Below are 55,631 nucleotides of genomic sequence, written 5' to 3' on the forward strand. Positions count from 1 at the left end.
CACGACCGGCGCGGGCGACACCTTCGTCGGCACCCTCGCGGTGGCGCTGGCAGAAGGGGGCTCCGTGGCGGACGCGCTCACCTGGGCGTCATCGGCCGCCGCGCTCTCCGTCCAGCGCCCGGGGGCGTCGTCGTCCATGCCGTTCCGCTCCGAGATCGACACCCAGGCGAACGGCTTCCGGACGAACGGCACCACGTCATGACGGCTCCCCTCAGCGGCCTCCGCGTCCTCGACCTGGCGACGCTCTTCGCAGGTCCGCTCGCCGCGACGATGCTCGGCGACTTCGGAGCGGAAGTCATCAAGGTCGAGCATCCGCGGAGGCCCGACCCGTCCCGTGGGCACGGCCCGTCGAAGGACGGCGTCGGCCTCTGGTGGAAGATCCTCGGCCGCAACAAGCGCACGATGACGCTCGACCTCTCCACACCCGGCGGCCGCGAGACCCTGCTGCGCCTGGCCTCGACGGCGGACGTGGTCGTCGAGAACTTCCGCCCGGGGACCCTGGAGAAGTGGGACCTCGGCTGGGAGGAGCTGAGCGGGGTGAACCCCCGCCTCGTCCTGACCCGCGTCACGGGCTTCGGCCAGTTCGGCCCCTACTCCCGCCGCCCCGGCTTCGGCACCCTCGCGGAGGCGATGAGCGGTTTCGCCGCGATCACCGGCGAGCCGGACGGGCCGCCCACCCTGCCGCCCTTCGGGCTCGCCGACTCCATCGCGGGCCTCGCGACGGCGTACGCGGTGATGACGGCGCTCGCGGCCCGTGACCGGACGGGCAAGGGGCAGGTGGTGGACATGGCGATCATCGAACCGATCCTCACGGTCCTCGGCCCGCAGCCGCTCTGGTACGACCAGCTCGGCCACGTCCAGCCCCGCACCGGCAACCGCTCCACCAACAACGCGCCCCGCAACACCTACCGTACGGCGGACGGCAGTTGGGTCGCGGTCTCCACGTCCGCCCAGTCGATCGCGGAGCGCGTGATGCGCCTGGTGGGCCGCCCGGAGCTGATCTCCGAGCCCTGGTTCACGACGGGCGCGGACCGCGCGGCCCACGCGGACGAGCTCGACGGGGCGGTCGGCGCCTGGATCGCCCTGCACACCCGCGCCGAGGTGATCGAGGCCTTCGAGAAGGCGGAGGCCGCGGTCGCTCCCATCCAGGACGTACGCGACGTGATGACCGATCCCCAGTACGCGGCCCTGGACACCGTCACCACGGTCGACGACCCGGAGCTCGGCCCGCTGCGCATGCAGAACGTCCTGTTCCGCCTCTCCGAGACGCCGGGCTCGATCGGCTGGGCGGGTCGCCCCCATGGAGCGGACACGGCGGAGGTCCTGACCGAACTGGGCCTGACGGAAGGGGAGATCGCGGGCCTGCGCAAGGAGGGCGCCCTGTGAAGGAGACGCCGCTGACCTGGCTGTACGCGCCCGGAGACCGGCCGTCCGTCGTGGCGAAGGCGCTGCTCGCGGGCGCCGACGCCGTCATCGTCGACCTGGAGGACGCGGTCGGGCCCGACCGCAAGGCGTACGCGCGCGCGGCGACGGCCGAGCTGCTCTCCGAGACTCCCGCCGTCCCGGTCCACGTCCGCGTGAACGCCCTGGACGGTCCGCTTGCCGAGGCCGACCTCGGGGCGATCGCGCACCTCCCCGGGGTGTCCGGTCTCCGTCTGCCCAAGGTGACCTGCCCCGCCGACGTCGTACGCGTCGCGGAGCGCTCCGCTCCGGCGGACGGCGGCGCCCCCGCCCTGCACGCCCTGATCGAATCGGCCCTGGGCCTGGAGCACGCCTTCGCCATCGCCACCGCGCACCCGGCCCTGCGCGGCGTCTCCATCGGCGAGGCGGATCTCCGTGCGGACCTGGGGGTACGTGACGACGCGGGCCTCGACTGGCCCCGTGCGCGCGTGGTGGTGGCCGCCCGGGCCGCGGGCCTGGCACCGCCCGCCCAGTCGGTGTACGCCGACATCCGTGACATCGAGGGCCTGGCGGCGTCCTGCGCGCACGGCCGTTCCCTGGGTTTCCTCGGCCGTGCGGCGATCCACCCCCGCCAGCTCCCGGCCATCGAACGCGCCTACCTCCCCACCCCGGAGGAGATCGACCACGCCGAGCAGATCGTCAAGGCATCGACGACGGAGGAGGGCGCCCTGGCTCTCCCGGACGGCACCTTCGTGGACAAGGCCGTCGTGGAGGGCGCGCGGCGGGTGCTCGACCTGGCGCGGCGGCGCCCATAGCGATGGGGCCACCAGATCCGTGATCCGGTGGCCCCATCGACGTACGCGACGGCAGAGAGCGCGTCAGCCCTTCTTGGCGGACTCGGCTCCGGCTCCGTCCTTGCCCTTGTCCTTGTCGCCGTCTTCGTCCTTGACCTTGTCCGGGTCCGTGTCGGCGTCCTTGGACAGGTCGGTCCTCGCCTTGTCCTCGTCCTTGGGCGACTCGCCCGGCGAGTCAACCTCGCCGTCCGGCGCGGGCTCGACGATCTCCTCGCGCCCGGGGCGCTTCTTCGCGGAGAGCACGAAGTACACGACGGCGAGCACGAACACCGCGATGGCGGTCCAGACGTTCAGGCGCAGTCCGAGCACGTGGTGCGCGTCGTCGACCCGCATGTACTCGATCCAGCCGCGGCCTGCGCAGTACGAGGCGACGTACAGGGCGAACGCCCGGCCGTGGCCCAGCTTGAAGCGGCGGTCGGCCCAGATGACCAGGAAGCCCACACCGATGCACCAGAGGGACTCGTAGAGGAACGTCGGGTGGTACGTGCCGGGTACCCGGCCGTCCTCCGCCGACGTGATCTTCAGGGCCCACGGCAGATCCGTGGCCTTGCCGTACAGCTCCTGGTTGAACCAGTTGCCCCAGCGGCCGATCGCCTGGGCGAAGGCGATGCCGGGGGCGAGGGCGTCGGCCCAGGCGGGCAGCGGGATGCCGCGCCGGCGACAGCCGATCCAGGCACCGACCGCGCCGAACGCGATCGCGCCCCAGATACCGAGGCCGCCCTCCCAGATCTTGAAGGCGTCCACCCAGTCACGGCCGTCGCTGAAGTACAGCTGGTAGTCCGTGATCACGTGGTAGAGACGCCCGCCGACGAGGCCGAACGGCACGGCCCAGACGGAGATGTCGGCCACGGTGCCTGGACGGCCCCCGCGAGCGATCCACCGCTTGTTGCCGAGCCAGACGGCGACGAAGACGCCGATGATGATGCAGAACGCGTAGCCGCGCAGCGGAATGGGTCCGAGTTCGACCACACCGCGCGACGGGCTGGGAATGAAGGCAAGGTCCATGGCAGGTCCGACGCTACCGTGCCGGGTGGTGCCCGAGGCAACCAGCCCGGCTACGTCTCCATAACAGGACCTCACCGCTAGCCCTTGCTGGCTGCTTCGACCTTCGCCTTCAGCTTCGCCGGGGTCAGCGGGTTCTTCTGGTCGGCGAAGATGTTCTTGCCGTCGAGCAGCACGCTCGGCGTGCCCTGCAGGCCCGCCTCCTGGAAGGCCTTGTTCGACTTCTGGGCCCAGCTGTCGTGCTTGCCGTCGTCCACGCACTTCTTGAAGGTGTCGTTGACGAGCCCGTCCACCTTGCCCGCGAGCTCGATCAGCTTGCTGTTCTTGCTGAACGCGTCGTCCGCCTCCGGCGGCTGGTTCATGAACAGCACGTCGTGGTACGGCGTGAACTTCCCGGCGTCCTGGGCGCAGGCCGCGGCGTTCGCCGCGCGCAGGGAGCCGCTGCCGCCCATGTTCCCGTCGATGATCGTCGCCAGGTGGTACTCGACCTTGAGCTGTCCCTTGCCGGTGAGCTCGTGGATCGTCTTGCGGTACATGTCCTCGAACTGCTTGCAGGCGGGGCAGCGGAAGTCCTCCCAGATGGTGAGGGTGGACTTGGCGCCGGCCTTGCCGACGGGGATGGCGAGCTGATCCTCACCGGTCGCCCCCTTGGGGACCGACAAGGGACCCGAAGTATCTTTGTCGTCACCCGAGTTGGCAGCGACCAGACCGGCCACGGCGGCGAGCGCGAGCACGCCCACGACGGCGGCACTCACGATCAACACCCTGCGCTGCTTGTCCCGCGACTTCTGCCGCTCTCGCTCTTCCGCCAGCCGGTCGCGGGCCGCGCGCTTTCCCTCACGGTTCTTCTCGCTCACACCCCGCCAACGAACCGGGGAGGCACGAGCATGCCTCCCCGGTCCCAGGTCCACCCGTACGAGTTACGCGTTGCCGCGGACTCCCTGGGCGAGATCACTCGCGAGCGTGCGTACGGCGTCCAGTCCTGCCGCCTCGTCCTCGGCGTCCAGCATCCGCTGCACGAAGGCCGAGCCGACGATCACGCCGTCGGCGAAGCCGGCGACCTCGGCGGCCTGGCGGGCGTTGGAGACCCCGAGGCCGACGCAGACCGGCAGCTCGGTGGTGGCCTTGGTACGCCGCACCAGTTCCTGCGCCTGCTCGCCCACGGACTCACGGGTGCCCGTGACGCCCATCAGGGACGCCGCGTACACGAAGCCGGAACCGGCCGCGGTGATGGTGGCGAGGCGCTCGTCCTTGCTGCTCGGCGCGACGACGAAGACCGTCGCGAGGCCGTGCTTCTCGGCGTGCTCCCTCCACAGGCCCGACTCCTGGACGGGCAGGTCGGGCAGGATGCACCCGGCGCCGCCCGCCTCGGCGAGCTCGGCGGTGAAGCGCTCGACGCCGTAGCGGTCGATGGGGTTCCAGTACGTCATGACGAGCACGGGCTTGCCCGTGGCCGCGTGGGCCTCGCGGACCGTGCGCATCACGTCGGCGATCTTCAGGCCCGCCTTGAGCGCGATGTCGTCGGCGGTCTGGATGACGGGACCGTCGAGGACCGGGTCGCTGTGCGGAAGGCCGACCTCCACGACGTCGGCGCCGCCGTCGAAGACGGCCTTGATGGCCGCGATGCCGCCGTCCACGGTCGGGAACCCGGCCGGGAGGTAGGCGATGAGGGCGGAGCGCCCCTCGGCCTTGGCGGCCGCGAGGGTGTCGTCCAACAGACTGATGTTGCCGCTCACTTGGCGTCCCCCTCGATCTCCGCGGCGTCTCCTGCCGCGTCCGCCGCGACGGCGGCGTCCGTGTCGTACAGGCCGAAGTAACGGGCGGCCGTGTCCATGTCCTTGTCGCCGCGCCCGGACAGGTTGATGATGATCAGCCCGTCCTTGCCCAGCTCCTTGCCGACCTCAAGAGCCCCGGCGAGCGCGTGGGCGCTCTCGATGGCCGGAATGATGCCCTCGGTGCGCGACAGGAGGCGCAGCGCCTGCATGGCCGCGTCGTCGGTGACGGCGCGGTACTCGCCGCGGCCGCTGTCCTTGAGGTAGGCGTGCTCGGGGCCGATGCCCGGGTAGTCGAGCCCGGCGGAGATCGAGTAGGGCTCGGTGATCTGCCCTTCCTCGTCCTGGAGGACGTAGGACCGCGAGCCGTGCAGGATGCCCGGCTCCCCGGCGGTCAGCGTGGCCGCGTGCTCGCCGGTCTCGACGCCGTGCCCTGCGGGCTCGCAGCCGATGAGCCGGACGTCCGCGTCCGGGATGAAGGCGTGGAAGAGGCCGATGGCGTTCGAGCCGCCGCCCACGCACGCGACGGCGGCGTCGGGGAGGCGTCCGGCGCGCTCGATGATCTGGCGCCGCGCCTCCACGCCGATGACGCGGTGGAAGTCGCGCACCATGGCGGGGAAGGGGTGCGGTCCCGCCACGGTCCCGAAGAGGTAGTGCGTGCGGTCGACGTTGGCCACCCAGTCGCGGAACGCCTCGTTGATGGCGTCCTTCAGGGTCCTGCTACCGGACTTCACGGCGATGACCTCGGCGCCGAGCATGCGCATGCGGGCCACGTTCAGGGCCTGGCGCTCGGTGTCGATCTCGCCCATGTAGATGGTGCATTCGAGGCCGAAGAGCGCGCAGGCGGTGGCGGTGGCGACGCCGTGCTGTCCGGCGCCGGTCTCCGCGATCACGCGGGTCTTGCCCATGCGCTTGGTGAGCAGGGCCTGGCCGAGCACGTTGTTGATCTTGTGCGAGCCGGTGTGGTTCAGGTCCTCGCGCTTGAGGAAGACGCGGGCGCCGCCGGCGTGCTCGGCGAAACGGGGAACCTCGGTGAGGCTGCTGGGCCGTCCCGTGTAGTTGACCAGAAGGTCGTCGAGCTCGCGGGCGAACTCGGGGTCGTTCTTGGCCTTGTCGTACTCGACGGCCACTTCATCCACGGCGGCGACGAGGGCCTCCGGGATGAATTTGCCGCCGAACGCGCCGAAGTAGCCTTCGGCGCTGGGGACTTGACCCTCCGGGTCGGGGTGGAAGTACTCGCTGGACATGCCTCTACCTCACATGGCGGGAATGGGTGATCTGCGTTGCGATCGCCCCCGCCAGGGGCGCGGGGAACTGCGCGAGCAAGCCCCACCGGGGTGAGGACGGCTACGCGCCGTGAAGGGCAGACGATTCGTCCGGCCGACGCGACGCCGTGGCTGGTCGCGCAGTTCCCCGCGCCCCTGACGGGGCGCTCGGCCATCGCATCCCGTTCACCTGACCCGGTTCATCTCCGATGACGTACCGCACCCTGCGACCCCGCACGCGCCGCGCAGGCGCCCGGCAGCCGCGGGGGCGGCAACCGGGTGCGAGGCGGGCGAAGGCGGTCATCGGGAGAGGTCAGCTCCGCCCGTGCCGGAGGGCAGGATGCGCACCCGCGGCGACCAGGTCGGAGACCGCGCCCTTCGGGTCGCGGCCGGTCACCAGGGACTCGCCCACGAGCACCGCGTCGGCGCCCGCGTTGGCGAACGCGATGAGGTCGTGCGGCCCGCGCACACCGGACTCGGCGATCTTGACGACGTCGTCCGGCAGCTCGGGCGCGACGCGCTCGAAGGTGGAGCGGTCGACCTTCAGGGTCTTGAGGTCGCGGTTGTTGACGCCGATGATCCGCGCGCCCGCGTCCACGGCCCGCTCGGCCTCGTCCTCGTCGTGCACCTCGACGATCGGCGTGAGGCCGATCGAATGGGCGCGCTCGATGAGCGACTCCAGGGCGGGCTGCTCCAGGGCGGCGACGATCAGCAGGACGAGGTCGGCGCCGTACGCCCGCGCCTCCCACAGCTGGTACGAGGTGACGATGAAGTCCTTGCGGAGCACCGGGATGTCGACCTTGGCGCGGACGGCCTCCAGGTCGGCGAGCGATCCGCCGAAGCGGCGCTCCTCGGTGAGCACGGAGATGACGGCCGCGCCGCCCGCCTCGTAGTCGGCGGCGAGCCCGGCCGGGTCGGCGATCGCGGCGAGCGCGCCCTTGGACGGGCTGGAGCGCTTGACCTCACAGATGACCTTGACGCCGTCGCCGCGCAGGGCGGCGACCCCGTCCTTGGCCGCAGGAGCCTTCGCCGCGCGCTCCTTGAGCTCGTCGAGGCTGACGCGCGCCTGCCGTTCCGCGAGGTCGGCACGGACTCCGTCGATGATCTCGTCGAGCACACTCACGCGAGCGGCCCCCTTCCCTGACGGTGAAGCTGCTGTTTGAACCTCAAGCTGTTCGGCTGCCTCATCAGGCATTTCCGATGGTCACTGCGATGGTATCCGCAGGAGGGCGAAGGCCCCGCATCCGGTTGACGCCAGTCCCACGACCTGGACACCTCACACCCCGGCCACCTGGGCTTTCTCGGCATTCAGGGATGCAGCCATGCCCCGAACGGCAGATTGCGTACGAGGGTGAAAACCGCGATAAGGACCCCGATCCCGTACAGATGTACGGACCCCAACTCGATCCGCAGCGGTCGTCCGCGCGCCGCGCGGGCCGCCCAGAGAGTCCACAGGAGCGCGAAGACACCGAACCCGACGACGGCGAGGGCATTGGCGCCGAGTGCCGTCGTGAAGTCGCCGTGGACGACGGCGTGGGCACTGCGCAGTCCGCCGCAGCCGGGGCAGAACACGCCGGTGAGCCGCAGCAGCGGGCAGGCGGGGTAGTGGCCGGGCTCGTTCGGGTCGACCGCCCCCACGTAGGCGAAGGCGGCGATCACCGAGCCGAGCACGCCGACGGGCACGGCGAGGCGCCGCAGTGCGGGGCCGACGGCCGGAGCCGCGCTCTCGGGTTCAGCGTTCACCCGACGCATTGTGCCCTTCGGCGGCGGCCCGTGCCCGGCAGGGAAACGCGAAAGGAGGCCACCCCGGCACCTGCCGGGACGGCCTCCCCCGTACGTCGGTGAGGGTCAGCTCTCGGAGTGCGCGAGCCGGCCCTGCGGCTGCGACTGTCGGGGCTTCGCGCCGAGGCCCGCGGCACGCATGGCCATGCCCACGACGCCGCCGACGGCGATGATGACCATGCCGGCCCAGAAGCCCAGCGGGTTGGCCAACACCATGAAGGCACCCGATACGCAGAAACCGATGAAGGCGATGGTGACACCGGTCCAGGCGGCCGGGGTGTGTCCGTGGCTGCTGCCCGCCATGACTTGCTCCTCGTTGCTGTATGCGTGGTGGTGATGCGTGGGGTGAGCGAGACGCTCACCGCTCCATTGTCCCGTACGCGGGCGGGTGCCGTGAGCGCGGGGTCATGCCTCGCGCGTCGGGTCCTCACCGCGGTCGAGGGCCTTCCAGAGGTCCTCGGGCCGGTCCGGGTCGACCTTCGGCGGAGCCTTGCGGGGGCGGGGGGCGCCGTCGCGTTCGTAGCGTCCGGACATCGCGGGCCAGGACCGGCCGTACGTCAGGGCGAGGAGACCGGCGATCAGGATCAGCGCGCCCGCGACCGCGGCGGCGTACGGCCAGGCCGTGTGGCTGAGATCACCGATCGTGGCGGCGGTGTCACCGGATGCCTCGGCGGCCTTCTCGTCGAGGGCGCCGCTGTCGTTCGCGGCGAGGAGGGCGGCGGCCACGGTGCCCGCGCCGCTCAGTGCGAGCAGCAGCGAGACGAGCATCCGCCCGGCCCTGCGGACGGCGAAGACGGCGACGAGCGCGGCGAGCCCCACTATCGCGAGGGCCGCGGGCACGCCCGTGACGTCGCTGCCCGTGGCGCTCAGCGGCAGTTCGCCGCCCGCGACCGAAGCGGTGCCCTTCGCCCAGGTCTGGCGGGAGGCGAGCAGTGCGAGGGCAGCGCCGACCGCGCCGAACAGCAGAGCGACGGCGATGCTGCGGCGGCCGCTGCGCTGGGCCCGGGTCTCGGGCTCGGCGTCGGCCTCGGCGGCCTGGGTGCGGGGCGGAGGTACGGCAGAAGTCACCCGTCCACTATCCCTCACGGCCGGCGGGGCGACGCAGCCGGTTCGCCGTGTGGATGGCCCGCAGGACCGCCGCCGCCTTGTTGCGGCACTCGGTGTCCTCGGCGACCGGGTCGGAGTCGGCGACGACACCCGCTCCGGCCTGCACGTATGCCGTGCCCTCGCGCAGGAGCGCGGTGCGGATGGCGATGGCGGTGTCGGAGTCGCCGGCGAAGTCGAGATATCCGACACAGCCGCCGTACAGGCCGCGCCGGGAGGGTTCGAGCTCGTCGATGATCTGCATCGCACGCGGCTTGGGGGCGCCGGAGAGGGTGCCGGCGGGGAAGCAGGCGGTGAGGACGTCGAAGGCGGTGCGGCCTTCGGCGACCTGGCCGGTGACCGTCGACACGATGTGCATGACGTGGGAGTACTTCTCGATGGACATGAAGTCGACGACCTCGACCGAGCCGGGCTCGCAGACGCGCCCCAGGTCGTTGCGGCCCAGGTCGACGAGCATCAGGTGCTCGGCACGCTCCTTGGGGTCGGCGAGCAGCTCGTCGGCGAGGCCCTGATCCTCCTGCGGGGTGGCGCCACGCGGCCGGGTGCCCGCGATGGGGTGCACCATGGCGCGCCCGTCCTCGACCTTGACGAGGGCCTCGGGCGACGAGCCGACGACGTCGAAGCCGTCGAAGCGGAAGAGGTACATGTACGGCGAGGGGTTGGTGGCCCGCAGTACGCGGTAGACGTCCAGCGCGCTCGCGCCGCAAGGGGTTTCGAAGCGCTGCGAGGGGACGACCTGGAAGGCCTCGCCCGCGCGGATGCGCTCCTTGATGTCCTCGACGGCTTCCTGGTACTGCTCGCCGCCCCACAGGGCGGTGTACTCGGGCAGCTCGGAGGGCGGCAGGGCGGCCGGGGGCTGGGAGACGGCCCGGGAGAGGTCGGCCTCCATGGCGTCGAGGCGGGCCACGGCGTCGGCGTACGCCTCGTCGACGCCTGTCTCCAGGTCGTTGTGGTTGATCGCGTTGGCGATCAGGAGCACGGATCCGTCCCAGTGGTCGAGGACGGCGAGGTCGCTGGTGAGCAGCATCGTCAGCTCGGGCAGCTTGAGGTCGTCCCGCTCGCCGGGGCCGATCTTCTCCAGGCGGCGCACGATGTCGTAGCCGAGGTAGCCGACCATCCCGCCGGTGAAGGGCGGCATCCCGGACGCGAGGTCGCGCGGGGTGTGCAGGGCCTCGACGGTGGCGCGCAGGGCGTCGAGCGGGTCGCCGGAGGTGGGGACGCCGACGGGTGGGGTGCCCAGCCAGTGGGCTTCGCCGTCGCGGGTGGTGAGGGTGGCGGCGCTGCGGACGCCGACGAAGGAGTAGCGAGACCAGGACCGGCCGTTCTCCGCGGACTCCAGGAGGAACGTGCCGGGCCGCTCGGCGGCGAGCTTGCGGTAGAGCCCGACCGGAGTGTCGCCGTCCGCGAGGAGCCTGCGGCTGACGGGGATCACTCGGCGGTCGCTCGCGAGCTTGCGGAAGGTCTCGAGATCCATGGGAGGAGCTTACGGCCGTGCGGGTGGCGGCCGGTGTCGCGGGCCGACGGGCACGGTGCCTGCCACTAGAACGGGAGGATGACCAACCGCCGTATGCTGCCCGCCTTCGCCCTCCTCCTCGCCTCGACCGCGTTCGCGGCGGCCGCCCCCGGGCCCGTGGTGTGGCCCGCCCCCAAGGACGTGCCGGAGCGGGTCCGGGCCGCGGGCCTGGAGATGCTCGACTCCGAGGCGATGGACATGCACATTCACACCACCCTGAAGGTGACGTCCGGGGGCAGCCCCGTCACGGTCCCGGCGGACATCGGCATCGACCGCTCGGGGCCGAAGCCCCGCTACAGCCCGCTGCACACGCACGACACCACCGGCACCCTGCATGTGGAGTCGGAGGAGTGGCGGGACTTCACCCTGGGTCAGTTCATGACCGAGTGGGGCGTGAGCGGCGTACGCGAGAAGTGCCGTGCGGATGTCGCCGGGCGCTCCTGGGCCGGCGACCCGTCCCGCATCGTGCTGCGGGACGGCGAGACGATCACGCTTCGGTGCCGCTGAAGGTGACGGGCAGCGAGTCGGCGTCGAAGCACGTGCGGGTGCCGGTGTGACAGGCGGCGCCGATCTGGTCGACCTGGACCAGGACGGTGTCCGCGTCGCAGTCCAGGGCCACGGACTTCACGTACTGGAAGTGGCCCGACGTGTCGCCCTTGACCCAGTACTCCTGGCGGCTGCGCGACCAGTACGTGCAGCGTCCCGTGGTGAGCGTGCGGTGCAGGGCCTCGTCGTCCATCCAGCCCAGCATCAGCACCTCGCCGGTGTCGTACTGCTGGGCGATGGCGGGGACGAGGCCGTCCGCGCCGCGCTTGAGGCGGGCGGCGATCTCGGGGTCCAGGCTGCTGGGCGGGGGCGTGGCGGTCATGGGGCCATTGTGCCGCGCTCCGGGGCCTCGCCGGGCCGCGTCCACTGGGCGGACCCTGTACCGAGTCGTAGGCTGGATGGCATGTCGACCCATGCCAAGCGTGAACGACTTCTCCTCGCCGATCTGTTGGAGGCGGAGGGCCCCGACGCCCCCACCCTCTGCGAGGGCTGGACCACCCGAGATCTCGCGGCCCACGTGGTGGTCCGCGAGCGCCGGGCCGATGCCGCGGGCGGGCTGCTGATCAAGCAGCTGGCCTCGCGCCTGGAGCGTGTGCAGGCGGAGTTCGCCGCGAAGCCGTACGAGGAACTGATCCAGCTGATCAGGACGGGACCGCCGCGCTTCTCCCCCTTCTCCCTCAAGCAGATCGACGAGGCGTCGAACGCCGTCGAGTTCTATGTCCACACCGAGGACGTGCGCCGTGCCAGGCCCGACTGGACGCCGCGCGAGCTCGACCCGGTCCTCTCGGACACCCTGTGGTCACGCCTGGAGCGGATGGCCCGCCTGGTGGGACGCAAGGCGCCGGTGGGCTTGGTCCTGCGCCGCCCGGACGGCCAGACGGCGGTGGCCCATCGCGGCACTCCCGTGGTGACGGTGACGGGAGAACCGTCCGAACTGGTGATGTTCGCGCACGGCCGGCAGGACGTGGCCAACGTCGAACTGGACGGTGACAAGGACGCGATCGCCCGACTGCACGAGACGAAGCAACTGGGCATCTGATGATCAGGGTCTCGATGGCCGGCGTGTACGTGGACGATGTGGCGAGAGCGCACGCCTTCTACACGGACGTACTGGGCTTCGAGACCCGGCATCACGTGGTGCCGACCGGCGGGACGCCCTTCGTCACGGTCGGGGCGGCGGGCGGCCACGGCGACGTGGAGCTGCTCCTCGAACCGGGCGAGGGCCCCATCGCGGAGCCCTATCACAAGGCCCTGCACGAGGCGGGCATCCCGTGCATCGTGCTCGGGGTGGACGACATCCGCGCGGAACACGAGCGCCTGGTCGCCCTGGGGGTGCGGTTCGCCCACGGCCCCGAGAAACAGGGCCCGGTGATCACCGCGGTGCTTGACGACACGGTGGGAAATCTGGTGCAACTGATGCAGCCGAGCGGGTAGCTTTCGCCCCGCTCGCGGTTGCACTGGCCGCGAACGCCGGGCTCGGTAGCTCCCGGCGCCCCCCCCCAGCACGGCGAGCAGCCACACCCCGGGCTCAACGCACGACGGAACCCCCTCAGGAACCCCTCAGCGAACCAGCTGCCCCGCCCCCCGCAGCGTGTCCTTCACCTCGCCGATCCGCAGATCCCCGAAGTGGAAGACCGAAGCGGCGAGCACCGCGTCCGCGCCCGCCTCGATCGCCGGCGGGAAGTGGTCGAGGCGGCCCGCGCCGCCGGACGCGATGACGGGAACGGTGACGTGGCGTCGTACCGCCGCGATCATCTCGATGTCGTAGCCGTCCTTGGTGCCGTCCGCGTCCATCGAGTTGAGCAGGATCTCCCCCGCGCCGAGCTCGGCGGCCTGGTGCGCCCACTCGACGGCGTCGATCCCGGCGGACTTGCGGCCGCCGTGGGTCGTCACCTCGAAGCTCCCGGAGGCGGTCCGCCTCGCATCCACCGACAGGACGAGCACCTGGCGCCCGAACCGCTCCGCGATCTCGCGGATCAGCTCAGGGCGTGCGATGGCGGCCGTGTTCACGCCCACCTTGTCCGCGCCGGCCCGCAGGAGCTTGTCGACGTCCTCGGCGGTACGGACGCCGCCGCCCACCGTGAGGGGGATGAAGACCTGCTCGGCGGTGCGGCGTACCACGTCGTACGTCGTCTCGCGGTTGCCGGAGGATGCCGTGATGTCCAGGAACGTCAACTCGTCGGCGCCCTCGGCGTCGTACACCTTGGCCATCTCGACGGGGTCGCCCGCGTCACGCAGGTTCTGGAAGTTGACGCCCTTGACGACCCGGCCGTTGTCCACGTCCAGGCAGGGGATCACGCGTACGGAGAGGGTCATTCGGCACCTGCCCGTGCGCGCGGGCCGTACGCCTCCACCTCGACCTCGACGACCAGACTCGGGTCGACGAAGCCGGAGACGATGATCATCGACGCGGCGGGGCGGACGTCGTCGAAGAGCTCCTTGTGGGCCCGGCCGACCTCCTCCACGTCGCGCGCGTGCGTCAGGTACATGCGGGTGCGTACGACGTGCTCCCGGCCGAGGCCCAGCTGCTTCAGGGACTCGACGGCGACGTGGAAGGCGTTGGCCGCCTGCTCGTAGGGGGTACCGGCCTCTATGGCGCCGTTCACCACCGACGTGCAGCCCGACACCAGGACGAGGCCGTTGGGCAGCTCGACCGCGCGGGAGTAGCCGATGGCCTCCTCCCACGGGCCGCCCGAGCCCACCCTGCGGACGATGTCACTCACGACGCCACCGCCGCGAGGGCCTCTTCGAGGGTGAAGGCCTTCGCGTACAGCGCCTTGCCGACGATCGAGCCCTCGACGCCCAGCGGGACCAGTTCGGCGATCGCGCGCAGGTCGTCCAGGGACGAGACGCCGCCCGACGCGACCACGGGGCGGTCCGTCGCCGCGCAGACGCCCCGCAGGAGCTCCAGGTTCGGGCCCTGCAGCGTGCCGTCCTTGGCGATGTCGGTGACGACGTAGCGGGCGCAGCCCTCGGAGTCGAGGCGCTCCAGGGTCTCGTAGAGATCGCCGCCGTCGCGGGTCCAGCCGCGGCCGCGCAGGGTCGTGCCGCGTACGTCGAGGCCGACCGCGATCTTGTCGCCGTGCGACGCGATGACCTTGGCGACCCACTCCGGGGTCTCCAGGGCCGCCGTGCCGAGGTTCACGCGGGTGCAGCCGGTGGCGAGCGCGGCCTCCAGGGACGCATCGTCGCGGATGCCGCCGGACAGCTCGACCTTGATGTCCATGGCGCCCGCGACCTCGGCGACGAGCGCGCGGTTGTCGCCGGTGCCGAACGCGGCGTCCAGGTCGACCAGGTGCAGCCACTCGGCGCCCGACCGCTGCCAGGAGAGGGCGGCCTCCAGCGGGGAGCCGTAGGAGGTCTCAGAGCCGGACTCGCCGTGGACGAGGCGTACGGCCTGGCCGTCGCGGACGTCGACGGCGGGGAGGAGTTCGAGCTTGCTCACAGAGGTCCCTGACATTCCTAGAGGGTTCCGATCCAGTTGGTGAGGAGCTGGGCGCCGGCGTCGCCGGACTTCTCGGGGTGGAACTGCGTGGCCCACAGCGCGCCGTTCTCGACGGCGGCCACGAAGGGCTCGCCGTGCGTGGTCCAGGCGACCTTGGGCGCGCGGAAGGCGGGGTTGCCGACCTCGAAGTCCCAGTGGTGCACGGCGTACGAGTGCACGAAGTAGAAGCGGGCTTCGTCGTCGAGGCCCGCGAACAGCTGGGAGTCGTCCGGCGCCTGGACCGTGTTCCAGCCCATGTGCGGGACGATCTCGGCCTTCAGGGGCTCGACGGTGCCGGGCCACTCGTCGAGGCCCTCGGCCTCCACGTCGTGCTCGATGCCGCGCGCGAAGAGGATCTGCATGCCCACACAGATGCCCATCACGGGGCGGCCGCCCGCGAGCCTGCGGCCCACGATCCAGTCGCCGCGCGCCTCCTTGAGCCCCTGCATGCAGGCGGCGAAGGCGCCCACACCGGGGACGAGGAGGCCGTCGGCGGCCATGGCCTTGTCGTAGTCACGGGTGATCTCGACGTCCGCGCCGGCGCGCGCGAGGGCGCGCTCGGCGGAACGGACGTTCCCGAAGCCGTAGTCGAAGACGACGACCTTCTTGGGAGCGGTCATACGTGGATCAGCTCCCCTCAGTTCCAGTAGTCGAGCCGCATGATCCCCGCGGTGAGGCACATGGCCGCGGCGATGGAGAGCAGCGTGATCAGGCCCTTGGGCATCCCCTGCTTGACGAAGGAGATGCTGCCGCCGATCAGGAAGAGGCCGACGACGATGAGGATGGTGGTGAGGCCGGTCATGGCTTTACAGCGCGCCCTTCGTGGAGGGGAGGATCCCGGCGGCGCGCGGGTCGCGCTCCGATGCGTAGCGCAGCGCGCGGGCGAGTGCCTTGAACTGGCACTCCACGATGTGGTGGGCGTTGCGGCCGTAGGGCACGTGGACGTGCAGGGCGATCTGGGCCTGCGCGACGAAGGACTCCAGGATGTGCCGGGTCATCGTCGTGTCGTACGTGCCGATCATCGGGGCCATGGTCTCGGGCTCGGTGTGCACGAGGTACGGGCGGCCGCTCAGGTCGACCGTCACCTGGGCGAGGGACTCGTCGAGCGGGACCGTGCAGTTGCCGAAGCGGTAGATGCCGACCTTGTCGCCGAGCGCCTGCTTGAAGGCGGCGCCCAGGGCGAGAGCGGTGTCCTCGATCGTGTGGTGGGTGTCGATGTGCAGGTCGCCCTCGGTCTTGACCGTGAGGTCGAAGAGGCCGTGGCGGCCGAGCTGGTCGAGCATGTGGTCGTAGAAACCGACGCCCGTCGACACCTCGACCTTGCCGGTGCCGTCGAGATCGATCTCGACGAGGACCGACGTCTCCTTGGTGGTCCGTTCGACCCGTCCAACGCGGCTCATGCCTGCTGCTCCTTCTTCAGTTCGCGTACCGCATCGAGGAACGCGTCGTTCTCTTCGGGGGTTCCCGCGCTGACCCGCAGCCGGCCCGGTACTCCGTTGTCCCGGACCAGGACGCCCCGGTCGAGGATCCGCTGCCAGACCGCGTGGGCGGCCCCTTCGCCGTCGAACCGCCCGAACTGGACGAAGTTGGCGTCGGAGTCGGTCACTTCGTAGCCGATCGCACGCAGCTCGCTCACCAGCCGGTCGCGCTCCTGCTTCAGCTGCTCGACGTACTTCAGGAGCGTGTCGGTGTGCTCCAGGGCGGCGAGCGCGGTGGCCTGTGTGACGGCCGACAGGTGGTACGGCAGCCGTACGAGCTGTACGGCGCCGACGACCGCCGGGTCGGCTGCGAGGTAGCCGAGGCGCAGGCCCGCCGCTCCGAAGGCCTTCGACATGGTGCGCGAGATGACGAGGTTCGGCCGCCCCGCGAGCAGCGGGAGCAGCGAGTCGCCGTGGCTGAACTCCACGTACGCCTCGTCGACCACGACCATCGACGGCTTCGCGGCCTGCGCGGCTTCGTAGAGCGCGAGGACCGTCTCGGCCGGGACGGCGTTGCCCGTGGGGTTGTTGGGCGTGGTGATGAAGACGACGTCGGGCTGGTTCTCGGCGATGGTCCTCGTCGCCGCTTCGACGTCGATCGTGAAGTCGTCCGTGCGGGGGCCCGAGATCCAGCCGGTGCCGGTGCCACGCGCGATGAGGCCGTGCATCGAGTACGAGGGCTCGAAGCCGATGGCGGTGCGTCCTGGCCCGCCGAAGGTCTGCAGGAGCTGCTGGATGACTTCGTTCGAGCCGTTGGCCGCCCAGACGTTGGCCAGGGTGACCTCGTGACCGCCGGTCTTCGTGAGGTAGCGCGCGAGCTCGGTGCGCAGCTCGACCGCGTCACGGTCGGGGTAGCGGTTGAGGTCGCGAGCTGCCTCGCGCACACGCTCGGCGATGCGCTCGACGAGCGGCTCGGGCAGCGGGTAGGGGTTCTCGTTCGTGTTCAGGCGTACGGGTACGTCGAGCTGGGGGGCGCCGTAGGGGGACTTGCCGCGCAGTTCGTCGCGTACGGGGAGGTCGTCGATGTCGGTCACTTGCTCTGAGGCACCTTCCATCCGAAGCGGGCCTTCACGGCCGCGCCGTGCGCCGGCAGATCCTCGGCCTCGGCGAGCGTCACCACGTGCTGGGCGACGTCGGCGAGGGCGTCGCGGGTGTAGTCGACGATGTGGATGCCGCGCAGGAACGACTGGACGCTGAGCCCCGAGGAGTGGCAGGCGCAGCCGCCCGTCGGCAGGACGTGGTTGGAGCCCGCGCAGTAGTCGCCGAGGGAGACGGGCGCCCAGGGGCCGACGAAGATCGCGCCCGCGTTCTTGACGCGGTCCGCGACGGCGGCGGCGTCCGCGGTCTGGATCTCCAGGTGCTCGGCGCCGTACGCGTCGACGACGCGCAGGCCCTCCTTCAGGCCGTCGACCAGGACGATCGCGGACTGCCTGCCCGCCAGGGCGGGGGCGATCCGGTCCTCGACGTGCTTGGTCGCCGCGACCTGCGGCTCCAGCTCCTTGACGACCGCGTCGGCCAGGGCCACGGAGTCGGTGACGAGGACGGCGGCGGCGAGCGGGTCGTGCTCGGCCTGGCTGATCAGGTCGGACGCGACGTGCACGGCGTCGGCCGTGTCGTCGGCGAGGACCGCGATCTCGGTCGGGCCCGCCTCGGTGTCGATGCCGATCCGTCCGGTGAAGTAACGCTTGGCGGCGGCGACCCAGATGTTGCCGGGCCCGGTGACCATGTTGGCCGGGGCGCAGGTCTCGGTGCCGTACGCGAACATCGCGACGGCCTGGGCGCCGCCGACCGCGTACACCTCGTCGATGCCCAGGAGCGCGCAGGCGGCGAGGATCGTGGGGTGCGGAAGGCCGTCGAAGTCGCTCTGCGGCGGGGACGCGAGCGCCATCGACTCGACGCCCGCCTCCTGTGCCGGCACCGCATTCATGATCACGGAGGAGGGGTAGACCGAGCGGCCACCGGGCGCGTACAGACCGACGCGCTCGACCGGCACCCACTTCTCGGTGACCGAGCCGCCGGGGACGACCTGGGTGGTGTGCGGGGCGCGGCGCTGCTCGCGGTGCACGATGCGGGCGCGGCGGATCGACTCCTCGAGCGCGTCGCGCACGAGCGGGTCGAGGCCTTCCAGGGCGTCGGCGATGGCGGCCGCCGGGACGCGGACCTGCTTCAGGCGTACCCCGTCGAACTTCTCCGCGTATTCGATCAGCGCCGCGTCGCCACGATGATGCACGTCCTCGCAGATGGGCCGCACCTTCTCCAGGGCGGCCGCGACGTCGAAGTCGGCACGGGGCAGCAGGGCGCGCAGGGCGGGGCCCTCGGGGAGGGCGTCGCCGCGCAGATCGATTCGGGAGATCACATGGCCAATTCTCTCAGACCCTGATTCCGGTCCGGACGCCGTATCACTGGCTGATATAGATCCCGGGAGACGACGTTCACCACTAGCGTTCAGCCCGTCACCGAGCGGGCATGAAACAGGTGTACGAGACATGGGCGTATCGCGGTACGGGGAGGACAACTGCAGTGGTCGACGACACCGGCACCGGGGACCCGCCGGACGGACTGACCGCCGCCGAGATCGGCATGTGGCAGGCCTTCCGCAACGGCAGCGTCTATGACCTCCGGTCCGGGGACTCGATGGCGGACGATCCGCACGGCGGCCACCCCTGGGGTCCGGAACGCAGCGTGCGCGCGCGCATCGTGTGCTGGCTGCTCCTCGACGGGCCGCCCGCGCTCTCCGGCCGGGTCTCCTCACTGAAGCTCTCGGGCCTCCAGATCACGGACGTACTGGACCTGGCGGGCGGCGAGATCCTGCCCTACGCCGAGCTCAAGCACTGCCGCTTCGAGAAGGAAGTGCTCGTCCCCGAGGCCAAGTTCACCACCCTGCGGCTGGTCAATTGCTCCATCCCGCGCGTGGAGGCGGCCCGCGTGCACACGGAGGGCGACCTGCATCTGCCGCGCTGCCGGATCCACAACGGCATGCGGCTCACGGACGCCCAGATCGGCACCGACCTGCTGATCAACCAGGCCGTGATCTACCGCGACCGGCGCGGCAACTCGATCATGGGCGACGGGCTCTCGGTCGGGCAGGACCTCCAGGCCGAGATGATGGAGTCGCACGGCCAGCTGAGCCTGCGGGGCGCGAAGGTCGGCGTCTCCTTCAGCCTGCGCGGCAGCAAGCTCGCCAATCCGTACGGCCAGCGGGCGCTGAACGCCCCGCAGATGACCGTGGAACGCACGCTGTACATGACACCCGCCGCACTCGGCGATCCCCCCATGACCAGCGGCACCACACCCCCGCGCGGCACCCGCGTCCAGCGTTTCGAGTGCCAGGGCGGCATCCGGCTCGACGACGGCCGCTTCGGGGACGCCGTCGACCTGGCCCAGGCGCGCTTCACCCTGGAGAACGACCAGGAGGTGTCGCTGCGCCGCGTCCAGACCCCCGAGCTGCGCTTCCTCAGCGAGGCTCCGCAGCGCGGCAAGATCATCCTGTCCGGTGCCAAGGTCGTCACGCTCATCGACAAGTCGATCAGCTGGCCGGGACCCGGCGGCCTCCAGATGGGCGGCTTCAGTTACGAGAGCCTCGTCCCGCAGGGCAGCTTCCCGCTCTCCCGGCGGCTGAGCTGGGTGGCCGCCGCGACCGCCGAGTACAGCCCCGAGCCGTACGAGAAGCTGGCGACCGTCCTGCGTGACAGCGGCGAGGACGCCGACGCCCGCGAGGTCCTGCTCGCCAAGCAGCGCAGACGCCGCGAGACCCTGCCGCTCGCGGCGAAGCTCTGGGGCTTCGCCCAGGACTGGACGGTGGCCTACGGCTACCGGCCAGGACGCGCCGCCCTGTGGATGGCGGTGCTCTGGGCGGTGAGCGCGGTGGCCTTCTCGCGCGCCGACCACCCGGCGATCAAGGACGGGGAGCATCCGAACTGGAACCCCGCGCTGTACGCCCTCGATCTGCTGCTGCCGGTCATCAACCTCGGCCAGGACGGCTACTGGCAACTGCGCGGCGGCTGGCAGTGGTTCGCGGCGATCCTGATCCTGCTCGGCTGGGTGCTCGCGACGACGGTCGCGGCGGGGGCGACAAGGCTGCTGCGGAGGAACTGAGCGGGCCTCGCGTGGCCGGAGGGGACAGATATTTTGCCCTTCCTTGACCATGTGTCAGGCAACCGGACGACCGATGCGAAAGCTTCACCGGCTACCCCCTGGCACAGCCCCGACCTGCGGCTTTCAATACCCACACGATGGCATTCCTGCGCGCCCTGATCCGCACCGCCCGCATGGTCAGGCACACCCCGCTCCTCGCCGCCGGCCTGACCCCCGACGACGAGGTGCTCCTCGACGCGCCCGACGACCGCCTCGGCCCCGCGCTCGTCGCCGCGGGCCGGGGTGACTACGGCCCTGCCGCAAAGCTGCTCGCCATGACGCGCGAGGGCAACGAATGGGAGAACCGCGACCGCTACACGACGCGTCTGGCCGCCTTCGCCCGCTCCCGCTCCGAGTGGTTCGACGACTGGCGGGCGGCGGCCCCGCACGACCCGGACGTGCTGCTCGTCAAGGCCGAGCTCGCGGTCGTCCGCAGCTGGGAATCGCCCGCCCGCGCCGAGCTGCTGCGCGAGACGGCGCCCCTGATCACCGCGGCCGCCGAGGCCGACCCGCGCGATCCCGTGCCGTGGCGGATCGCCCTGGACCACGCCCGCGGCACCCATGTCCCGCAGTCGGTCTTCGACGCGCTCCGGGCCGAGGCGGTGCACCGCTCCTCGCACCACTACGGCTGCCACGCCTCGGCCCTGCAGTACCTCTCGGCCGCCTGGTACGGCTCGCACCGCCAGTGCTTCGACTTCGCCGAGCGTGCCGCGCGGGACGCGTTGCCGGGATCGCTGATCCAGGCGCTGCCCGCGCGCGCCGCGTTCGCCTATCTCACCAGCGCTTCGGGGAGCGTGCCGCGCGAGCGCCTGGACGCCGCGGCCGACCTCGGGATCGCCGTGTCCCAGGAGTACGAGGCCGGGGACCTCTGGCCCGCGGAGGTCCGCAACGTCCTCGCGTTCGTCCTCGTACGGCTGGAGCGATGGAGCGACGCCCTGGAACAGATGCGCCTCATCGGGCCGTACGCGACGTCCTTCCCCTGGGACCGCATGGCCGACGATCCGCTCGGCCAGTTCCTGGAACTGCGCGACGGCATACGCATCGAGGTGGCCTCCGGGACCCCGCTGCGCACCGGCGGCGGACGTACGGGCTCCGGCGACCATTAGGCTTTCGGCTCGTGACCACCGTCCGGCTTCCGCTCTTCCCGCTCAACTCGGTGCTGTTCCCGGGGCTCGTGCTCCCGCTGAACGTGTTCGAGGAGCGTTATCGCGCCATGATGCGCGACCTGCTCAAGACTCCCGACGAGGAGCCGCGCCTCTTCGCGGTCGTCGCGATCCGCGACGGTCTGGAGGTCGCGCCGAGCGCCCCGGGTCTCCCGGACCCCACCTCGCAGCCCGAGCAGGGCCCGACCGCCGGCTTCGGCGACGACCCGCTCAAGGCCTTCCACGCGGTGGGCTGCATCGCGGACGCGGCGACGATCAGGGAGCGCGCCGACGGGGGCTTCGAGGTCCTCGCCACCGGCACCTCACGGGTGCGCCTGCACTCGGTCGACGCTTCGGGCGCGTTCCTGACCGCGGAGGTCGAGGAGCTGCCGGAGGAACCCGGCGAGGAGGCGGGCGCGCTTGCCGAGGGGGTTCTGCGGGCGTTTCGCTCCTATCAGAAGCGGCTCGCCGGGGCCCGCGAGCGGTCCCTGTCGACGGGCGCGGAACTGCCGGACGACCCGTCCGTGGTGTCGTATCTGGTCGCGGCCGCCGCCGTCCTGGACACCCCCACGAAGCAGCGGCTCCTGGAGGCGCCGGACACGGCGTCACGCCTGCACGACGAGCTGAAAGTCCTTCGCGCCGAGACCGCGATCATCCGTAATCTGCCGTCGTTGCCCGCGACGGACCTCACGCGCGGCGCCACGAGCCTCAACTGACACGAGCCTCAACTGACGTAAGGCGCGAGCGCTTTGGCGAAGAAGCAGAAGAAACAGCAGTCGGGCGCGGGCGGCACCCCGGCGACGGTGGCCCTCACCGCGGCGGGCGCCCCCTACACGGTCCACGCCTACGAACACGACCCCGCGCACCCCTCGTACGGCGAAGAGGCCGCCCAGGCCATGGGCGTCTCCCCCGACCGTGTCTTCAAGACCCTGGTCGCGGACGTCGACGGCGAGCTGACGGTGGCCGTGGTCCCCGTGGCGGGCACCCTCAACCTCAAGGCCCTGGCCACGGCGGTCTCCGGCAAGCGCGCGGTGATGGCGGACCCCGCGGCCGCGGAACGCACCACCGGGTACGTACGGGGCGGCATCTCGCCGCTCGGCCAGCGCAAGAAGCTCCGCACGGTCCTGGACGACTCGGCGTCGGGGCACGCCACGATCTGCGTCTCGGCGGGCCGCAGGGGCCTGGAAGTGGAACTGGCCCCCGGCGACCTGGCGCGTCTCACGGGCGCGGTGCTGGCCCCGATCGGGCGTGAATAGGGCCTCGACGGAGGCCGCGAGCTCGACTAGTACCACTCTCATGTCGAAGAAGACGCGCAAGAGGAAGTGGCGGGTCCGCAAAGGCAAGGCGAATCACGGTAGGCGTCCGGCCTGAGGTCTCTCAGACCGGGTTGCCGTCGGTGCGCCCTGGGTCGTCGCCGTACGCCATGGGGTACGGCTCGGGGTCCCGCGGCCCGAAGAGGCCCGTGAGGCCCAGGTGTACGAGCAGCGCGGCCACGGGCCAGGCGAGCAGCGCGCCCTTGGCCTTGAGTTCCATGGGTGCGTCGAAGGCGACACCCTTGCCCACCGACTTCGCGTGCGCGACGACGTCCGTCTCCGGCCCCAGGAAGATGCCGAGGCGCCAGGCGATCACGGCCCCCAGCAGGCTCCCGGCCGTCAGCCCGACGACCAGCGGGATGCCGCCCCGCCTGCGCAGCAGGAACACCACGGCGCCACTCACCGCACCGAACGCGAGTGCGAGCAGAGTGAACGTTCCGTCGACCCCGATCGCCTGCTCGCCCTCGGTGTCCTTGAGGAACACCGCCTCGCTGTCCGCGATCAACGGGACGCGGGGCGCGAGCCACAGCCACAGCAGCCCGAGCAGGACGCCGCACACCGCCACCGCGACCGCGATCACGGCGGCCTGCCGCACTTCGGTCTTCATATCGGGACCGTCCTCCTCGTACGCCGAGGAGGGAACGGCTCCGGACGGCTGAGCGGCTTGCTGCCAGGGGTCGTGCGGGGGCTGGTCGTGGGGCGGCTGGGAGGGCGTCAGCGGTGCAGTCACCCACACATGGTGCCAGTACTGCCCGGTGACCGCTTCACCGCACAGCGAGGACCCCCGTGGGACCACGGCGAGGGCCCCGTGGGACCACGGCGAGGACCGCGTCAGCGCACGGCCGCACGGCGGTAGGCCCAGGTGGCGATCGCCAGCGAGGCGACGCCGACGCCCGCGCAGACCGCGAGGTCGAGGGCGACCGCCGCCCAGTCGGGATGCGGCCCGAAGGTGCGGGCGAACGCCTCGACCCCGTACGTGGACGGCAGCAGGTCACGGGCGTACTGCAGGAAGCCGGGCATCCGCTCGGCCGGGAGCACACCGAGGAGCAGCGCCGCCGACATGCCCAACTGCCCGAGTAGCGTGGCCAGTTCGGGCCGGGGCGCGAGCAGCCCGAGGGCGGCGCCGAGACCGGCGAGCGCGGCGCCGGCCAGCGGGATCACCGCGGCGAGCACCCACAGGTGGGCCAGCGGAAGCCCGAAGAGACCGCACCCGACGACCGCGGTGACGAGCGTCCCGGGCACGGTGAACGAGGCGTAGGCCGCCGCGGCGCCGAGGACCACCGAGGCCGGTGGCACGGGCAGCGTGGCGTAGTGGTCGAGGCCGCCGTCGGCCCGCAGCTGCCCGAAGTACTGCGCGAGAAGGTTGAGCGCGACGAAGGCGACGACGAGCACGGAGGACCCGGCGACGACGGCACGCGCCTCGTCTCCCCCGTCGACGACGCCCCGCATCAGGATCATGATCCCGACGGACTGGAAGGTCGCCACGAAGAGCAGCGGGATGCGGGCGACCCGCGCCCGCGACAGCTGCGCGCGGTAGACGGCAGCGAGCGCGGGGAAGAACCGCGCGCGGGGCCCCAGGGGTTCGGCGGCGTCGGCCTGCCACTCGCGGTCGTCGGCCCGCACGGCCGCTTCCAGGGGAACGGCACTCACCGAACAACCTTCCTGTCGCTGTTCATCCGCCCGGCGGAGGTCATGCCTTGACCAGCCCCTCCCCGTTCCCGCCCAGGGCGAGATACACGTCCTCCAGGCTCGGCGTGGCCAGGGTGAAATCGTCCAGCGAGGCAAAGGCGTCCCCGCCGGTGACCGCGGCGACGGCGGCCCGGGCCTCGTCGGGCGCGAGCCGCAGGGACCACCGGCGCCCCGACTCGACCGCGGACGAGCGAAGCGCCAGGACCTCGGGGACGTCCAGCGGCGCCCGCTCCCGCCAGACGAGCTCCACCCGCACCTCGCCCGCGACCTGTTCCTTCAGGCCCACGGGGCTGTCGCAGGCGATGACCTTGCCGTGGTCGAGTACGGCGACCCGGTCCAGGACCGTCTCGGCCTCGATGACGTTGTGGGTGACGAGCAGCACCGTCGTGCCGCGCTCGGCCCTGCGCCGGTCGACCGCGCCCCACACCGCGCGCCGCGCGATGGGGTCCATGCCGGTCGTCGGCTCGTCGAGGACGAGCAACGGCCGCTCCCCCACCAGGGCGGTGGCGAAGCAGGCGAGCCTGCGCTGCCCCCCGGAGAGCTTCTTGAGGGGACGCGAGGCGAGGTCGGTCAGCGCGAGTTCGTCGAGTACGCCGTCCCGCTCGGCGCGCGCCGCGCGGACGTCGAGGCCGCGCAGCCGCGCGGTCGTCTCGACGGCGAGCGAGACGGTCAGTTCGTCGAGCGCGGTGGACTCCTGCCCCAGGTACGCGAGGATCCGCGCGGCCCGCTCGGGGTGGCGCAGGATGTCGTGCCCGAGGATCTCGACGCTTCCGCTGTCGGGCCGCATCAGGCCGGTCAGCTGGCGTACGAGGGTGGACTTGCCCGCGCCGTTGGGCCCGAGGAGGCCGAAGATCTCGCCGCGCCTGACCTCCAGGCTGATGCCGTCGGTGGCGCGCACCTCGGGTGTCGCGGGCGTGCCGCGCCTGCCACGGGCGGCGGGATACGTCTTGACGAGGTCGCGCACCGCGCAGACGGCATCACTGCCGTGACCCTGTCGGAGCCCTTGTCGGACTGCCTGTGCCGAGCGCGTACTCACGAGGGACGAGCGTACGGGGTCCCGTGCCCGCCGCGACGCCCGGGGCGCCCCGTACGCCCCGTATCGGTCATCCGCGGACGTGTTCGGTCACTCATCCGCGGACGCGTCCTTCACCCGTTCGCGTGGCTGTTCGGTCACTCGCCGGAGCGGTCGCCCACCGGAGCGTGCTCCACCGCCGTGTGGACGTCGATCTCGCGCCAGAAGCCCGCCCGGATCGCGTACCGGTCGTGTTCGTCGATCTGGTCGTCCTTGTGGGCGAGCAGACCGAAGCGGGCCGCGTACCGCAGGAGCTCGCCGTCGACGCGGTGCGGGATGCGCGGGTACATCGTCGAGAGCTTGTGGAGGTTGTGCTGTTCCGGCAGGCGGGCCATCCAGCGGCGTGCGAACACCTGCCCGACCTCGAAGGGGTCACCGCCGACGGTGGTGATGTCCTCCTCGCGGTCGGCCCAGCGCTGCTCGGCGGTCGTCAGCTGGGCGAGCGTCGGCAGGGCGGCGGCCTCCGGGCTCTCCGCGGCGCCGCCGGGGCGCTCGACCCAGCCCTTGTCGGACGACCAGCGCAGCGTGGCGTTGGTGGGGTGCTGTGCGGCCTGCGTGCCGGGGCCGCGCAGGGCGGCCAGGTCCTTGGGGGTGGGCACGCCCTTGCCCGGCGGGATGTGGTGGGGGCCGCCGCTGTCGCCGTTGGCCCCGGCTTCGGCGTGCTGACCGTGCTGAACGTGCTGCTGGCCGTGCTGGACCCCCGCGGCCTCGTCGGCGGCCCGCTGGGCGCTGGCCGCGAGCGCGGACTCCGGCAGGGGCGCGGAGAGGATGGCGGCGATCTCGGGGCGCGGGACGGGAGGGGGCGCGCAGACGCCGGTGAGCTCCTTGGGGCGTACGGCCTTGGTGATCCACGCCCGGTCCAGGACGCGGCGCTCGTCGGCCTCGGCCACGAGGTCCTCGGACTGGTTGTAGTCCCCGTCGGCGGCCTGGACGGCCCACAGGTGGACGGCGACGCCGTGCTCCTTGGCGGCCATCATGCCGGGCAGCAGGTCCCCGTCGCCGGTGATGAGCACGATGTCCGAGCAGGCGCGGTTGCGGGCCAGCTCCGTCAGCTCGGCGTGCATGGCGGCGTCGACGCCCTTCTGGGCCCACCGGCCGTCACTGCGGGTCAGGGCGCCGAGCCGGACCGTCACGCGCGGCATGACGCGCAGCCTGCGGTGCTCGGGCTGCGGTACGCGGTCGGGGGCTCCGTCGAACCAGTAGATCCGCAGGAGGGGGCGTTCGGTGTCGGATTCGGCGCGCTCACGGATGCCCTGGATCAGGGCGGTGTGATCGACGGTGATCCGGGACCGGGACGGCTCGCCCGCGAGGAGACTCGCGGCGGCACCCAGCAGATACCCGGCGTCCACCAGGACGATGCAGCGGTCCACGCGATCCACCCTCTTTCCCTGGAGATTCCCTGGAAGTAATGGTTCGGGTTTCCTTCGAGTCTGCCCGACCCTGCGGAGGTTAACGGCCGGAACTCGATCTTCGGCGTGGCGTATGTCGACTTCACTCTCCGACAGGGCTTATTACGCACGGTAATTCTCTGAAATGCGCAGCTTGTCGGCATATGTGAATCTGGTCGCGTCCTGGCCCCCAGATCCCCCTCAGGAGGAAGATCACCATGGGCAAGAACAAGAACCGCAAGCAGGGCGGCGATCAGAACCGTGCTTCCGCCGCGGAGCAGGCGCAGGAGCAGGCCAAGTCGTCGGCGGAGCAGGCCGAGTCGAGGATGAAGGACGCCGTGCAGTCGCAGGGCAGCCCGGCCGAGGTCGCCCGCAAGCACCAGCGTCGCTTCGGCCACAACTGACGCCTCAACTGACGCCCACACAGGCGTATATGCGCGAAGGGGCGCGCCCGGGATTCCGGGCGCGCCCCTTCTGCGTGTGCGGGGTGGGCGAAGGTGCGGGGGTGCGGGGGTGCGGCCTAGCCGGCGAGACAGGACGGGCCGAGCAGCACCTTCAGGTCACCGAAAAGGGCGGGATCCGGCTGCACCCGGTGTCGGTCCAGCCGCAGCACCGTCGTCTTCTGTGCCCCCTGCAGCTTGATCCGCACCTCGCTGTTGCCTCGGTGGTGACTGAGGATCTCGCCGAGGCGGCTGACCATCGGCGGGGTCACCTTCACCGTCGGAATGGTGATCAGGACGGGCGCGTTGGTGCCCGCGTTCGACAGGTCGGGGACCTGGAGCTCCATCGCGACCAGGCGCGGCACGTCCTCGCGCTTGTCGAGGCGGCCCTTGACGAACACCACGGCGTCCTCGACGAGTTGGGTCGACACCAGCTGGTACGTCGCCGGGAAGAACATGCACTCGATGGAGCCCGCGAGGTCCTCGACGGTCGCGATCGCCCAGGCGTTGCCCTGCTTGGTCATCTTGCGCTGGAGGCCGGAGATGATGCCGCCGATGGTGACGATCGAACCGTCCGAGTAGTCACCGCCGGTGAGCTGTCCGATGCCCGCGTCGGCCTTGTCGGACAGGACGTGCTCCAGGCCGAACAGCGGGTGGTCGGAGACGTACAGACCGAGCATCTCCCGCTCCTGGGCGAGGAGATACGTCTTCTCCCACTCGTCGGTGGAGAACTCGACGTCGAGCCCGAAGCCCGGCTCGCCGCCTGCCTCCTCGCCCCCTCCGAAGAGGTCGAACTGCCCTTCCGCCTCCTTGCGTTTGACCTGCACCACGTTGTCGATCATGGGCTCGTACTGCGCGGTCAGGCCCTTGCGGGTGTGCCCCATGGTGTCGAAGGCGCCCGCCTTGATCAGTGACTCCGTGGTCCGCTTGTTGCAGGCGGCGGCCTCGACCTTGTCGAGGTAGTCGGGGAAGGAGGCGAACTTTCCCTTGGCCTTGCGGGAGCGGACGATCGACTCGACCACGTTCGTGCCGACGTTCCGGACGGCCTCCAGGCCGAAGAGGATCACGTCGTCGCCCTGGGCGGCGAAGTTGTGCACGGACTCGTTCACGTTGGGCGGCAGGACCTTGATGCCCATGCGCCGGCACTCGTTGAGGTAGATGGCCGACTTGTCCTTGTCGTCCTTCACCGAGGTCAGCAGCGCCGCCATGTACTCGGCGGGGTAGTTCGCCTTGAGGTAGGCGGTCCAGTACGTGACGAGGCCGTACGCGGAGGAGTGCGCCTTGTTGAACGCGTATCCGGCGAAGGGGACCAGGACGTCCCACAGGGCCTGGATCGCCGCGTCCGAGTAGCCGTTCTTCCGGGCGCCCGCCTGGAAGAGGACGAAGTTCTTCTCCAGCTCCTCGGGCTTCTTCTTGCCCATCACGCGGCGCAGGATGTCCGCTTCGCCCAGCGAGTACCCGGCGATGATCTGCGCGGCCTTCTGCACCTGCTCCTGGTACACGATGAGGCCGTAGGTCAGGCCGAGCGTCTCCTTCAGGGGCTCTTCGAGCTCCGGGTGGATCGGCGTGATCTCCTGGCGGCCGTTCTTGCGCTCCGCGTAGTTGATGTGCGAGTTCATGCCCATCGGGCCCGGCCGGTACAGGGCCGAAACGGCGGAAATGTCCTCGAAGTTGTCGGGCTGCATCTGGCGGAGCAGCGAGCGCATCGGGCCGCCGTCGAACTGGAAGACGCCGAGCGTGTCACCGCGGCAGAGCAGTTCGAAGGTCTTCGGGTCGTCGAGCGGGAGCGAGAGCATCTCCAGGTCGACACCCTTGTCGTTCCGCACCATCTTGACGGCGTCGTCCATGATGGTGAGGTTTCGCAGGCCCAGGAAGTCCATCTTGAGCAGGCCGAGCGACTCGCACTGGGGGTAGTCCCACTGCGTGATCGTCACGCCGTCCGTGTGCCGGGTCCACAGCGGGGCGTGGTCCACGATCGGCTCGCTGGACATGATGACGCCGGCGGCGTGCACGCCCATCTGCCGGACCAGGCCCTCGACGCCCTTGGCGGTGTCGATGACCTTCTTCACGTCGGGCTCGTTCTCGTACATCCCCCGGATCTCGCCCGCCTCGCTGTAGCGCGGGTGCTTGGGGTCGGTGATGCCGGAGAGGTCGATGCCCTTGCCGAGGACGTCGGCGGGCATCGCCTTGGTGAGGCGGTCGCCCATCGCGTACGGATATCCGAGCACGCGCGCGGAGTCCTTGATGGCGTTCTTCGCCTTGATCTTTCCGTACGTGCCGATCATGGCGACCTTGTCGGCGCCGTACTTCTCCGTCACGTACCGGATCACCTCGACGCGCCTGCGCTCGTCGAAGTCGATGTCGACATCGGGCATGGACACGCGCTCGGGGTTGAGGAACCGCTCGAAGATCAGGCCGTGCGTGATGGGGTCGAGGTCGGTGATGCCCATGGCGTACGCGACGATCGAGCCTGCCGCGGAGCCACGGCCGGGGCCCACCGCGATGCCGTTGTTCTTGGCCCACATGATGAAGTCGGCGACCACGAGGAAGTACCCCGGGAAGCCCATCTGGATGATGATGTCCATCTCGTACTCGGCCTGCTGCTGCCGGTCCTCGGGGACACCGCCCGGGTAGCGGCGGTTCATGCCGACCCGGACCTCCTCCTGGAACCAGGTGACTTCGGTGAAGCCCTCCGGGATGTCGAACTTCGGCATGAGGTCGCGCTTCTCGAACATGCCGGTGGTGTCGATCTGCTCGGCCACCAGGAGCGTGTTACGGCAGCCTTCCTGCCAGGCGTCCGAGGAGTCGATGGCGTACATCTCGTCCGTCGACTTCAGGTAGTAGCCGGTGCCGTCGAAGCGGAAACGGTCCGGGTCCGAGAGGTTCTTGCCGGTCTGGATGCAGAGCAGGGCGTCATGCGCGACGGACTCGTGTGCGTACGTGTAGTGCGAGTCGTTCGTGACCAGGGGCGGGATGCCGAGCTTCTTGCCGACCCGGAGCAGGTCGTCACGGACCCGGCGCTCGATGTCGATGCCGTGGTCCATCAGCTCCAGGAAGTACCGGTCCTTGCCGAAGATGTCCTGGTACTCGGCGGCGGCCTTCACCGCCTCGTCGAACTGGCCGAGGCGCAGCCGGGTCTGGAGCTCTCCGGAGGGGCAGCCGGTGGAGGCGATGAGACCCTCCGACCACTGGGAGATCGTCTCCTTGTCCATACGCGGCCACTTCTGCAGCCAGCCCTCCGCGTACGCGTCCGAGGAGAGCCGGAAGAGGTTGTGCAGGCCGGTGCTGTTCGCCGCCCAGATCGTCTTGTGGGTGTAACCACCCGAACCCGAGACGTCGTCGCGCTTCTGGTGCGGCTGGCCCCACTTGATCTTCCGCTTGTTGCGGCGGGACTCCGGCGCCACATACGCCTCGATGCCGATGATCGGCGTGACGCCCGCCTTCTGCGCCGAGTGGAAGAAGTCGTACGCCCCGTGGAGGTTGCCGTGGTCGGACATGGCGACGTGCGTCATGCCCATCTCATTACAGGCGTTGAACATGTCCTTGAGCCGCGCGGCACCGTCCAGCAGCGAGTACTGGGTGTGGACGTGGAGGTGCGTAAAGGGCGGCTTGGTCACGGCGGGAGGCCTCCGGGGAACTCTTGGCGACAGGCTGCGGGCAGTCTGGGGGGACAGCGTGGAAGTCTAATCCGGAGCACTGACAAGCGGCGGGCACTCGGGGGTACCGTCGTGCGTTGGACAGGTCGGAAGGCCTGTCCAAAATGTCATGCACGACCTGGCACCACCCGTTACTGGAGGCACCCCGCGATGTCGGACCCGCAGCCCACCGCTGAGCAGCGCGGCGAGCAGATCCTCTCCGTGTTCGACACCGCTTTCGGTGAGCTCCTCGCCGCGGACCCCGCCGCGTTCCGGGTGAAGTTCCGGAAGATGGCCGGCTCCGCCTTCGCGTTCTACCGCGGCACGGCCTGCCTCTTCTACGGGGACCTGGAGCGCGAGCAGCACGGCGGTCCGTACCTGGACGAGCGCACGGGGCGGGTGTGGATCCACGGCGACCTGCACGCGGAGAACTTCGGCACGTACATGGACGCCCAGGGCCGCCTGATCTTCAACGTGAACGACTTCGACGAGGCGTACGTGGGGCCCTTCACCTGGGACCTGAAGCGCTTCGCCGCCTCCGTGGCCCTGATCGGGTACACGAAGGCGCTCAGCGACGAACAGATCACCGACCTGGTCCGGATCTACGCGGCGGCGTACCGCGAGCGGATCCACGACCTGGCGACCGGCGCCAAGAGCGACGAGGTGCCGCCCTTCACCCTGGACACCGCCCAGGGCCCGCTCCTGGACGCACTGCGTGACGCTCGCTCGCTGACCCGCTTCGGCCTCCTGGACTCCATGACGGAGATCCGCGACTTCGAACGCCGCTTCGCGCCGGGCGGCGGCTCCATCGAGCTCGACGCGGCCACGCGGTACAAGGTGCTCGCCGCCTTCGACGGCTATCTGGAGACGCTGCCCGAGTCCTCGCTCACCCGCCCCGACTCGTATCGGGTGAAGGACGTCGTCGGCCGCCGCGGCATCGGCATCGGCTCCGCGGGCCTGCCGTCGTACAACATCCTTCTCGAGGGCAACAGCGACGCCCTGGAGAACGACGTCGTGATCTACCTCAAGCAGGCGCAGACCCCGGCGGTCTCGCGGCACATCACCGACGGCGCGGTCCGTGACTACTTCCAGCACGAGGGCCACCGCACGGTCATCTCGCAGCGCGCCCTCCAGGCGCACGCCGACCCGTGGCTCGGCTGGACCGAGCTGGACGGCGCGGGACAGCTGGTCGCCGAGGTCTCTCCGTACGCCGTGGACCTGGACTGGTCGGACATCGACGACTGGGACGAGATCGCCGCGGTCATCGCCGACCTGGGCCGCGCCACCGCCACGATGCACTCCGCAGCCGACGACGAGAGCGGCCACTCCGACCTGGTGCCGTTCTCCACGGAGCGTGCCATCGACGCCGCCATCGCGGCGGACGAGGAGAGCTTCGGTGACCTGCTCGTGGACTTCGCGCACGAGTACGGCGCGCGGGCCCGCAGGGACCACCAGATCTTCGTCGACCTGTTCCGTAACGGCCGGATTCCGGGTCTGTAGGCACGAGGACGCCATCGTGCGACTCATAGGCACCCTTTAGGGCTGCCTTACGGGAGCACATGGCACACTCAGCTGCGCGATGGACATATCCGGGACCCAGCTCAGAGCCGTGCGCGCGGCGCTCTTCACGGCGCTCGTCGTGACGCTCTCCGCCGCGTCGCACGTGCTGCTCTCCCGCGCCCCGCTGCCGCTGACCACCGTCGCGGTGATCTCCGGCGCGGTCTTCGTCATCGCGTACGCGCTGGCGGGCCGCGAGCGCGGCTACGGCCGCATCGCCGCCCTGCTGATCCCCCTCGAGCTGGCCGCCGACACGGTGTTCACCACGGGGCAGCACGTCTGTTACGGCCAGGCGGGCGGCCCCGTCGCGGGCCCGCTGCGCTCGGTCGGTTTCGACGTACTGTGCGGCGGCGCCAGTGTCGGCACCCCGCTGGCCCGGATGACCGGCGGCGACGGACACCGCGGCACCGTGCTGTTCGCCGACGCCGACCCGGGCGCCGCCTGGCTGCTGCTCGGCGCGCACATCGCGGTCGGCCTGCTCGCGGCGGCCTGGCTGCGGCGCGGCGAACGCGCCCTGGCCCAGGTGCTGCGCGCGGTGACCGCCGCCACCTTCCGGCCGCTGCTCATCGCGGTCGCCGCGGTGGGTGTCCGCCCGCGGCCCGTGCGGCGCGCCCCGCGCCCCGCGAGCCGGGTGCGGACCGCGCGTACGCGCCTTCTCGTGCACTTCGTGGGACGGCGTGGACCGCCGTGCTCGGCCGCCTTCGCCTGAGCACCACCGTCCCCACGCACGTCACCCCTACGGAGAACATCATCATGAGCAAGCGCAACAGCCAGGCGGCCAAGTCGGCGGCCCGCGAGCGGATCCGCGCCCAGCAGGAAGCCGAGCGCAAGCGCCAGAAGCGGAAGCGGTCGATGATCGTCGGCGTCTCCGTCGTCGCGGTCCTGGCGATCGCGGCCGGCGTCGGCTACGCCGTCATGCAGGCCAACAAGCCCGGCCACTGGGAAGCCGCCAAGGACGAGAAGCTGGTCAAGCCGGCCAACTCCGCGGGCACGGACGGCACGACCGTCGTCATCGGCAAGGACAGCGCCAAGAAGACCCTGAAGGTCTACGAGGACCCGCGCTGCCCGGTCTGCGCCAGCTTCGAGCAGGCGGTCGGCCCGACGGTCGAGAAGGACGTGAAGGACGGCAAGTACAAGATCCAGTTCATCGGCGCCTCGTTCCTCGACCGCAACCTCACGGGTGAGGGCTCCAAGAACGCGCTCAGCGCGATGGGTGCCGCCCTGAACGTGAGCGACCAGGCCTTCCTCGACTACAAGAAGGCGCTGTTCTCCAAGGAGAACCACCCCTCCGAGACGGAGGACAAGTTCAAGGACGACGCGTTCCTCACCAAGATCGCGAACGACGTCCCCGAGCTCAAGAAGAGCAAGACCTTCGCGAAGGACGTCAAGGACGGCACGTACGACCGCTGGGCCCTGGAGATGTCGAAGAAGTTCGACGACAACAAGGACGGCGTCGACGGCACGCCCTCCTTCGTCATGGACGGCAAGAAGCTGACCGGCCCCGACAAGAAGAACGCTCCGTCGACGGTCGAGGACTACAAGACGGCCATCGACGCGGCCCTCAAGGGCTGAACGGACTCAAGGGCCGCTCGCTGAGCGGCCCTTGCTCGAAGAGCGGGCGAACGTTCAGTCGTTCGCCCGCTCTTCGGGCGACGCCGACCCGGGTCACGCCCGTCGCCGACGCCCCTTACCCTAACGACATGAGTGGCCAGGGGGACGTGGTGGACGGGCGCTTCGAGCTGCTGGAGCGGCTCGGCAGCGGCGGTATGGGCACGGTGTGGCGAGCGCGTGACACCGTGCTGCACCGCGAGGTGGCCATCAAGGAGGTGCGGCCCGCCGCACGGGAGCTGACGGGCGAGCAGTCACGCGTCCTGCGGGAGCGCGTGCTGCGCGAGGCCAGGGCGCTGGCCCGGCTCAACCACCCGCACGTGGTGACGATCCACCACATCGTGGACACGGGCCCGCACCCCTGGCTGGTGATGGAGCTGCTGCCGGGACGCACGCTCCAAGACCTCCTGGAACAGGGCACGTTGACGCCGCGCGAGGCGGCACGCATCGGCCGCGAGCTGCTCTCGGCGCTGCGCGTCGCCCACGCGGCGGGCATCCTGCACCGGGACGTGAAGCCCGCCAACATCCTGCTGCGGGGCGAGACCTCCGGCGGCCAAGGCCCCTCCGTGGTCCTCACGGACTTCGGCATCGCCACGCTCCTGGGCTCCACGCAGCTCACCGCGACCGGCGACCTGATCGGCTCACCCGAGTACATGGCGCCCGAGCGCATCCGCGGCACGGACCAGGGCCCGGCGGCCGACCTCTGGTCACTCGGCCTCGTCCTGTACCTCGCCATGGAGGGCGTCAGCCCGCTGCGCCGCGCCACGACGCTCGCCACGCTCGCCGCCGTGCTCGACGAGCCCGTGCCGCCGCCGACGCGCTCGGGGGCGCTCACCCCGGTCCTGAACGCCCTCCTGGTGCGCGACCCGGCGCTGCGCCCGGACGCGGAGCGCCTGGACGCCATGCTCGCCGCGGTGGCGAGCGGCGTCTCCTGGCAGCCGACGGAGACCTCCGACCGGCCGGCGCTCCCGGTGGAGCCGCCGCCCGCCGAGCCCCGACGACGTACGCCGGTGCTCCTCGCGGTGGTCGCCGTGGTGCTCGCCCTGGTGGCCGGCGCCGCGCTGGTGCTCGCCCTGCGGGGCGGGTCGGGGACGGGCGGGGCGGAGGGCAAGGGCGGCGCCTCCGCGGAGGCTTCGTCCAAGGCTTCGTCGGAGCCCGTCAAGGCGTCCAAGAGCCCTGAGACGGGCAGGAGTTCGGCGCCGGGCAAGAATCCGGACCCGGGCAGGAGCCCGACCACGGCACCCGAGTCATCGCCCGGCGTCCCGCCCGCTGCGGGCAGCTGGATCGCCCAGCTCCACTCCGAGCCCGTCGGCACGGGCGCGGATACCCGCGACCGCAGGCTCGCTGTCGTGCGCAAGGACGTGCCGGAGGCGCGGTATCTGCGCAGTGACGACTACGCGTCGCTGCGACCGGGCTACTGGGTGATCTACGCTCGCGGGCCCTTCGCGGACGGCCGTGCCGCCCTGCGGTTCTGCGCCGAGCGCGGCAGGACCACCGACAAGGAGTGCGCCGGGCGGTATCTCAGCTCCAGCAGCGACGACTTCGGCCTGATCTGCAAGCCGCCCGCGAGCGCTCCGGTGGGCCGGTGCACGCGGGCGTGAGGGTCACCGGGTGACCTGCACGCGCGCGTGAGGGCCCACCGAGTGACCGGTCAGAGGGATTCCAGGAAGCCGATCGCCGTCCGCCACGTCGCCTCGGCCGCCTCCGCGTCGAAGTCGTCGAGATCGGGGTCGGTGTAGATGTGTCCGGCTCCGGCGTAGCGGTAGACCTCGACGTCGGCGCCCGCGCGCCCCATCTGGAGGTACCACGCGCTCAGCCAGTCGTCCGTCTCGAACGGATCCGGCTCGGCGACGTGCAGCTGCACCGGCAGCTCGTCCGCCGTCGTGTTCTCCGCGATGTCGGACGTGCCGTGCAGGAGAAGCAGCCCGCGCGCCTTGTCGTCGCCGAGGGCGAGGGTCTGCGCGGTGGCGGCGCCGAGCGAGAACCCGGCATAGACCAGACCCCGCTCGGAGTAGGGCGCGGAGGCCAGAATCGCCCGCTTCAGGAGCTCGTCCTTGCCGAGCTCGTCCTTGAAGGCCATGCCTTCCTCGACGGTGTCGAAGGTGCGCCCGTCGAAGAGGTCGGGCGTCCACACCTCGTGTCCTTCCGCGCGCAGCCGGTCGGCCGCCGCGTGCACCGCGGGCCGCAGCCCGTACGTCGAGTGGAAAAGCATGATGTTCATGAGGCCATCGTGCCACCTACCCTCGGGGGCATGGAGAACGTACTGCGTCCGTTGATCGTGGTCGGCGGCTCGGTCGTGCTCACGCTGGCCGTGGGATGGCTGGCCGATGTGCTGCTGCGCCGGGCCGACGACCGTCACCCCGACAACCCCCTGTGGGGCCTGCTGCGCCGCTGCAGGCTGCCGCTCCAACTCGTCATGTGCGCCACCTTGTTGCGCGGCTCCTTCGGGCAGGCCAAGATCGCCGAGGACCATTCGGCGGGCATCGGCCAGACCCTGACCCTCGTGCTCATCGGCTCGGTGGCCTGGCTCCTGGTCCGCATCGCGACCGCCATCGTCGAGGCCACCTACGCCCAGTACGCCAACGCCCACCGCGATCCGGCCCGCGTCCGCAGGGTGCGTACGCAGGTCACCCTCATCCAGCGGGTGGTCACCGCGATCGTCGGTGTGGTGGCCGTCGGGGCGATGCTCCTCACGTTCCCCGCCATGCAGGCGGCCGGGACGTCCCTGCTCGCGTCGGCCGGCGTACTCGGCATCGTCGCGGGCGTCGCGGCCCAGTCCACCCTCGCCAATCTCTTCGCTGGGCTGCAGATCGCGTTCGGCGACATGGTGCGGATCGGCGACACGGTCGTCGTGGACGGCGAGTGGGGCACGATCGACGAGATCACGCTGACCTTCCTTGCCGTACGGACCTGGGACGAGCGCCGGATCACGATGCCGGTCTCGTACTTCGTGTCGAAGCCCTTCGAGAACTGGTCGCGCGGCGGCTCCCAGATGACCGGCACGGTCTTCTTCCAGCTGGACCACTCCGCGCCCATCACCGAGATGCGCGAGAAGCTCCAGGACATCCTGCGCGAGTGCGCGGCCTGGGACGGCAGGGACTGGGGCCTAGCGGTCACGGACACGACGCCGAACACGATCGAGGTCCGCGCCCTGGTCACCGCCAAGGACGCGGACGACATCTGGACGGTGCGGGTGACGGTGCGCGAGCATCTGGTCCGCTGGCTGACCGACCACCACGCGTACGCGCTGCCGAAGGTCTCCACGGCCTGGGCCGAGCTGCCGCCGGACGACGACCATCCGCATCCGCCCCCGCCGATCGTGCCGCGCACGGGCCGGGGCTGAACCCGCGGGCCTGGTGGGCCTCTCTCAGGACCGCAGGCTGCGTACGTCCAGCTGGTGCAGGACCCGGTCGACGATCTCCGGATCGGCGCCGGGTTCGCTGCGCGCGGCGAGGATCTCGTGACGGGCGGCCGACATCATGTCGCGCTGGATGCGCTGGACCGCCTTGAGCCGGTCGGCGCGCTTGGAGTACCGCTCGCGCCGCTCGTCGTCGACGATGTCGGGGCTGATCCTGGCCCCGATGTCGAAGGCCCCGCGCAGCAGCCGCTCGGAGAGGTCCTCCGGCAGCTCCTCGACCTCCTCGATCTCCTTGAGGCGGCGCTTGGCCGCCTTGGCCGCCCGGATGGCGAGGTCCCGCTCGACGGCCCGCTCGGCGTCGGTGTCCGCACGCACCCCGAGCTTCTTCACCAGCCAGGGCAGCGTGAGCCCCTGGACGACGAGGGTGGCCATGATCACACAGAAGGCGATGAAGATGATCTCGTCGCGGGCCGGGAAGGGGTCGCCGTTCTCCATCTTGAGCGGAATGGCCAGGGCGAGGGCCACGGAGGCCACTCCGCGCATCCCGGACCACCACATGACGACGGTCTCGCGCCAGGTCGTCGGGATCTCCTCGTCGACGTCCCGCAGCTTGTGCAGCCGCTTGGCGAGCCAGGTCGCGGGCAGCAGCCACAGCAGTCGTACGCCGACGACGACCGCGACGACCGCCGCGCCCCAGCCGAGCATCTGCATCTCACGGCCGCTCGCCGTGCCGAAGACGTTGTGCAGTTCGAGCCCGATGAGCCCGAAGGCGACACCGGTGACCAGGGTGTCGACGATCTGCCAGAAGGTCTGCCCGGTGATCCGGCCGAGCACGTCGTCGGCGTCCGCGCTGTGCTCCGCGAGATAGAGCGCGGTCGTCAGTACGGCGAGCACACCGGAGCCGAGCAGCTCCTCGGCCAGCACGTAGCTCACGAAGGGCACGAGCAGCGTCAGGCCGGTCTGCAGGGTGGCATCGCCGAGCAGCCCCATGAGCTTGTTGGTGACCCAGCCGAGCGCGAATCCCACGGCGACGGCGACCACTCCGGAGAGCACCAGCTGCCCCACCGCGGACGGCCACGAGAACGTCCCGCTGATCGTCGCCGCGATCGCAACGTGGTAGAGCACGATCGCCGTGACGTCGTTGAAGAGCCCCTCACCCTCCAGGATCGACACGAGCCGCCGCGGCAGCCCGAGCGACCCGGCGACGGCCGTCGCTGCGACCGGGTCGGGCGGCGCCACGAGCGCGCCGAGCGCCACGGCAGCGGCGATCGGAAGCCCGGGGACCACCGAGTTGGCGATGGCGGCGACCGCGGCGGTCGTCACGAAGACCAGGGCCACGGCGAGCAGGAAGATGGGGCGTCTGTTGGCCGTGAACTGCCGCCAGGAGGTGCGCTGGACGGCCGCGTACAGCAAGGGCGGCAGCACCAGCGGGAGGATGTAGTCCGGCGGGATCTCGATGTTCGGCACCCAGCTGACGAACGCGAGCGCGATCCCGGCCAGCGTCATGAGGACGGGCGCGGGCAGCCCGAGCCGCTCCCCGAGCGGCACCGTCACCACGGCCCCGAGCAAGAGAATGAGCAGCAGCGCCAGCTGGTCCACGGTGCGCCCTCCGGCGGTTTCGAGGCGGTTCGAAGGAGTTCGGGTCGAAGGTGTCCGAGACTCGGACGATCAAGACCTCAACCCTGCCACGCGTTCCCCCCGAACCGGCTCAACGCCGGTTGCGCCGCTAGCCCAGCGCCTTGCGCATCGCACGGTGCGGGATGCCCGCGTCCGGGAACTCGGGGCCGTACACCTCGTATCCCAGACGTTCGTAGAACCCCAGGGCATGCGTCTGCGCGTGCAGGTCCACGGCGGTGAGGCCACGCGCGCGTGCCGCGTCCTCTATCGCCCGCACCAGGGCGGCTCCCACACCGAGGCCGCGCGCGGCCTTGGCCACCGCGAGCCGGCCGAGCGCGCCCACCTCGGCGTCGCCGCCGTTCTTGGCCGCGGCCGCCTCGCCGGTGAGCAGCCGGCCCGTGCCCAGCGGAAGACCGTCGTCGCGGACCGCGATGACGTGCACCGCGTCGGCGTCGTACGCGTCGTACTCGAGGTCCTCGGGGACCTGCTGCTCCACGACGAAGACTTCCTTGCGGACCGCGAAGCAGGCCTCCAGGTCGTCGGGCTCGACCGCGACCCGGCAGGTGACCTTGGCGCTCATGAGCTCTCCGCCCGCACCCGGTCCAGCGCCTGCTGGAGGTCGTCGGGGTAGGTGCTCTCGAACTCCACCCACTGGCCGTCCCCGGGGTGCTCGAAGCCGAGCCGCACGGCGTGCAGCCACTGGCGCGTGAGACCGAGCCGCTTGCCGAGGGTCGGGTCCGCGCCGTACGTCAGGTCGCCCACGCACGGGTGGCGGTGGGCCGCCATGTGCACGCGGATCTGGTGCGTGCGGCCCGTCTCCAGCTTGATGTCGAGCAGCGAGGCCGCCCGGAACGCCTCGATGAGGTCGTAGTGCGTGACGGAGGGCTTGCCCTCGGCCGTGACCGCCCACTTGTAGTCGTGGTTCGGGTGGCGGCCGATGGGGGCGTCGATCGTGCCGCTCATCGGGTCGGGGTGGCCCTGCACGAGCGCGTTGTAGCGCTTGTCGACCGTGCGCTCCTTGAACTGCCGCTTCAGGGAGGTGTACGCGCGCTCGGACTTGGCGACCACCATAAGACCGGAGGTGCCCACGTCGAGGCGGTGCACGATGCCCTGGCGCTCGGCGGCACCGGAGGTCGAGATGCGGTACCCGGCGGCCGCGAGGCCGCCGATCACCGTGGTGCCACTCCAGCCGGGGCTCGGATGCGCGGCCACGCCCACCGGCTTGACGATCACGAGGATGTCGTCGTCGTCATGGATGATCTCCATGCCCTCGACGGGCTCGGCGACGATCTGCACCGGAGCGGGCGCCTGCGGCATCTCCACCTCCAGCCAGGCGCCGCCGTGCACACGCTCGGACTTGCCGACCACGCTGCCGTCGACCATCACCTTGCCTGCCGCCGCCAGCTCGGCGGCCTTCGTGCGGGAAAAACCGAACATGCGGGAGATGGCGGCGTCGACGCGCTCGCCCTCCAGGCCGTCCGGCACGGGCAGGGTACGGATCTCGGGAATCGTGCTCACCCATTGAGTATGCAGGAGGCCGCTGACACTCCCGCACCGCGAGCCCCTCGCCCCGAGCGCTCAGTCCTTGTGGACGGTCCCGTCCGGGTCCAGGCCGCGGAAGGACAGGATCACGATCAGGAAGCCGCCGCACACGATCGCCGAGTCCGCGAGGTTGAACACCGCGAAGCCCTTCGGCGCGATGAAGTCGACCACCGCTCCCTCGAACACTCCGGGGGCACGGAAGATCCGGTCGGTGAGGTTCCCGAGGGCTCCGCCGAGCAGCATGCCGAGCGCGATCGCCCACGGCAGGCTGTAGAGCTTGCGGGCCAGCCGGGCGATCACCACGATCACCGCGGCCGCGATGAAGGTGAAGATCACGGTGAACGCCTCGCCCATGCCGAAGGCCGCGCCCGCGTTCCGGATGGCGTTGAACTGCAGCAGGTCCCCGATGACCTCGATCGGCTCGTGGTGCTCGAGCTTGGCGACGACGATCATCTTGCTGACGAGGTCCAGGGCGTACGCGAACGCGGCCACCGCGAACAGGGCCAGGAGCTTGCGCTTGCCCTTGGGCCGCTGCTCGTCCGGCGAGACCTGCTCGTCCTGCCCCGCCGCGTCGCCGGAGCCCGGGGCGGAGCGCTCCGGCTCGGCCCCAGCCGCCTCAGGGTTGTCCGGCGTACCGATGATGCGCTCCGCCTCTGCCACGTGAGTCCCTCAACCTAGGTACCTGACTGGGGACGAGGGTACGGCACACACGTACGGCACCAGGTGGTCAGGCCGTGTTCAGTAGCGCCGTTCCTGCTTCTGCTTGCAGTCCATGCACAGGGTCGCCCGGGGGAAGGCCTGCATCCGCGCCTTGCCGACGGGATTGCCGCAGTTCTCGCAGATGCCGTACGTCCCTGCGTCGAGACGCTCCAGGGCGCGCTCGGTCTGTTCGAGCATCTCGCGCGCGTTGGCGGCCAGCGACATCTCGTGTTCCCGGGTGATGTTCTTCGTGCCGGTGTCCGCGTCGTCGTCGCCGGCGCCGTCCCCGGAGTCGCGCATCAGGCCCGCCAGGGCGTCCTCGGAGGAAGTGATCTCGCTGCCGAGCCGCAGCGCCTCGCTCTGGAGCTCCGCACGGGCCTCCTCGACCTCCTCCGGGGTCCAGGGGTCCTCGCCGGGGCGGACCGCGAGCTCACCGGGCTCCGCCGCCGCGACACGCGCCTTGGGCACCGCCGTCGGCTTCTTGGCCGCCGTCGCCGTGCCCGGAGTCTTCTTCGTGACCACTGTCGTGGCTCCCGTCGTCTCCGCGGCCTGAGCCGCGCCCTCGGCCACTGTCGCAGCCGTCTTCTTGGCCGTGCTCTTCTTGCCGGCTGCCTTCTTGGCAACTGTCTTCTTGGCCGCGCTCTTCTTCGCCACGGGGGCCTTCTTCGCCGCGGGAGCCTTCTTCGCGGCGGCGGCTTCCTGGGTCGCGTCGTCCGCGGCCCCGGCCTCCGACTTCTTGCCGATGTCGGCGACCTTGGCGACCGCCTTCTTCGCCACGGCCTTCTTGACGGCTGCCTTCTTCGCCACGGCCTTCTTGGCGGCGGTCTTCGTGGCGGCGGTCTTCTTGGCCGCGGTCTTCTTCGCAGCCGTCTTCTTGGTGGCCGCGCCCGTGGATCTGCCTGACGCCGAATGCTGTACGGCGGTCTTCTTCGCCACCATGGCCGCGGCCCCTTCACATTTTGTGATCTTGCACGCGCAATCGTGCTGGGACGATAAATCGACTCAGGGTCCGCGGCAACGGGGCACGCCGCTCGATACGCCCGCCCCACGGGTGCCGCGCGGCGAGCATGCATGCGTTGTGCCCAGCTCCCAGCCCGGTAATCCGCCCGCCATGACGGGCCGGGAGACGGACGCCGCGCATGTCGCCATTCGGGTCAGCCCCGGTGGCCTCGACGGCTCCGGGCCCGAGCCCGTATCCAGGCCCCGAACAGGCATAAACTGGTGCATGACCAGAGAAGGTGCGTCATGCGCAAGACAGCCGACTGCCGAGAATTCCCGAGCGAGACGAACTGCACCCTCGCGATCTCCGGCGAGGAGGAGGAAGTGGTCCGCGCCGCCAGCGAGCACGCCGTGTCGGTACACGGTCACACCGACAGCGCGGAGCTGCGGAAGATGGTCCGCGACTCCCTCCGTGACGAGGTCCCCCAGCACGCCTGAGGCCCCCGCCCGCCGCCCCGAAAACCGGTCGGCCCCGCCCGCCCCCGCCCCGTACACTGGGCACAGCGAGAAGCGTGGATGGGGACGAGTAGCGGCGTACGCGGCCATGAGCGACCCGGGGACGGTGTGAGCCCGGGGGCAGGCGCGACGCGAAGATCACCCCGGAGCCGCCGGAAGAAAGCCGAAGCCCCAGGCAGCGGCCAGTAGACCCGGCATCGCGACCCCAATGAGGGGGCTTTCCCGTGCGCCACCCGCGCACGGAGGGCCAAGGAGGGTGGTACCGCGGGAGCACGACAAGGGCTCTCGTCCCTCCGACGGAACGAAATCGTCCGCCGGAGGAAGCGCGTTGAACACGCAGCCGTTGCACACGCAGCCGCAGTACCGCCAGGTGCCCGCCCAGGTCGACCTGCCCGCCCTCGAGCACGCCGTGCTCGACTTCTGGCGCGAGCAGAAGATCTTCGCCAAGAGCCTGGAGCAGTCCGAGGGCCGCCCCGAGTGGGTGTTCTACGAAGGTCCGCCCACCGCCAACGGCATGCCGGGCGCCCACCACATCGAGGCCCGCGTCTTCAAGGACGTCTTCCCGCGCTTTCGCACCATGCGGGGCTATCACGTCGCCCGCAAGGCCGGCTGGGACTGCCACGGCCTCCCCGTGGAGCTCGCGGTCGAGAAGGAGCTCGGGTTCAACGGCAAGAAGGACATCGAGGCGTACGGCATCGCCGAGTTCAACGCCAAGTGCCGCGAGTCCGTCACCCGGCACACCGACGCCTTCGCCGACCTCACGACCCGCATGGGCTACTGGGTCGACCTCGACGACGCGTACCGCACAATGAACCCCGAGTACGTCGACTCCGTCTGGTGGTCCCTGAAGGAGATCTTCAACAAGGACCTCCTGGTCCAGGACCACCGCGTCGCCCCCTGGTGCCCGCGCTGCGGCACGGGCCTGTCCGACCACGAGCTGGCGCAGGGCTACGAGACGGTCGTCGACCCGTCCGTCTTCGTCCGTTTCCCGCTCACCGGCGGCCCGCTGGCGGGCGAGGCGGCCCTCCTGGTGTGGACGACCACCCCGTGGACCCTCGTCTCCAACACCGCGGTCGCCGCGCACCCCGACGTCACGTACGTCGTCGCGACGAACGGTGAGGAGAAGCTCGTCGTCGCCGAGCCGCTCGTCGAGAAGGCCCTCGGCGAGGGCTGGGAGACCACGGGCCAGATGTTCACCGGCGCCGAGATGGAGCGCTGGACCTACCAGCGTCCCTTCGAGCTCGTGGAGTTCCCGGCACCGGCCCACTTCGTGGTGAACGCCGAGTACGTGACCACCGAGGACGGCACCGGTCTGGTCCACCAGTCCCCCGCCTTCGGTGAGGACGACCTCAAGGTCTGCCGCGCCTACGGCCTCCCGGTCGTGAACCCGGTGCGCCCCGACGGCACCTTCGAGGAGGACGTCCCGCTGGTAGGCGGCGTCTTCTTCAAGAAGGCCGACGAAAAGCTCACCGAGGACCTCCAGGACCGCGGTCTGCTCTTCCGGCACATCCCGTACGAGCACAGCTATCCGCACTGCTGGCGCTGCCACACCGCGCTCCTCTACTACGCGCAGCCGTCCTGGTACATCCGCACGACGGCCATCAAGGACCGCCTCCTCCAGGAGAACGAGAAGACCAACTGGTTCCCCGACTCGGTCAAGCACGGCCGCTTCGGCGACTGGCTCACCAACAACGTCGACTGGGCGCTGTCCCGCAACCGCTACTGGGGCACCCCGCTGCCCATCTGGCGCTGCGAGGAAGGCCACTTGACGTGCGTCGGCTCGCGCGCCGAGCTCTCCGACCTGACGGGCACCGACCAGTCGGAGCTCGACCCGCACCGCCCGTACATCGACGCGGTCACCTTCCCCTGCCCGACCTGCCAGGAGACCGCCACGCGCGTCCCCGAGGTCATCGACGCCTGGTACGACTCCGGTTCGATGCCGTTCGCGCAGTGGGGATACCCGCACAAGAACAAGGAGCTCTTCGAGAGCCGCTACCCCGCGCAGTTCATCTCGGAGGCCATCGACCAGACCCGCGGCTGGTTTTACACGATGATGGCCGTCGGCACCCTGGTCTTCGACAAGTCGAGTTACGAGAACGTCGTCTGCCTCGGCCACATCCTCGCCGAGGACGGCCGCAAGATGTCCAAGCACCTGGGCAACATCCTGGAGCCGATCCAGCTGATGGACCAGCACGGCGCCGACGCGGTGCGCTGGTTCATGGCGGCCGGCGGCTCCCCGTGGGCGGCACGCCGCGTGGGCCACGGCACCATCCAGGAGGTCGTCCGCAAGACGCTCCTCACGTACTGGAACACGGTCGCCTTCCAGGCCCTGTACGCACGCACGTCGAAGTGGGCCCCCAGCGACGCCGACCCGGCGCCCGCCGACCGCCCGCTCCTCGACCGCTGGCTGCTCAGCGAGCTGCACGCGCTCACCGACCAGGTCACGCAGTCCCTGGAGGGCTACGACACCCAGCGCGCGGGCAAGCTCCTGTCCACGTTCGTCGACAACCTCTCGAACTGGTACGTACGCCGTTCCCGCCGCCGCTTCTGGCAGGGCGACAAGGCGGCCCTGCGCACCCTGCACGAGGTCCTGGAGACGGTCACGCGTCTCATGGCCCCGCTGACGCCGTTCATCGCGGAGCGCGTCTGGCAGGACCTGGTGGTGCCGGTCACCCCGGACGCCCCGGAGTCGGTCCACCTGACGTCCTGGCCCGAGCCCGACCTGTCGGCGATCGACCCTGAGCTGTCGAAGCAGATGGTCCTCGTGCGCCGCCTGGTGGAGCTGGGCCGCGCCACGCGCGCGGAGTCGGGCGTCAAGACCCGCCAGCCGCTGTCGCGCGCGCTGATCGCCGCCACGGGCTTCGAGACGCTCAACCCGGAGCTGCACGCGCAGATCACCGAGGAGCTCAACGTCTCCTCGCTCGCGTCGCTCTCCGAGGTCGGCGGCTCACTGGTCGACACGACGGCGAAGGCCAACTTCCGCGCGCTGGGCAAGCGGTTCGGCAAGGGCGTCCAGGCGGTCGCCAAGGCCGTCGCCGACGCCGACGCGGCCGCGCTGTCCCTGGCGCTGCGCGAGGGCACGGCGTCGGTCGAGGTCGACGGCGAGAAGGTGACGCTGGCCCCGGACGAGGTCATCATCACGGAGACCCCGCGCGAGGGCTGGTCGGTGGCCTCCGACTCCGGCGCCACGGTCGCCCTCGACCTGGAGATCACCGAGGAGCTGCGCCGGGCGGGCCTGGCCCGTGACGCGATCCGCATGATCCAGGAGGCCCGCAAGAACAGCGGCCTGGACGTCGCGGACCGGATCGCCCTGCGCTGGACCTCCACGGACCCGGTCATGATCACGGCCCTGTCCGACCACTCCGGCCTCATCGCGGACGAGGTCCTCGCCACGGACTTCGCCCAGGGCGAGGCCGACGAGGCGTACGGCGAGACGTTCACGGACGAGTCCCTGGCGCTCACGTTCCGCCTCCGCAAGGCGTAGTCGGCCAGGAACCCCGAAGGCCCGGTCCCGCCGATGATCTCGGCGGGACCGGGCCTTCGGCTTTGCGTGCTGACACACAAAAGGGCGAGGCCCCCAGAAGAACTGGGGGCCTCGCCCTGAACGCTGCCGACGCCTACGGCGTGGAAACGGCCGTCAGTTGTCGTCCTCGTCGATGAGGAAGCCACGCATCGGCGACGGAGCCTGCTGCATGGGCTGCGGGGCCTGCGGCCGCACCGGCGCCATCGGCTGGGTCATCGCCGGCGACATCTGCTGCTGGCCGCCGTAGGACGGACCGGCGTTCTGCTGGTTGCCGCCCATGGACTGCTGGCCGCCGTACGACGGGGCGCCCGCACCGGCCGGTGCCATGGAAGGCGCCGGGGACGGCGGAAGGGAAGCCGTCGCCGGGGTCCGCGGCGGGGCCAGCGAGTCGTCGGCCTGGGTCTCCAGCTGACGGAGCTGCGACTCCAGGTAGGACTTCAGACGCGTGCGGTACTCGCGCTCGAAGCCACGCAGGTCCTCGACCTTGCGCTCCAGCGTGGCGCGGGCGGACTCCAGGGAGCCCATCGCGACGCGGTGCTTCTCCTGCGCGTCCCGCTCCAGGGCGTCGGCCTTGGCACGGGCGTCACGCTCGAGGCCCTCGGCGCGCGAGCGGGCCTCGCCGACGATCTTGTTGGCCTCGGAACGGGCCTCCGCGATCGCCTGGTCAGCGGTCTGCTGGGCGAGGGAGAGCACACGCGCGGCGCTGTCGCCGCCGGGGCCCTGGCCGGGCTGGGGCATCTGCGGACCGTGGCCGCCCATGGGACCACCCATGGGGCCGCCCATCGGACCGCCCTGGCCCATCGGGCCGGGGCCCTGCGGACCGCCCTGCGGGCCGTGCCCACTGGGTCCTGCGGGCAGCTGCGGCGCACCACCGGGCAGCTGGGGCGGACCGCCCATCTGCTGGTGCTGCGGGTGCTGCTGCGGCGGCACCGGCTGCGGACCCGATATTGCGGCGGGCACCGGGGCGCCGGGACCACGCTGGTCCTGCGGTTCCGGAGGCTTGCGCATGCCGCCCTGTTGCTGGTTCTGCGCGGCGGCGCGGGTGGCAGCGGCCAGTTTGGCGCGCAGGTCCTCGTTCTCGCGGAGCAAGCGAGTCAGTTCGGCTTCGACCTCATCGAGGAAGGCATCGACCTCGTCCTCGTCATAGCCTTCTCGGAGGCGGACGGTCGTGAACTGCTTGTTCCGCACGTCCTCGGGGGTCAACGGCATCTCTTCACCTCAACGTAGTCGTCGGCATTCGGCAAGACCGTATCGTTCACACAGACACCGACCTGACGACGGTGATCAGGATGTAGACGATGATCATCAGTACGAAGAAGGACAGGTCGAGCGCCACGCCCCCGAGACGCAGCGGCGGAATGAACCGCCGCAGAAGCTTGAGCGGTGGATCAGTGACAGTGTAGGTGGCCTCCAAAATGACCACCATCGCCTTGCCGGGTTGCCATGAGCGGGCGAACTGGAAGACGTAGTCCATGACCAACCGGAAGATCAGCACGATGAGGAAGCACATCAGCGCGATGTAAAGCACCTGCCAGACCACGCTCATGTTCGCGGTTCCCTCTCCCCTGTTACTTCGTGCTGCGTTTGCCGGTTCTGCGTTACTGCTTCACTCACGTCTCAGCTCTGGTTGAAGAACCCGCCCTCTGCGATGCGAGCCTTGTCCTCCGCCGTTACATCGACGTTAGCAGGCGACAACAGGAACACCTTCTGCGTCACTCGTTCAATGCTGCCATGGAGGCCGAAGACCAGACCGGCGGCAAAGTCGACAAGTCGCTTCGCATCGGTGTCGTCCATCTCGGTCAGATTCATGATCACCGGGGTGCCCTCGCGGAAGTGTTCCCCGATGGTACGGGCCTCGTTGTACGTCCGCGGGTGCAGCGTGGTGATGCGGTAGGGCTCCCGCTCGGACACGACCTTGGGCATGATCACCGGTGCGTTCTTCTCCAGGCTCTGGCGTTCAGGTGTGATGGATGCCACGGGGGCGATTCGTGCCGGACGTCCGGATTCCGCGGCCAGCGAAGCGGAATGGGCGACCGGTTCACGCTGTGCGGGGGGCTGTACCACTCGTACCGATTCGTCCCGATCTGACACGTGTGCCTGACGGGACTGGTGCGACTGGTGTGGCGGTTCATGCCGCCTGCGGTCCCGCTCGGGCTCCGGCTCGGGTTCGAACTCGTCATCGGGGTCGAACCCCGGACCGTCGTACCCATCGTCCTCCACGAGGCCGAGGTAGACCGCCATCTTGCGCATCGCGCCGGCCATGCTCTGAGTCCTCCGCTCTGTGGTGGATCGGCTGTCGTCACCAACTGCCCGCGATCCACGAGGTCTCCCCGCCCAACAGCGAGAATGACCATATTTTCTGCTGTGGTCCGACTTCTTGGCGACGTTACCCGAGCCCGGGTCGGACTCCGAGTACCGCCGTACCGACGCGCACATGTGTCGCTCCGGCCGCCACGGCCTGTTCGAGGTCCGCACTCATCCCTGCCGACACCATGTTCGCAGCCGGATGAGCCGCGCGCATGAGGGTTGAGAATTCCATCAGCCGCTCGAACGCCGCCTGTTGCCGCCCCGCGTACGGACCGGTGAGCGGCGCCACGGTCATCAGACCGTCGAGACGCAGCCCCGGAGCCCCTGCCACGAGTCCGGCCAACTCCTCGATGCCACCGGGGCCCACACCCCCGCGCTCGCCCCGCCCGTTCTCCTCGGCGTCGAGGGCGACCTGGATCAGACAGCCGATCTGCCGCTCGGCCCGCACCGCACCGGCCGACAGGGCGGTGACGAGCTTGGGACGGTCCACGGACTGGACCACATCGGCATAACCGACCACGGAACGGACCTTGTTGGTCTGCAACTGGCCGACGAAGTGCCAGGCAAGGGGAAGGTCCGAGCAGTCGGCGGCCTTGGGGGCCGCGTCCTGGTCACGGTTCTCGGCGACATGGCGCACCCCGAGCTCCGAGAGGATCCGCACATCGCTCGCGGGATAGGTCTTGGTGACCACGATCAGGGTCACCTCTTCCCGCTTGCGCCCGGCCGCCGCGCACGCCGCGGCGATGCGCTCCTCGACCTGCGCCAGATTTGCGGCGAGTTGAGACTTACGGTCCGTCATGCCCTATCAGTCCAGCCAGACATAGCCCGCCAGACGACCGGTGGTCCGGTCGCGGCGGTACGAGAAGTGGTCACCGGATTCCAAGGTGCACACCGGCGACTGCTCGCGGTCGTGCACCCCGAGCCGCTCCAGCTGGGCGTGCACCCCCGCGGTCACGTCGACCGCCGGCGTGCCCCAGCTCGTCTCGGCGTACGCCGCGGGCTCGATCGCGGCGGCGTCCGCGCGCATTGGCTCCGGCACCTCGTAGCAGCGGCCGCAGACGGCGGGCCCCGTGCGGGCGACGACGCGGGCCGGGTCAGCGCCCAGCTTCCCCATCGCCTCGACGGCGGCGGGGACGACCCCCGCCAGCATGCCGGGCCGCCCCGCGTGAGCCGCCGCCGCGACCTTGGCGACCGGGTCGGCGAGCAGGACGGGCGTGCAGTCCGCGGTCAGGACCGCCAGGGCGAGGCCACGGCGGGCGGTCACCACGGCGTCGACCGCCGGGATCTCGGTCTCGGCGCCCCAGGGTCCGTCGACCACGGCGACGTCGGGGCCGTGGACCTGGTTCATCCAGACGACCCGCTCGGGTGCGATGGCGAGCGACGTGGCGGCCAGCGCGCGGTTGTCGCGCACGGCGCGCGGGTCGTCGCCGACCGCGCCGCCGAGGTTGAGCTCTTCGTACGGAACGGCGCTCACCCCGCCCCACCTGTCGGTGAAGGCGAAGTGCGCGCCGCTCACGGTGCTGTGCCGGCTTATCACTTCAGGAAGTCCGGCACGTCCAGCTCTTCGGCCTGGCTGTCCGAGTACGGACGGGCCGGCGGAACCTGCGGCGGGGCCACGGGCGCGGACGGGGTCTCGTTGACCGGAGTCACCTCGACCGGCTCCGGAGCCGGCTTCTCCTCGTGCGACGTGACGCTGCCGAGGCCGCCGTACGGCGAACGGGACTCGGCGGGGCGGCTCGTGGCCGACGGCTGCTCGTCGCGCTGCTTGGACGGCGAGGCCGAGCTGAGGACGGTGTCGCGCTTGGACGGCGGCTGACCGCCGTCGAAGCCCGCCGCGATGACGGTGACCCTGACCTCGTCGCCCAGGGCGTCGTCGATGACGGCGCCGAAGATGATGTTGGCCTCGGGGTGGGCCGCCTCGCTGACCAGTTGGGCCGCTTCGTTGATCTCGAAGAGCCCGAGGTCGGAGCCGCCGGAGATGGAGAGCAGGACGCCCCGCGCTCCGTCGATGGACGCCTCCAGGAGCGGCGAGGAGATCGCCATCTCCGCGGCGGCCACCGCGCGGTCGTCGCCGCGCGCCGAGCCGATGCCCATGAGCGCCGAACCGGCCTCGGACATGACCGACTTGACGTCGGCGAAGTCGAGGTTGATCAGACCCGGGGTCGTGATGAGGTCGGTGATGCCCTGGACACCGGAGAGCAGGACCTGGTCCGCCGACTTGAAGGCGTCCAGAACGCTGACCTGACGGTCCGAGATGGACAGGAGCCGGTCGTTGGGGATGACGATGAGGGTGTCGACCTCTTCGCGCAGCTCCGCGATCCCGTCCTCGGCCTGGTTGGCGCGACGACGGCCCTCGAAGGTGAACGGCCGGGTCACGACGCCGATGGTCAGGGCGCCCAGGGAGCGGGCGATGTTGGCGACGACAGGTGCGCCGCCGGTGCCGGTGCCACCGCCTTCGCCGGCGGTGACGAAGACCATGTCGGCCCCCTTGAGGACCTCCTCGATCTCCTCGCGGTGGTCCTCCGCCGCCTTGCGGCCGACTGCCGGGTTGGCTCCGGCGCCGAGGCCACGGGTGAGTTCACGGCCGACGTCGAGCTTGACGTCGGCGTCGCTCATCAACAGGGCTTGCGCGTCGGTGTTGATGGCGATGAACTCGACGCCCTTGAGACCGACCTCGATCATCCGGTTGATGGCATTGACACCACCGCCGCCGACACCGATGACTTTGATGACTGCGAGGTAGTTCTGCGGTGCTGCCACGTCGAAGGCCTCTCGCCTCGAGTTACGTGTCGCCGCCTCGCGGTCAAGCGCCGCGACGACTGATGCCGAATGGGACGGTCCGAACGCCGACCCGAACCCTAACGTTGAAGTTTAGGGTTACCAGTGTGTCTGTTCCTTGGACTCTTCCGAACAGGACACTAAGTCGACAAGTGGCGCACGTTCAACGAACACGCCGAACCTCCCGTTTTTCTTTTCACCCTATGTGATCAGCCGTAGCGCTGCCGAACCAGGGTGCTGGCCTGCGACGATATGCGTCAACTCGCCGACGAGGCAGGGGCGGTGGGGACACTCACATCGAAGTGCCGTGCCTTGGGGGCGGCTTTCATCAGGGCGGTGAGTGTGCTTGCCTTCGTGTGACCCCTCTCGCTGCTGCCCCACGCTACGGTGCGTCCGCCGTTCAACTCCAGCGAGATCGAGTCGTACGAACGGACCTTGACGGCCCGTGTATCGCGCGCCACGGCCGCGGGCAGCGCGCCCGCGACCTGTACCGCCTCGCGCCGCAGCCGGTGGGAGTCGAAACGGCGCAGACTCGCCGCCGCGTTCTCCTGATCCGGCCTCAATTCCAGGAGCGGAACACCCTTCGGCGCGTGTCCGACCGTGGCGAATCGCACGCCCTTCGCGTCCACTTCGACGAACTTTCCGCCCTTTTCGATAAGGAGAACCGGCTTGCGTTCGGTCACATTCAGACCGATTCCGTGCGGCCAGGAACGGACGACGTCGACCGAGTCGATACGCGGCAGTTTCTTGCGCAGCCGGTCCTCAAGAGCGCCGGTGTCGACCGAAATCAGGGGCGCACCGATCGGGGCCGCGGCCGCTTCGTGCACCGCCTGGGGCGTCAGAATCCGCGTCCCGGAAGTCGTCACACGCTCCACGCGCAGCCACGGAGAGCCGTAGAGCAGCCAGACTCCTCCCGCGCCGAGCAGGACGAGCGCGATCAGCGAGAGGATCAGGTTGCGCGCCCGCGGCTTGAGCGCGCGGGGCCGCGGGGGGCGGGGCGGGCCGGAGGCGAGCTTCTGCCGTTCGGCGGTGGTCGGTCCGGCCACGGTCCCTGCCTTCTTTGCCTTCTAGTGCCGTCTCACCCGTTGCGGCGCGACGCGATCGCCTCGTACACCATGCCGACGAGGAGGTCGTCGGCGTCCCTGCGGCCGAACTCCGAGGCCGCACGGGACATCTCGTACAGCCGGTGCGGATCGGCAAGCACCGGGAGCACGTTGCCCTGCACCCACTCGGGCGTCAGTTCGGCGTCATCCACGAGGAGTCCACCGCCGGCCTTGACCACCGGCTGGGCGTTCAGCCGCTGTTCGCCGTTGCCGATGGGCAGCGGGACGTACGCGGCCGGAAGCCCGACGGCGGAGAGTTCGGCGACGGTCATCGCGCCCGCACGGCAGAGCATCATGTCCGCCGCGGCGTACGCGAGGTCCATCCGGTCCACGTACGGTACCGGGATGTAGGGCGGCATACCGGGCATGTTCTCGACGTACGGCATTTCGTTCTTCGGGCCGACCGCGTGCAGGATCTGGATCCCGGCGCGCTGGAGGACCGGAGCGACCTGCTGGACGACCTCGTTGAGCCGCCGTGCGCCCTGCGAGCCACCGGAGACCAGGAGCGTCGGGAGGTTCGGGTCGAGGCCGAAGGCGGCGCGCGCCTCCGGGCGGACCCGGGCCCTGTCGAGCGTGGCGATGGTGTGGCGCAGCGGGATGCCGATGTAGCGGGAGTTGCGCAGCTTGCTGTCGGGCGTGGCGACGGCCACCCCGGCGGCGTACCGCGAACCGATCTTGTTGGCGAGGCCGGGGCGCGCGTTGGCCTCGTGCACGACGATCGGCGTGCCCGTCCGCTTGGCCGCGAGGTACCCCGGCAGCGCGACGTAGCCGCCGAAGCCGACCACGCAGTCAGCCTTCGTGCGCTCCAGGATCTGCTCGGCCGCCTTGATCGTGCCGCGCAGCCGCCCCGGGACGGTGATCAGCTCAGGGGTGGGCTTGCGCGGCAGCGGAACGGCCGGGATCAGCGCGAGTTCGTAGCCCCGCTCGGGTACCAGCCGCGTTTCGAGTCCGCGCTCCGTGCCCAGGGCCGTGATGCCCACGGTCGGGTCCTGCCTCCGCAGGGCGTCCGCGAGGGCGAGCGCGGGCTCGATGTGGCCGGCGGTCCCCCCACCGGCGAGTACGACATGCACCGAAATTCACCGCTCTCCGGACGAACGCGCCTTGACGCGCCGTCTCATCGTGTTCCATCTCACCCGAGGTTGCCGCATGGCCAGGGCCGCCTTTGCCGCCGGTTCCTCCCGCGCGAAGGCGATGAGGAGTCCGATGGCGAACATGGTCGGCAACAGGGCCGAACCCCCGTAGGAGAACAGCGGGAGCGGGACACCGGCGATCGGCAGCAGACCGAGCACCGCACCGACGTTGATCACGGCCTGCGCCGTGATCCAGGTGGTCACGCCTCCCGCGGCATACCGTACGAAGGGGTCCTCCGTGCGTCCGGCCACGCGGATACCCGCATAGCCTAGAGCCGCGAACAGGGCGAGCACCGACAGTGTCCCCGCAAGGCCGAGTTCCTCCCCGGTGATGGCGAAGATGAAGTCGGTGTGCGGTTCCGGCAGTTGACCCCATTTTTCCACACTCGCGCCGAGGCCGGAACCGAAGAATCCGCCGGAGGCGAGGGCATAGATCCCGTGCACGGCCTGCCAGCACTGGTCGCCGGGGCCGGGGTCCGTGGCGCCGATGCAGGCGAGCCGCGCCATGCGGTTGGGGCTGGTCTTGATGAGGATCACGCCGAGCAGGGCCGCGACCGAGAGCACCCCCGCGAAGAGCCGCGTGGGCGCCCCCGCGAGCCAGAGCAGGCCGAAAAGGATCGCCGTGAGAATGATCGCCGTGCCCATGTCGCCGCCCAGCATGATCAGACCGAGCAGCATGAAGGCGACCGGGACGAGCGGCACCAGCATGTGCTTCCACTGGGTGAGGAGCCGCTTGTCGTGTTTGCGGGCCAGCAGGTCGGCGCCCCACAGGACGAGGGCGAGCTTGGCGAACTCACTGGGCTGGAGCTGGAACGGGCCGCCCAGATAGATCCAGTTCTGGTTGCCGTTGACGCTGCGCCCTATCCCGGGGATCTGCACGAGCACCATCAGGAAGACGGTCACCGCGAGGATGGGATAGGCGAGCGCCCGGTGCAGCTTGATGGGCATCCGCATGGCCACGAGCAGCAGGATCGAGCCCAGCACGGCCGCGACGAACTGCTTGCGGAAGAAGTACGCGGCGGGCAGGTCGAGCTGCAGCGCCTGGATCATCGACGCGGAGTAGACCATCACCAGGCCGAGCACGGTGATCAGCAGGCTGCTGCCGAAGATGAGGTAGTACGCGGTCAGCGGCCGGTCCCAGGCCCGCTTGGCGCGGGTGTAGGACCGCCGTACCGGGTTCTCCCGCGGGGGGCGGGGTGCACCCGCGGAACGGATCGGTGCGGGCCGCTTGGCGAGCCGCGTGGGCGCGCGCCCGCTACTGCCGGCCATCAGTGCCCCCGACCGGCCACCAAGACGCTGCCACGTGCCCTCCTAAGGGTGCCGGGCGCCCCGGACCACCGGGGTCCGCGTCAGGCGCTCGCGCCGAGTTCGCGGACCGCGTCCGCGAACGCGTCACCACGCTTGTTGTAGTTGGTGAACATGTCCATCGACGCACAGGCCGGAGCCATCAGTACGGTGTCCCCCGGCTCGGCGAGCCGCGCCGCCTGCCGTACCGCCTCGGACATCGCCCCAGTGTCGGTCCGTTCGAGGTCGACGACCGGGACCTCGGGGGCGTGTCGCGCGAGGGCTTCGCGGATCAGCGCGCGGTCGGCGCCGATCAGGACAACACCCCGCAGCCGCTTGGCCGACTTGGTGACAAGCTCGTCGAAGGTGGCGCCCTTGGCGAGCCCGCCCGCGATCCAGACGATCGATTCGTACGCGGCCAACGAGGCTTCCGCGGCGTGGGTGTTGGTGGCCTTGGAGTCGTCGACGTACGCCACCTCGGCCACGTCGGCGACGTGTTCGATGCGGTGGGCGTCGGGGCGGAAGGCGCGCAGTCCGTCGCGTACGGCTGTCGCCGGGACGCCGTAGGCGCGTGCGAGAGCCGCCGCGGCCAGGGCGTTGGCGATGTTGTGCGGCGCGGGCGGCTGCACGTCGGAGATCTCGGCGAGCTCCTGCGC

The 55,631-nt window shown here is 70.6% G+C and carries 57 protein-coding genes (2 of these 57 running past the window's edge); 18 read left to right on the forward strand and 39 right to left on the reverse strand.

From position 1 onward, the window contains the following. The 3 genes in view from rbsK to ABXJ52_RS09440 are tightly spaced (each overlapping or abutting the next) and all read left to right on the forward strand, a layout consistent with a single transcriptional unit that may run on beyond the window. Positions 1–202: the 3' portion of a ribokinase gene (rbsK, locus tag ABXJ52_RS09430; protein WP_367040877.1), read on the forward strand. 722 nt of this gene lie to the left of the window's left edge; 202 of the gene's 924 nt are visible here — the last part of the coding sequence; its start codon lies beyond the left edge, outside the window; the stop codon is at positions 200–202. After that, positions 199–1,386 carry a CoA transferase gene (locus tag ABXJ52_RS09435; protein ID WP_367040879.1) on the forward strand — a complete coding sequence of 396 codons (1,188 nt, stop codon included), beginning with the start codon at positions 199–201 and terminating at the stop codon, positions 1,384–1,386. The genes rbsK and ABXJ52_RS09435 overlap by 4 nt, the downstream gene beginning before the upstream one ends. Then, on the forward strand, positions 1,383–2,216 hold the full coding sequence (locus ABXJ52_RS09440; protein ID WP_367040880.1) for a CoA ester lyase: 834 nt from the start codon (positions 1,383–1,385) through the stop codon (positions 2,214–2,216). The genes ABXJ52_RS09435 and ABXJ52_RS09440 overlap by 4 nt, the downstream gene beginning before the upstream one ends. 63 nt (positions 2,217–2,279) lie before the next feature. Here the strand turns inward: ABXJ52_RS09440 and lgt are convergent, their stop codons facing one another. The 9 genes from lgt to ABXJ52_RS09485 form a co-directional block, all read right to left on the reverse strand. Then, entirely contained in the window at positions 2,280–3,260 is a 981-nt protein-coding gene (lgt, locus tag ABXJ52_RS09445; RefSeq protein ID WP_367040882.1) for a prolipoprotein diacylglyceryl transferase, read from the reverse strand. Positions 3,261–3,337: 77 nt separating this feature from the next. Further along, positions 3,338–4,114 carry a thioredoxin domain-containing protein gene (locus ABXJ52_RS09450; protein ID WP_367040884.1) on the reverse strand — a complete coding sequence of 259 codons (777 nt, stop codon included), beginning with the start codon at positions 4,112–4,114 and terminating at the stop codon, positions 3,338–3,340. A gap of 63 nt (positions 4,115–4,177) precedes the next feature. Further along, a complete protein-coding gene (gene trpA / locus ABXJ52_RS09455) occupies positions 4,178–4,993 on the reverse strand; it encodes a tryptophan synthase subunit alpha (protein WP_367040886.1) in 816 nt (271 codons plus the stop codon). Further along, positions 4,990–6,276, reverse strand: a complete 1,287-nt coding sequence (gene trpB / locus ABXJ52_RS09460) for a tryptophan synthase subunit beta (protein WP_367040887.1) — start codon at positions 6,274–6,276, stop codon at positions 4,990–4,992. The genes trpA and trpB overlap by 4 nt, the downstream gene beginning before the upstream one ends. A gap of 331 nt (positions 6,277–6,607) precedes the next feature. Beyond that, positions 6,608–7,417 carry an indole-3-glycerol phosphate synthase TrpC gene (trpC, locus tag ABXJ52_RS09465; RefSeq protein WP_367040889.1) on the reverse strand — a complete coding sequence of 270 codons (810 nt, stop codon included), beginning with the start codon at positions 7,415–7,417 and terminating at the stop codon, positions 6,608–6,610. Positions 7,418–7,602: 185 nt separating this feature from the next. Continuing rightward, the gene (locus ABXJ52_RS09470; protein WP_367040891.1) at positions 7,603–8,046 is read right to left on the reverse strand and encodes a DUF2752 domain-containing protein; all 444 of its coding nucleotides are present in this window, start codon (positions 8,044–8,046) and stop codon (positions 7,603–7,605) included. 96 nt (positions 8,047–8,142) lie between these two features. Further along, a complete protein-coding gene (locus tag ABXJ52_RS09475) occupies positions 8,143–8,379 on the reverse strand; it encodes an HGxxPAAW family protein (RefSeq protein WP_367040892.1) in 237 nt (78 codons plus the stop codon). A 102-nt stretch (positions 8,380–8,481) separates the two neighbouring features. After that, a complete protein-coding gene (locus tag ABXJ52_RS09480) occupies positions 8,482–9,144 on the reverse strand; it encodes a TIGR02234 family membrane protein (protein ID WP_367040893.1) in 663 nt (220 codons plus the stop codon). A 7-nt stretch (positions 9,145–9,151) separates the two neighbouring features. Further along, positions 9,152–10,654, reverse strand: a complete 1,503-nt coding sequence (locus ABXJ52_RS09485) for an anthranilate synthase component I (protein WP_367040895.1) — start codon at positions 10,652–10,654, stop codon at positions 9,152–9,154. A 78-nt stretch (positions 10,655–10,732) separates the two neighbouring features. Between ABXJ52_RS09485 and ABXJ52_RS09490 the strand changes: the two genes are divergently transcribed. Next, positions 10,733–11,200 (forward strand): hypothetical protein, encoded by a 468-nt coding sequence (locus ABXJ52_RS09490; RefSeq protein ID WP_367040897.1) that lies wholly within the window; start codon positions 10,733–10,735, stop codon positions 11,198–11,200. Here the strand turns inward: ABXJ52_RS09490 and hisI are convergent. Further along, complete coding sequence (hisI, locus tag ABXJ52_RS09495) at positions 11,181–11,561, reverse strand: phosphoribosyl-AMP cyclohydrolase (RefSeq protein ID WP_367040899.1); 381 nt, start codon at positions 11,559–11,561, stop codon at positions 11,181–11,183. The genes ABXJ52_RS09490 and hisI overlap by 20 nt on opposite strands. 81 nt (positions 11,562–11,642) lie before the next feature. Here hisI and ABXJ52_RS09500 point away from each other — a divergent pair, with 81 nt between their 5' ends. Together ABXJ52_RS09500 and ABXJ52_RS09505 are read left to right on the forward strand one after the other, a co-directional pair. Then, positions 11,643–12,278, forward strand: a complete 636-nt coding sequence (locus ABXJ52_RS09500; RefSeq protein ID WP_367040901.1) for a TIGR03085 family metal-binding protein — start codon at positions 11,643–11,645, stop codon at positions 12,276–12,278. Then, the gene (locus ABXJ52_RS09505) at positions 12,278–12,673 is read left to right on the forward strand and encodes a VOC family protein (protein ID WP_367040902.1); all 396 of its coding nucleotides are present in this window, start codon (positions 12,278–12,280) and stop codon (positions 12,671–12,673) included. The genes ABXJ52_RS09500 and ABXJ52_RS09505 overlap by 1 nt, the downstream gene beginning before the upstream one ends. Before the next feature lie 126 nt (positions 12,674–12,799). Here ABXJ52_RS09505 and hisF read toward each other — a convergent pair whose 3' ends face one another. Genes hisF through hisD form a run of 8 tightly spaced genes read right to left on the reverse strand, consistent with a single transcriptional unit; the run spans position 12,800 to position 18,557 of the window. After that, positions 12,800–13,555 carry an imidazole glycerol phosphate synthase subunit HisF gene (hisF, locus tag ABXJ52_RS09510; RefSeq protein ID WP_367040904.1) on the reverse strand — a complete coding sequence of 252 codons (756 nt, stop codon included), beginning with the start codon at positions 13,553–13,555 and terminating at the stop codon, positions 12,800–12,802. Beyond that, the gene (locus ABXJ52_RS09515; RefSeq protein WP_367040905.1) at positions 13,552–13,962 is read right to left on the reverse strand and encodes a RidA family protein; all 411 of its coding nucleotides are present in this window, start codon (positions 13,960–13,962) and stop codon (positions 13,552–13,554) included. Before ABXJ52_RS09515 ends, hisF begins: the two co-directional genes overlap by 4 nt. Then, on the reverse strand, positions 13,959–14,684 hold the full coding sequence (priA, locus tag ABXJ52_RS09520; protein WP_367048923.1) for a bifunctional 1-(5-phosphoribosyl)-5-((5-phosphoribosylamino)methylideneamino)imidazole-4-carboxamide isomerase/phosphoribosylanthranilate isomerase PriA: 726 nt from the start codon (positions 14,682–14,684) through the stop codon (positions 13,959–13,961). Before priA ends, ABXJ52_RS09515 begins: the two co-directional genes overlap by 4 nt. Before the next feature lie 17 nt (positions 14,685–14,701). Then, the gene (gene hisH / locus ABXJ52_RS09525) at positions 14,702–15,343 is read right to left on the reverse strand and encodes an imidazole glycerol phosphate synthase subunit HisH (RefSeq protein WP_367040907.1); all 642 of its coding nucleotides are present in this window, start codon (positions 15,341–15,343) and stop codon (positions 14,702–14,704) included. Positions 15,344–15,360: 17 nt separating this feature from the next. Further along, on the reverse strand, positions 15,361–15,525 hold the full coding sequence (locus tag ABXJ52_RS09530; RefSeq protein ID WP_367040909.1) for a hypothetical protein: 165 nt from the start codon (positions 15,523–15,525) through the stop codon (positions 15,361–15,363). A 4-nt stretch (positions 15,526–15,529) separates the two neighbouring features. Beyond that, the gene (gene hisB / locus ABXJ52_RS09535) at positions 15,530–16,123 is read right to left on the reverse strand and encodes an imidazoleglycerol-phosphate dehydratase HisB (RefSeq protein ID WP_135330188.1); all 594 of its coding nucleotides are present in this window, start codon (positions 16,121–16,123) and stop codon (positions 15,530–15,532) included. Then, positions 16,120–17,235, reverse strand: a complete 1,116-nt coding sequence (locus ABXJ52_RS09540) for a histidinol-phosphate transaminase (RefSeq protein WP_367040913.1) — start codon at positions 17,233–17,235, stop codon at positions 16,120–16,122. Before ABXJ52_RS09540 ends, hisB begins: the two co-directional genes overlap by 4 nt. Further along, positions 17,232–18,557 carry a histidinol dehydrogenase gene (hisD, locus tag ABXJ52_RS09545; protein WP_367040915.1) on the reverse strand — a complete coding sequence of 442 codons (1,326 nt, stop codon included), beginning with the start codon at positions 18,555–18,557 and terminating at the stop codon, positions 17,232–17,234. Before hisD ends, ABXJ52_RS09540 begins: the two co-directional genes overlap by 4 nt. A gap of 224 nt (positions 18,558–18,781) precedes the next feature. Between hisD and ABXJ52_RS09550 the strand changes: the two genes are divergently transcribed. The 4 genes from ABXJ52_RS09550 (at position 18,782) to ybaK (ending at position 22,733) form a co-directional block, all read left to right on the forward strand. Further along, positions 18,782–20,296 carry an oxidoreductase gene (locus tag ABXJ52_RS09550; protein WP_367048924.1) on the forward strand — a complete coding sequence of 505 codons (1,515 nt, stop codon included), beginning with the start codon at positions 18,782–18,784 and terminating at the stop codon, positions 20,294–20,296. A 137-nt stretch (positions 20,297–20,433) separates the two neighbouring features. Then, a complete protein-coding gene (locus ABXJ52_RS09555) occupies positions 20,434–21,441 on the forward strand; it encodes a hypothetical protein (protein WP_367040917.1) in 1,008 nt (335 codons plus the stop codon). Between the two features lie 11 nt (positions 21,442–21,452). Then, positions 21,453–22,193, forward strand: a complete 741-nt coding sequence (locus ABXJ52_RS09560) for an LON peptidase substrate-binding domain-containing protein (protein WP_367040919.1) — start codon at positions 21,453–21,455, stop codon at positions 22,191–22,193. A gap of 33 nt (positions 22,194–22,226) precedes the next feature. Further along, positions 22,227–22,733 (forward strand): Cys-tRNA(Pro) deacylase, encoded by a 507-nt coding sequence (gene ybaK / locus ABXJ52_RS09565; protein WP_367040921.1) that lies wholly within the window; start codon positions 22,227–22,229, stop codon positions 22,731–22,733. A 121-nt stretch (positions 22,734–22,854) separates the two neighbouring features. On the opposite strand, the gene ABXJ52_RS09570 is transcribed toward ybaK, so the two are convergent. From ABXJ52_RS09570 to ABXJ52_RS09585, 4 genes are all read right to left on the reverse strand, one after another. Beyond that, positions 22,855–23,520, reverse strand: a complete 666-nt coding sequence (locus ABXJ52_RS09570; protein WP_367040923.1) for a DUF2567 domain-containing protein — start codon at positions 23,518–23,520, stop codon at positions 22,855–22,857. Between the two features lie 101 nt (positions 23,521–23,621). Then, positions 23,622–24,425 (reverse strand): ABC transporter permease, encoded by an 804-nt coding sequence (locus tag ABXJ52_RS09575; RefSeq protein ID WP_367048926.1) that lies wholly within the window; start codon positions 24,423–24,425, stop codon positions 23,622–23,624. A gap of 55 nt (positions 24,426–24,480) precedes the next feature. Further along, positions 24,481–25,443: an ABC transporter ATP-binding protein gene (locus tag ABXJ52_RS09580; protein ID WP_367040925.1), complete on the reverse strand. Its 963-nt coding sequence runs from the start codon at positions 25,441–25,443 to the stop codon at positions 24,481–24,483. Between the two features lie 206 nt (positions 25,444–25,649). After that, a complete protein-coding gene (locus tag ABXJ52_RS09585) occupies positions 25,650–26,921 on the reverse strand; it encodes an NYN domain-containing protein (protein ID WP_367040928.1) in 1,272 nt (423 codons plus the stop codon). A 236-nt stretch (positions 26,922–27,157) separates the two neighbouring features. Between ABXJ52_RS09585 and ABXJ52_RS09590 the strand changes: the two genes are divergently transcribed. After that, positions 27,158–27,343 carry a hypothetical protein gene (locus ABXJ52_RS09590; RefSeq protein WP_367040930.1) on the forward strand — a complete coding sequence of 62 codons (186 nt, stop codon included), beginning with the start codon at positions 27,158–27,160 and terminating at the stop codon, positions 27,341–27,343. A gap of 116 nt (positions 27,344–27,459) precedes the next feature. Here the strand turns inward: ABXJ52_RS09590 and dnaE are convergent, their stop codons facing one another. Further along, positions 27,460–30,996 carry a DNA polymerase III subunit alpha gene (dnaE, locus tag ABXJ52_RS09595; protein WP_367040932.1) on the reverse strand — a complete coding sequence of 1,179 codons (3,537 nt, stop codon included), beginning with the start codon at positions 30,994–30,996 and terminating at the stop codon, positions 27,460–27,462. 189 nt (positions 30,997–31,185) lie between these two features. Here dnaE and ABXJ52_RS09600 point away from each other — a divergent pair, with 189 nt between their 5' ends. From ABXJ52_RS09600 to ABXJ52_RS09615, 4 genes are all read left to right on the forward strand, one after another. Beyond that, positions 31,186–32,514 carry a DUF2252 domain-containing protein gene (locus ABXJ52_RS09600; protein WP_367040934.1) on the forward strand — a complete coding sequence of 443 codons (1,329 nt, stop codon included), beginning with the start codon at positions 31,186–31,188 and terminating at the stop codon, positions 32,512–32,514. A 79-nt stretch (positions 32,515–32,593) separates the two neighbouring features. Beyond that, the gene (locus ABXJ52_RS09605) at positions 32,594–33,280 is read left to right on the forward strand and encodes a hypothetical protein (RefSeq protein WP_367040936.1); all 687 of its coding nucleotides are present in this window, start codon (positions 32,594–32,596) and stop codon (positions 33,278–33,280) included. Between the two features lie 44 nt (positions 33,281–33,324). Continuing rightward, positions 33,325–34,143 (forward strand): thioredoxin domain-containing protein, encoded by an 819-nt coding sequence (locus ABXJ52_RS09610; RefSeq protein ID WP_367040938.1) that lies wholly within the window; start codon positions 33,325–33,327, stop codon positions 34,141–34,143. 128 nt (positions 34,144–34,271) lie between these two features. Then, on the forward strand, positions 34,272–35,780 hold the full coding sequence (locus ABXJ52_RS09615) for a serine/threonine-protein kinase (protein ID WP_367040940.1): 1,509 nt from the start codon (positions 34,272–34,274) through the stop codon (positions 35,778–35,780). A gap of 50 nt (positions 35,781–35,830) precedes the next feature. On the opposite strand, the gene ABXJ52_RS09620 is transcribed toward ABXJ52_RS09615, so the two are convergent. Next, a complete protein-coding gene (locus ABXJ52_RS09620) occupies positions 35,831–36,400 on the reverse strand; it encodes a dienelactone hydrolase family protein (RefSeq protein WP_367040942.1) in 570 nt (189 codons plus the stop codon). Positions 36,401–36,430: 30 nt separating this feature from the next. Here ABXJ52_RS09620 and ABXJ52_RS09625 point away from each other — a divergent pair, with 30 nt between their 5' ends. Continuing rightward, entirely contained in the window at positions 36,431–37,522 is a 1,092-nt protein-coding gene (locus tag ABXJ52_RS09625) for a mechanosensitive ion channel domain-containing protein (RefSeq protein ID WP_367040944.1), read from the forward strand. A 24-nt stretch (positions 37,523–37,546) separates the two neighbouring features. On the opposite strand, the gene ABXJ52_RS09630 is transcribed toward ABXJ52_RS09625, so the two are convergent. From ABXJ52_RS09630 to ABXJ52_RS09650, 5 genes are all read right to left on the reverse strand, one after another. Then, complete coding sequence (locus ABXJ52_RS09630) at positions 37,547–39,136, reverse strand: Na+/H+ antiporter (protein ID WP_367040946.1); 1,590 nt, start codon at positions 39,134–39,136, stop codon at positions 37,547–37,549. A gap of 127 nt (positions 39,137–39,263) precedes the next feature. Continuing rightward, positions 39,264–39,734, reverse strand: a complete 471-nt coding sequence (locus ABXJ52_RS09635; RefSeq protein WP_367040948.1) for a GNAT family N-acetyltransferase — start codon at positions 39,732–39,734, stop codon at positions 39,264–39,266. Next, positions 39,731–40,672 carry an RluA family pseudouridine synthase gene (locus ABXJ52_RS09640; protein WP_367040950.1) on the reverse strand — a complete coding sequence of 314 codons (942 nt, stop codon included), beginning with the start codon at positions 40,670–40,672 and terminating at the stop codon, positions 39,731–39,733. The genes ABXJ52_RS09635 and ABXJ52_RS09640 overlap by 4 nt, the downstream gene beginning before the upstream one ends. A 60-nt stretch (positions 40,673–40,732) precedes the next feature. Further along, positions 40,733–41,356, reverse strand: a complete 624-nt coding sequence (gene lspA / locus ABXJ52_RS09645) for a signal peptidase II (protein ID WP_367040952.1) — start codon at positions 41,354–41,356, stop codon at positions 40,733–40,735. A gap of 78 nt (positions 41,357–41,434) precedes the next feature. After that, the gene (locus ABXJ52_RS09650) at positions 41,435–42,334 is read right to left on the reverse strand and encodes a TraR/DksA C4-type zinc finger protein (RefSeq protein ID WP_367040954.1); all 900 of its coding nucleotides are present in this window, start codon (positions 42,332–42,334) and stop codon (positions 41,435–41,437) included. A 306-nt stretch (positions 42,335–42,640) separates the two neighbouring features. On the opposite strand from ABXJ52_RS09650, the gene ABXJ52_RS09655 reads away from it, so the two are divergent. Both ABXJ52_RS09655 and ileS read left to right on the forward strand, forming a co-directional pair. Beyond that, on the forward strand, positions 42,641–42,832 hold the full coding sequence (locus tag ABXJ52_RS09655; RefSeq protein ID WP_367040956.1) for a DUF1059 domain-containing protein: 192 nt from the start codon (positions 42,641–42,643) through the stop codon (positions 42,830–42,832). A 361-nt stretch (positions 42,833–43,193) separates the two neighbouring features. Further along, entirely contained in the window at positions 43,194–46,334 is a 3,141-nt protein-coding gene (gene ileS / locus ABXJ52_RS09660) for an isoleucine--tRNA ligase (RefSeq protein ID WP_367048928.1), read from the forward strand. Between the two features lie 153 nt (positions 46,335–46,487). On the opposite strand, the gene ABXJ52_RS09665 is transcribed toward ileS, so the two are convergent. The 10 genes from ABXJ52_RS09665 to murD all read right to left on the reverse strand — a co-directional run. Continuing rightward, positions 46,488–47,582, reverse strand: coding sequence for a DivIVA domain-containing protein (locus ABXJ52_RS09665; RefSeq protein WP_367040958.1), 1,095 nt, complete (start codon positions 47,580–47,582; stop codon positions 46,488–46,490). Positions 47,583–47,628: 46 nt separating this feature from the next. Beyond that, a complete protein-coding gene (locus ABXJ52_RS09670) occupies positions 47,629–47,919 on the reverse strand; it encodes a YggT family protein (protein ID WP_160504525.1) in 291 nt (96 codons plus the stop codon). 71 nt (positions 47,920–47,990) lie between these two features. After that, on the reverse strand, positions 47,991–48,635 hold the full coding sequence (gene sepF / locus ABXJ52_RS09675; RefSeq protein WP_367040961.1) for a cell division protein SepF: 645 nt from the start codon (positions 48,633–48,635) through the stop codon (positions 47,991–47,993). A gap of 124 nt (positions 48,636–48,759) precedes the next feature. Then, entirely contained in the window at positions 48,760–49,479 is a 720-nt protein-coding gene (locus tag ABXJ52_RS09680) for a YggS family pyridoxal phosphate-dependent enzyme (RefSeq protein ID WP_367040963.1), read from the reverse strand. A 6-nt stretch (positions 49,480–49,485) separates the two neighbouring features. Next, the gene (gene pgeF / locus ABXJ52_RS09685; protein WP_367040965.1) at positions 49,486–50,217 is read right to left on the reverse strand and encodes a peptidoglycan editing factor PgeF; all 732 of its coding nucleotides are present in this window, start codon (positions 50,215–50,217) and stop codon (positions 49,486–49,488) included. Beyond that, positions 50,214–51,440, reverse strand: a complete 1,227-nt coding sequence (gene ftsZ / locus ABXJ52_RS09690; protein ID WP_367040967.1) for a cell division protein FtsZ — start codon at positions 51,438–51,440, stop codon at positions 50,214–50,216. Before ftsZ ends, pgeF begins: the two co-directional genes overlap by 4 nt. A 275-nt stretch (positions 51,441–51,715) precedes the next feature. After that, the gene (locus ABXJ52_RS09695; RefSeq protein WP_367040969.1) at positions 51,716–52,504 is read right to left on the reverse strand and encodes an FtsQ-type POTRA domain-containing protein; all 789 of its coding nucleotides are present in this window, start codon (positions 52,502–52,504) and stop codon (positions 51,716–51,718) included. A gap of 32 nt (positions 52,505–52,536) precedes the next feature. After that, positions 52,537–53,631: an undecaprenyldiphospho-muramoylpentapeptide beta-N-acetylglucosaminyltransferase gene (gene murG / locus ABXJ52_RS09700; protein ID WP_361188817.1), complete on the reverse strand. Its 1,095-nt coding sequence runs from the start codon at positions 53,629–53,631 to the stop codon at positions 52,537–52,539. A gap of 6 nt (positions 53,632–53,637) precedes the next feature. Continuing rightward, positions 53,638–54,960 carry a putative lipid II flippase FtsW gene (gene ftsW, locus ABXJ52_RS09705; protein ID WP_367040971.1) on the reverse strand — a complete coding sequence of 441 codons (1,323 nt, stop codon included), beginning with the start codon at positions 54,958–54,960 and terminating at the stop codon, positions 53,638–53,640. Positions 54,961–55,040: 80 nt separating this feature from the next. After that, positions 55,041–55,631 carry the 3' portion of a UDP-N-acetylmuramoyl-L-alanine--D-glutamate ligase gene (gene murD / locus ABXJ52_RS09710; protein WP_367040973.1) on the reverse strand. It continues 834 nt past the right edge of the window, so 591 of the gene's 1,425 nt are visible here — the last part of the coding sequence; its start codon lies off the right edge, out of view; its stop codon occupies positions 55,041–55,043.

This window comes from Streptomyces sp. Je 1-332, assembly GCF_040730185.1.
GTDB lineage: Bacteria > Actinomycetota > Actinomycetes > Streptomycetales > Streptomycetaceae > Streptomyces.

Bases quoted from the DNA above. Each gene is read 5' to 3' on its own strand.
- ABXJ52_RS09530 (WP_367040909.1), bottom strand. From the start codon at position 15,525: ATGACCGGCCTCACCACCATCCTCATCGTCGTCGGCCTCTTCCTGATC.
- ABXJ52_RS09470 (WP_367040891.1), bottom strand. From the start codon at position 8,046: ATGCGTCGGGTGAACGCTGAACCCGAGAGCGCGGCTCCGGCCGTCGGC.
- ABXJ52_RS09665 (WP_367040958.1), bottom strand. From the start codon at position 47,582: ATGCCGTTGACCCCCGAGGACGTGCGGAACAAGCAGTTCACGACCGTC.
- ABXJ52_RS09485 (WP_367040895.1), bottom strand. From the start codon at position 10,654: ATGGATCTCGAGACCTTCCGCAAGCTCGCGAGCGACCGCCGAGTGATC.
- ABXJ52_RS09505 (WP_367040902.1), top strand. From the start codon at position 12,278: ATGATCAGGGTCTCGATGGCCGGCGTGTACGTGGACGATGTGGCGAGA.
- sepF (WP_367040961.1), bottom strand. From the start codon at position 48,635: ATGGCCGGCGCGATGCGCAAGATGGCGGTCTACCTCGGCCTCGTGGAG.
- ABXJ52_RS09610 (WP_367040938.1), top strand. From the start codon at position 33,325: ATGAGCAAGCGCAACAGCCAGGCGGCCAAGTCGGCGGCCCGCGAGCGG.
- ABXJ52_RS09605 (WP_367040936.1), top strand. From the start codon at position 32,594: ATGGACATATCCGGGACCCAGCTCAGAGCCGTGCGCGCGGCGCTCTTC.
- lgt (WP_367040882.1), bottom strand. From the start codon at position 3,260: ATGGACCTTGCCTTCATTCCCAGCCCGTCGCGCGGTGTGGTCGAACTC.
- hisF (WP_367040904.1), bottom strand. From the start codon at position 13,555: ATGACCCTCTCCGTACGCGTGATCCCCTGCCTGGACGTGGACAACGGC.
- ABXJ52_RS09600 (WP_367040934.1), top strand. From the start codon at position 31,186: ATGTCGGACCCGCAGCCCACCGCTGAGCAGCGCGGCGAGCAGATCCTC.
- ABXJ52_RS09680 (WP_367040963.1), bottom strand. From the start codon at position 49,479: ATGACGGACCGTAAGTCTCAACTCGCCGCAAATCTGGCGCAGGTCGAG.
- ABXJ52_RS09590 (WP_367040930.1), top strand. From the start codon at position 27,158: ATGGGCAAGAACAAGAACCGCAAGCAGGGCGGCGATCAGAACCGTGCT.
- ABXJ52_RS09550 (WP_367048924.1), top strand. From the start codon at position 18,782: ATGTGGCAGGCCTTCCGCAACGGCAGCGTCTATGACCTCCGGTCCGGG.
- ABXJ52_RS09625 (WP_367040944.1), top strand. From the start codon at position 36,431: ATGGAGAACGTACTGCGTCCGTTGATCGTGGTCGGCGGCTCGGTCGTG.
- ABXJ52_RS09620 (WP_367040942.1), bottom strand. From the start codon at position 36,400: ATGAACATCATGCTTTTCCACTCGACGTACGGGCTGCGGCCCGCGGTG.
- ABXJ52_RS09475 (WP_367040892.1), bottom strand. From the start codon at position 8,379: ATGGCGGGCAGCAGCCACGGACACACCCCGGCCGCCTGGACCGGTGTC.
- hisI (WP_367040899.1), bottom strand. From the start codon at position 11,561: ATGACCGCCACGCCCCCGCCCAGCAGCCTGGACCCCGAGATCGCCGCC.
- ABXJ52_RS09635 (WP_367040948.1), bottom strand. From the start codon at position 39,734: ATGAGCGCCAAGGTCACCTGCCGGGTCGCGGTCGAGCCCGACGACCTG.
- ABXJ52_RS09615 (WP_367040940.1), top strand. From the start codon at position 34,272: ATGAGTGGCCAGGGGGACGTGGTGGACGGGCGCTTCGAGCTGCTGGAG.
- ftsW (WP_367040971.1), bottom strand. From the start codon at position 54,960: ATGGCCGGCAGTAGCGGGCGCGCGCCCACGCGGCTCGCCAAGCGGCCC.
- ABXJ52_RS09490 (WP_367040897.1), top strand. From the start codon at position 10,733: ATGACCAACCGCCGTATGCTGCCCGCCTTCGCCCTCCTCCTCGCCTCG.
- trpB (WP_367040887.1), bottom strand. From the start codon at position 6,276: ATGTCCAGCGAGTACTTCCACCCCGACCCGGAGGGTCAAGTCCCCAGC.
- ABXJ52_RS09650 (WP_367040954.1), bottom strand. From the start codon at position 42,334: ATGGTGGCGAAGAAGACCGCCGTACAGCATTCGGCGTCAGGCAGATCC.
- ABXJ52_RS09655 (WP_367040956.1), top strand. From the start codon at position 42,641: ATGCGCAAGACAGCCGACTGCCGAGAATTCCCGAGCGAGACGAACTGC.
- hisB (WP_135330188.1), bottom strand. From the start codon at position 16,123: ATGAGCCGCGTTGGACGGGTCGAACGGACCACCAAGGAGACGTCGGTC.
- hisH (WP_367040907.1), bottom strand. From the start codon at position 15,343: ATGACCGCTCCCAAGAAGGTCGTCGTCTTCGACTACGGCTTCGGGAAC.
- ABXJ52_RS09555 (WP_367040917.1), top strand. From the start codon at position 20,434: ATGGCATTCCTGCGCGCCCTGATCCGCACCGCCCGCATGGTCAGGCAC.
- ABXJ52_RS09500 (WP_367040901.1), top strand. From the start codon at position 11,643: ATGTCGACCCATGCCAAGCGTGAACGACTTCTCCTCGCCGATCTGTTG.
- ABXJ52_RS09435 (WP_367040879.1), top strand. From the start codon at position 199: ATGACGGCTCCCCTCAGCGGCCTCCGCGTCCTCGACCTGGCGACGCTC.
- ABXJ52_RS09670 (WP_160504525.1), bottom strand. From the start codon at position 47,919: ATGAGCGTGGTCTGGCAGGTGCTTTACATCGCGCTGATGTGCTTCCTC.